Genomic DNA, 55,511 nt, shown 5'->3' with positions numbered 1-55,511 from the left:
ACTCCGCGCCCAGCCGCACGCCCGCACCGTCGATCGCGGCCTCCCCGAAGGCCGCCACCACCTCCCGCCCCGCCGCCCCCAACGGCAGTACGGCGGAGGAGCCGGACAGGTTGACCGCCACCCGGTACGGCCCCCGGTGCACCACCAGCCACCGCGCCGCCTCGTCGAACCCCACCCGCACGGCCGAGAGGTCCGGGTCGGCCAGCTCCGGCCGGTCGCGCCGCAGCCGGATCAACGTCCGGTGCCAGGAGAGCAGTTCGGAATGCGGGGCGCGCCTCGGCTCCGTCCAGTCGAGGACGGAGCGCAGGACGGTGGCCGGCTCCTGCGGGTCCGGCACCGCCTCCGCCTGCCAGCCGTGCTCGGCGAACTCCCGCCGCCGGCCCTGCCGGACGGCCTCGGCGAGGTCCGGGTCGGTGTGGTCGGTGAAGTACTGCCAGGGGGTGCTCGCACCCCACTCCTCGCCCATGAACAGCATCGGGGTGAACGGGGAGGTGAGCACCAGTGCTGCCCCGCAGGCGAGTTGTCCGGGGTTCAGGCTGGTGGAGAGCCGGTCGCCGAGTGCCCGGTTGCCGATCTGGTCGTGGGTCTGGAGGTAGCCGAGCAGCCGGTGGCCGTGGGCGGCCGGGAACGGGCGGCCGTGGCTGCGGCCCCGGAACGAGGACCAGCCGCCGTCGTGGAAGAAGCCGCGGGTGAGCGTGCGGGCGACCGCCGCCAGCGGGGCGGCCGCGAAGTCGCCGTAGTAGCCCTGGGATTCGCCGGTGAGCGCGGTGTGCAACGCGTGGTGGAAGTCGTCGCTCCACTGGGCGGTGAGGCCCTGGCCGCCGGCCTCGCGCGGGGCGGTGGTGCGCGGCGAGTTGAGGTCGGACTCGGCGACCAGGAACAGCGGCCGGTTGGTGGCGATCGCCAACTTCTCGACCTCGGTGGCGAGTTCCTCCAGGAAGTGGACGGCGCGGTCGTCGGCGAGGGCGTGCACCGCGTCCAGTCGCAGTCCGTCGATCCGGTAGTCGCGCAGCCAGGCCAGTGCGCTGCCGGTCAGGTAGGCGCGCACCTCGTCCGAGCCCGGCGCGTCCAGGTTGACCGCCGAGCCCCACGGGGTGTGGTGTCGGTCGGTGAAGTACGGGCCGTACGCGGGAAGGTAGTTGCCGGAGGGGCCGAGGTGGTTGTGCACCACGTCGAGGACGACGCCGAGGCCCGTGCGGTGCGCGGCGTCGACGAAGCGCTTGAGCCCCTCCGGCCCGCCGTACGGCTCGTGGACGGCCCAGAGCGAGACGCCGTCGTAGCCCCAGCCGTGCCGGCCGGGGAACGGGCAGACCGGCAGCAGTTCGACGAAGTCCACGCCCAGTCCCGCCAGGTGCTCCAGGTGCCGGGCGGCCGCGTCGAAGGTGCCGGCGGCGGTGAAGGTGCCGACGTGAAGCTCGTACAGGACGGCGCCGGGCAGCGGACGGCCGCGCCAGCCGGTCTGCGACCAGCGGAACGCGGCGTGGTCGACGGGCCGGCTGGGCCCGTCCGGGCCGTGCGGCTGCCGGGGCGAGCGCGGGTCGGGCAGCGGCGGGCCGCCGTCCAGCCGGAACGCGTAGTCCCCGGCGGGCGCCTCGCCGCGCCACCACCCGGCCCGTGCGCCGTCCCGGGCCAGCGGGTGCCGGGCGCCGCCGACCTCCACCTCGACCTGCCCGGCCGCGGCCGGCGCCCACACCTCGTACGTCCGCAGCTCCGGCAGAGTCACGCGTCGCCCCTTCCGGTCTCGCCGGTGTTCCCGGCCCGGTCGGCCCGGTGGGCCTGAACGGTTCGAACGGCCTGCCCGGTCCCCTTGGTCTCCCTGGTCCCCCTGGTCAGCAGGGCCACCGGGGAGGCGGCCAGCAGCTCGGTCACCGGCACCGGGCCGGCCGCGAAGCGGCGGCCGGTCAGCTCGTCCGTCCACCCGCCGCCGGCCGGCAGCTCCAGCACGGTGTCGCGCCAGCCGCCGGCCCGCTCCAGGCCGTACGGCAGCCGGGTCACCGCCGTGACCGCGTCGTCCCCGCGGGCGAAGGCGAGCAGGTGGTCCGACGAGGGGCCGACGGCGGTCAGCGGCCGGTAGGCGCCCGGCGGGCGGGCCCGGCGCAGGTGCAGGGCGGTCGCGGTGAGGTGCAGCTTCTCCCGGGCCAGGTCCCCCGGGCGGGGCGTCGCCGAGTCGGTGAGGCGCACGGCGAGCGCGCCGAGGTCCACCACCCCGCGGTTGTCCGGGTCGACCAGGGTGTACAGCGGTTCCTCGCTGCCCTGGTAGAGGTCGGGCACCCCCGGCACGGTGAGGTGGAGCAGGGCCGCGGCGAGGGTGTTGGACCGGGCGTACGGCGCGAGCATCCGCACGTACCCCTCGATCCGGGGGAACAGCCCCGGGTTGCCGTACACCGCGCGGGCGCGGTCCGCGAGGGCCTGCTCGTAGCCGGCGTCCGGGGACGTCCACGAGGTGCTCAGCTTGGCCTCGCGGGCGGCCTTGAGCAGCGCGGTGACCAGCCGCTCCGGGGTGATCGGCCAGGCCGCGACCAGGGTCTGCCAGAGCAGCCAGTCGCCGTCCCGGTCGCCGCCCGGGCCGGCCGCGGTGGACCAGGCGGCGGCCTCGGCGGCCCATGCGTCCGGCTGTTCGGCGAGGACGGCGAGGCGGGCGCGGGCGTCGGCGCTGCGCTTGGTGTCGTGGGTGGAGAGCACCGTCATGGTGGCCGGCCAGTGCCGTTCGACGTAGTGGCACCAGGCGTGGAAGTCCTCCGGGTGCAGGCCGGGCCTGGCCGGCTCGCCGCCGACCTCGTTGAGGCTCAGCAGCGCGTTCCAGCGGTAGAAGGCGGTGTCCTCGACGCCCTTGGCCGCGACGGCGGCGGCGGTCTGGGCGAAGCGCACGCAGAACTCGTCCTTCTCGGGGCCGGTGCCGAGCCGCCCGAGGGCCAGCTCCGCGACCAGCCGGTCGGACGGGTCCGCCGAGCCGTCGAGCGCGGCCGCCAGCTGCTCCGCCGAGACCGCGGGCGCCGGCTCGCCGGGCCGGGCGTAGGGCCGGTACGCGGGGAAGCCGGTGAGCACCCGTTGCAGGGCGTCGCGCAGCTGCCAGGGCGCGTGGTCCGCGTGCGCGGGCTCGGCGGCGCCGATCCGGACGGCGAGCCGGACCAGCCGCTCGACCTCGGCGGCCAGCTCGCCCCGCGGCCCGGTCATGTCCGCCCGCCCGCGCCGGGCGGCCGCGACGGCCGGGTGCGGGTCGGCGCACGGCTCGGAGGTGAGCGCGGCCCCGCTGACGTGGTGCTCGTAGCGCCCGGCCAGCCGGCAGGCGCCCGCGTGGTCGGTGAGCACGCCGTCGATGCGGCGCAGCGCGTCGTACCCGGTGGTGCCCGCGCACGGCCAGTCGGCGGGCAGGCGCTCGTCGCCGGTGAGGATCTTCTCCACCACCGTGTACGCGCCGCCGGTGGCCTCGGCGAGCCGCCGCAGGTAGCCGCGGGGGTCGGCGAGGCCGTCGGGGTGGTCGATCCGGAACCCGTCCAGGACGCCGTCCCGGTGCAGCCGCAGCAGGACGCCGTGGGTGGCCTCGAACACCTCGGGGATCTCGACCCGGACGGCGATCAGCTCGTTGACGGTGAAGAACCGCCGGTAGTTCAGCTCTGTGCGGGCCAGCCGCCACCAGGCGAGCCGGTACCACTGGCGGGCGAGCAGCTCGGGGAGGGGCAGGCCCGCGGTGCCGGGCCGCAGGGGGAGGACGTGGTCGTGGTAGCGGAGCACGTCACCGTCCACGGCCAGCTCGCCGAGCACCGCGCCGAGCCGGTCGCCGAGCAGCGGCAGCAGCACCCGCCCGCGGTCCGGGGCGTCCGGGGGCCCCGGCTGGGCGGCCCAGTCGATGTCGAACCAGCGTGCGTACGGCGAGTCGGGCCCGTCCCGCAGCACGTGCCAGAGCGGCTGGTTGAGCTGCTCGGGGACGGGGACGGCCATGTGGTTGGGCACCACGTCGGCGATCAGCCGCAGGCCGTGCCGGTGGGCCTCGGCGGCCAGCGCCCGCAGTGCGGGCTCACCGCCGAGCTGCTCGCCGATCCGGCCGTGGTCGACGGTGTCGTACCCGTGGGTGGAGCCCGGCGAGGCCTCCAGCAGCGGGGAGAGGTGCAGGTGCGAGACGCCGAGGGCGGCGAGGTAGGGCACGGCGGCGGTGGCGTCGCGGAGGGTGAAGCCGGGCTGGAGCTGGAGCCGGTAGCTGGCCGACGGCGGTGCGGGCGGCGTCGGTGCGGGCGGCGTCGGCGGTACCGGCGGTGTCGGCGGGGGAGCGGCGGCCGGCGTCGGCGGGGGAGTAGCGGCCGGGCGGGGCTGCGCGGGCTCGGCGGCGGAGGTCATGAGTCCATGAGTACCCGCGCGAGCCCGCCGCCAAGACCCGGTGCTGATCCGAACAGGTGACCAGCACCCTCCTCCGCGTGCCCCGTCCCGCACCCCGTCCCGCCCCCTAGGCCGGCCGCTGGAGCACCATCAGCGAGCGGTCGGTGAGCCAGAGGGCGTCGCCGGCCTTGACCCGGGACCCGGTGCCGGGGGCGGGCAGCCGGGGCTGCACGGTGTCGACCACGATCTGCCACTCCTGCCCGTGGCCGGCCGGGACGGTGAACTCCAGCGGCTCGAAGTGGGCGTTGAACATCAGCAGGAACGAGTCGTCGACGATCCGCCCGCCGCGCCGGTCCGGCTCCGAGATGGCGTACCCGTTGAGGAAGACGGTGAGCGACTTGGCGTAGCTGGCGCCCCAGTTGCGCTTGGTCATCTCCTCCCCGCTGGGGGTGAACCAGGCGATGTCGGTGAGGTCCTCGTAGCCGCCGCCGGCCGGGCGGCCGGGGCCGGGACGGCTGGAGACCGGGCGGCCGTGGAAGAAGCGGCGGCGCCGGAAGACCGGGTGGTCGCGGCGGAGCCAGATCATGCCCTGGGTGAACTCCAGCAGCCGGGCCTCGGGCCCGTCCTCCTCGGGCCAGTGCACCCAGGTCAGTTCGTTGTCCTGGCAGTAGGCGTTGTTGTTGCCGTGCTGGGTGCGGCCGAGCTCGTCGCCGTGCGAGAGCATCGGCACGCCCTGGGAGAGCATCAGGGTGGCGATCAGGTTCCGCTGCTGGCGGGCGCGCAGCTCCTCGACGGCGGGGTCGGTGCAGGGGCCCTCGGTGCCGCAGTTCCAGGAGCGGTTGAACGATTCGCCGTCCCGGTTGTCCTCGCCGTTGGCCTCGTTGTGCTTCTCGTTGTACGAGACCAGGTCGCGCAGTGTGAAGCCGTCGTGGCAGGTGACGAAGTTGATCGAGGCGATGGGCCGGCGGCCGTCGTCCTGGTAGAGGTCGGAGGAGCCGGTGAGCCGGGAGCCGAACTCGGCGAGGGTGGCGTTCTCGCCCCGCCACAGGTCGCGCACGGTGTCCCGGTACATGCCGTTCCACTCCGTCCACAGCGGGGGGAAGTTGCCGACCTGGTAGCCGCCCTCGCCGAGGTCCCAGGGTTCGGCGATCAGCTTGGCCTGGGAGACGACCGGGTCCTGCTGGACCAGGTCGAAGAAGGAGGAGAGTCGGTCGACCTCGTGGAACTGCCGGGCCAGGGTGGCGGCGAGGTCGAAGCGGAAGCCGTCCACGTGCATCTCGGTGACCCAGTAGCGCAGCGAGTCCATGATCAGCTGGAGGACGTGCGGGCTGCGCATCAGCAGGCTGTTGCCGGTGCCGGTGGTGTCCTCGTAGAAGCGCTGGTCCTGGGCGAGCCGGTAGTAGGAGACGTTGTCCAGGCCGCGCAGCGAGAGGGTGGGGCCGAGGTGGTTGCCCTCGGCGGTGTGGTTGTAGACGACGTCCAGGATGACCTCGATGCCGGCTGCGTGCAGCGCCTTGACCATCGACTTGAACTCCTGGACCTGCTGGCCCCGGTCCCCGGTGGAGGAGTAGGAGGAGTGCGGGGCGAAGAAGCCGATGGTGTTGTAGCCCCAGTAGTTGGCCAGGCCGAGGTCGCGCAGCCGGTGGTCGCGGACGAACTGGTGCACCGGCATCAGCTCGATCGCGGTGACGCCCAGCTTGGCCAGGTGCTCGATCACCGCGGGGTGGGCGAGGCCCGCGTAGGTGCCGCGGATCTCCTCGGGGATGCCGGGGTGGAGTCTGGTGAGGCCCTTCACGTGGGCCTCGTAGACGACGGTGCGGTGGTAGTCGGTGCGCGGCGGCCGGTCGGTGCCCCAGTCGAAGTACGGGTTGATCACGACCGAGTGCATGGTGTGCGGGGCGGAGTCCAGGTCGTTGCGGCGCTCGGGGGCGCCGAAGTGGTAGCCGTAGACCGACTCGTCCCAGTCGATGTTCCCGCTCATCGCCTTGGCGTACGGGTCCAGGAGCAGCTTGGCGCTGTTGTGCCGCTGGCCGAGGCCCGGGTTGTACGGGCCGTGGACGCGGAACCCGTACCGTTGGCCGGGCTGGATGCCGGGCAGGTAGGCGTGCCGGACGAAGGCGTCCGTCTCGCGCAGTTCGACGGCCGTCTCCGAACCGTCCTCGTCGAGCAGGCAGAGCTCGATCCGGTCGGCGCCCTCCGAGAACACCGCGAAGTTGGTGCCGGCCCCGTCGTAGGTGGCACCGAGGGGGTAGGGCTTCCCTGGCCAGACCTGCATGAGTCCTCAACTTCCTTGCGCTGAAGCGAAACTGACATGTAGTCCGACAATCAGCCCGGACTCCGACGCTGTTTTCCCGGCGGGGCGGCCGGGCATGTGCGGCGGTCGCGCACCGTGACGTACGGCACAGTCCGCATACTCCCCGACGCTTTCCCCGACAGCGGGGCCATTCGGCGCGTGTTCGCCCGAACGGGTGTCCGGCGGCTCTGCGGCCGGCCCCCGGAGCCTTCGCAGAGCCTTCCCGGAGCCCTCCCGGCCGCGGCCCGGCGGGCGTGCGGCGGGCCTCTCCACCCGGCGCGCACGCCGGCGTGAACAACAGCGCGCACGCCGCCCGGCGCGCGGACGCCCGGGGCGCCCGGGGCTGATGGTGCGGCCGGGGCGCCGGGCCCGCCGTCGGCCAACCGGCTGCGGGCCGCTCACGCCGGGCAGTACCCTTGATCGTCCGGCCGCCCGCACGCTGGTGGCGATCCATCAGGGGAACGGCGGACGGAAGACCCGCGGAACCGCAGGCGAACGGACCCGCAGACGAAGCAGACGTAGCAGTTCCATCAGGAACCAGGTGAGGTGGCGCATGGTGTTCCCCGCCGGCGGCCGTGGCGGTGGGCCCGGCGGCCCCGACCGGGGCGGCGCCCGCAGCGAGGCCCCGACCGTCGTCATGCGCCCCACCCTGACCGGCCGGGCCCTGGTGCCCGCCCAGAGCGGCCCCGTCGAGATACCCGCCCTCGCCTGGTCCGGCGCCGAGTGGGAGGACGCCTACCAGCGGGTCCGGCTGGCCGGGCGGGCGTACGTCTGGCTCAACCTGGTCGAACAGCGGCTGCGCGCCCTCGTCGACGAGGTGCTCTACCCCATCTACGCCCCCGCCCACGGCGAGGACTGGGTGACCGCCGCGGCCGGCCCGGCCGGCGAGGAGTGGGCCCACCGGGCCGGCGCCGTCCGCGAGGTCAGCCGGCGCAAGGGCTACCTGCTCGACCCCGCCGACGACGACCCGCTGGTCTTCCTCACCCTGCCCCAGCTGCGCGAACTGATGGTCCAGCACTGGCCCTGCTTCGAGCCGTACCTCGCCGACCGCCGGGACATCGAGCTCGCCCTGGACGAGCTGGAGGTCGCGCGGCACGTCGTCTCCCGCAACCGCGTCCTCACCGAGACCGTCCTCGCCCAGACCGAACGCGCCTCCGCCCGCCTGCTCGCCCTGCTGGACGGCGGCTCCGGCGGCGTGCCCGCCGACGTGGTCGAGTCCCTCGTGGCCGGCCGGTACGCGGACGTGGTCGCGGTGCACGCCGACCGGGTCCGGCTCCAGCGCGACCTCCCCGTCGAGGACCTGCTCGACGGCGCCCGAAGGCTCGACGCGCTCGGCATCGGCCTCGGCATGCTCTGCCAGAACTACACCGGCAAGCGCCTCGTCCGGCTCGCCACCGACGGCTGCCGGGTCCGGCTGCTCTTCCTCAACCCGGCCAGCAGCGCCGTCCGCCGCCGCGAGCGCGAACTCGGCCTCGGGCGCGGCGAGCTGGCCCGCTCGATCGAGATGAACATCATGCACGTGCGCCGCGTCCGGGCCCGGCTGCGCGACCAGGGCGGCTTCGAGATCCGGGTCTTCGACGAGACCCCGCGCTTCACCGCCTACCTGGTCGAGGGCCCGCGCCCGGCCGGCCAGACCGGCGGCCCCCGCCGGCAGACCCGCGACCTCGGCGTCGTCCAGCCCTACCTGCGCCGGGCCCGCGGCATGGAGTCGCCCGCCCTGGTGCTGCGCGGCGGCGCCGGCCAGCAGCCGGGCGGCACCGACGCCGGGCTGCTGGAGGTCTACCGCGAGGAGTTCGAAGGGATCTGGGGGGACTCCCGGCCGGTCTCCTGAGACGCGTTGGCGGTCCAGCCGGGCGGATGGTCGGACCGCCCGGGTGAACAGCGCCCCCGCCGGCTCTACGAACGGCACGGGTTCGTGTCGGAGTCGGAGGACCCGGTCGACGTCTTCCTGCTCCGCCCCGCCGCGGGGTGACGGGGGAGGCCGGGGAGGCCGGAGCACAGGCCCGGCCCGGGCGGGTGCAGTCCCGGCGGGTGCGGAGACCGGCACCGGGGCAGGCGTGGGCAGGGCGCCGGCGCCGGGCCTAGGCCGGTCGGATGGCAACCGGCGGGTATTCGGCCGATGGGGGGTCGGCCGGGGGCGCTCGGGCGGGCGCGGGGTGCGAGGGGCTTGCTAGCGTCGATTTCATGATCAGCAGGCAGGCGGATGATCCCGCCGGAGCGCCTGCCGTCCCTCCCCGCTGCCGAGAGGCCTCCCCCCGGCACGCCCGCGCCCGCCCCGACCCGGAAGGCCGACCGATGACCAGCCCGGACCACCCCGGCGCCTCGCGCCGCAGCTTCGTGCGCACCGCCCTCGGCGCCGGCACCGCCGGGGCGCTCGCCCTCGGCGCCGCCGGTCCCACCGCCGCTCCCGCCGCCGCGAGCCCCGCCGCACCACCCCCCGCCGCCGGGATCCCGTTCCACGGCGCCCACCAGGCCGGCATCACCAACCCGCCACCCGGCTACGGCAGCTTCGTCGCCCTCGACCTCCAGGCCCCCGACCGCACGGCCCTGGAGATCCTGCTGCGCACCCTCACCGACCGGATCCGCTTCCTCACCGCCGGCGGCACCCCGCCCGACCTCGGCCCCGCCGCCGCACCCGCCGACAGCGGCACCCTCGGCCCCGGCGCCCTGCCCGCCGACGACCTCACCGTCACCGTCGCGGTCGGCGCCTCGCTCTTCGACGCCCGCTACGGCCTCGCCGCCGCCCGGCCCAGGCACCTCGTCCCGATGCGCGACTTCCCGGGCGACGGCCTGCGCCCCGCCGAGTGCCACGGCGACCTCCTGCTCCAGATCTGCGCCGAGAGCCGCGACACCGTCCAGCACACCCTGCGCGACCTGCTGCGCTCCGCCAAGGGCGCGCTCCGCCCCCGCTGGCAGCTGGACGGCTTCCAGAACCGCGCCCGCCCCACCGGCGCCCCCCGCAACCTGCTCGGCTTCAAGGACGGCATCGCCAACCCCGACACCGCGTCCGCCCGGCAGATGGACGAGCTGGTGTGGGTCGGCGCGAACAGCGGCGAGCCGGGCTGGGCGGCCGGCGGCAGCTACCAGGTGGTGCGGGCGATCCGCACCCTGGTCGCGCCCTGGGACGAGGTGGCCCTGAAGGACCAGGAACGGATCATCGGCCGCCGCAAGGCCGACGGCGCCCCGCTCGGCCGCGCCAAGGAGAACGACGCCCCCGTCTACGGAAACGACCCCGAGGGCGCCGTCATCGCCCTCGACGCCCACATCCGCCTCGCCAACCCGCGCACCGACGCCACCCGCGACAGCCGCATCCTGCGCCGCGGCTTCAACTACGACCGGGGGCTCGACGAGCACGGCGAACCCGAGCTCGGCCTGGCCTTCTGCTGCTACCAGCAGGACGTGGACCGGCAGTTCGAGGCCGTCCAGACCCGGCTCTCCGGCGAGCCGCTGGCCCGCTTCCTGCGGCCCACCGGCGGCGGGTACTTCTACGTCCTGCCCGGGGTCCTGGACGAGACCGACTGGCTCGGCCGGAGCCTGCTCGCCGGGGTCTGAGCAGGCCCGGGCGCCCGGGCGCGCCCGCCCCAGCGACCGCGTTGTCGGTGGGGCGGGCGATGATAGGGGCTGTTTTCGACCAGCAGGACGGAAGGACACACCCCTATGAGCTGGTGGCAGCAGCCACTGGTCGGCTTCGACCTGGAGACCACGGGCACCGACCCGGCCGTGGACCGCATCGTCACGGCCGCCCTCGTGGACACCGTCGGAGCCCGCCGGCTGAGCGCCACCGGCTGGCTGCTCGACCCGGGCGTCCCGATCCCCGCCGAGGCCACGGCGATCCACGGCATAGGCGACGACGTCGCCCGCGGCAAGGGCCGCCCGGCCAAGGAGGCGGTGGACGAGATAGCCGCCGCCCTCTGCGAGCGGCTCGCCGCCGGGAGCCCCGTCGTCGCCTTCAACGCCCCCTTCGACCTCTCCCTGCTCGACGCCGAACTGCACCGGCACGGCCTGGCCCCGCTCGCCGAGCGGCTCGGCGGGCCGGTCGCCCCGGTGCTCGACGCCCTGGTCATCGACCGGGCCGTCGACAAGTACCGCAAGGGCTCGCGCACCCTCCAGCGGGTCTGCGAGGTCTACGGCGTCGAGCTGACCGACGCCCACGAGGCCGGCAGCGACGCCCTCGCCGCCGTCCGCGTCGCCGTCGCCCTCGCCGAGCGCTACCCCGCCGAGGTCGGCGCCGTCCCGCTCGCCGACCTGCACGCCCGCCAGATCGGCTGGTACCGCGACTGGGCCGAGGGCCTCCAGGCCTGGCTCCGCCGTGGCAAGGACCCGCAGGCGGTCATCGACCCGCGCTGGCCGCTGCGCTAGCCGGCCCGGGGCGGGCGCGCCGGCCGGTGTTCCCGGCAGCCGGCCCGTTCAGCAGAGCACGTAGATGCAGTAATGCTCGCTGCTTTCGACGAAGCAGTAGGTCGCGCCGCTCTCGGTGATCTCGATGTCGTTGCAGCCGGCATCGGCGCGGAGCAGCGATTCCTTGCCTCCGTGGCACGGGCCGCCCTTGTCGGCGGACCGGGCCGCGCCCGGTCGGCGGCGCACGATGAAGGGCGGCGGGGCCCCGGCGTCGGCGGGACCACCGGCGCGGGCGGCGTCGGCCGCTCTGACCTTGCGGAAGGACTCGACGACCACGGACGCGTCCGCCGCCACCGCGAAGTCGTACAGTTCGTCACCGGCGGTGGTGCGTCGGCCGGTCGCGGTACGGTCACGGACGGCGGCCTCCTCCAGCCAGACGATCGGGTGGTCGTCACAGGGGCACGGATCCGTCACGCAGACACACGTCTGGATCGGCATGCCACCGGCCTCGCGGAGCGGGTGGTCGTCGGGGACGTCGAGCGGCACGCCGGTGAGGGTCGTGGTCGCCGCCCGGGTGAACGCCTTCGATCTGGCACTTTCGTAACTGGCCATGGTCACTCCCGGCCCGAATTCGGCGTGGACGGACCACACCGAGACTTGTCGGCACTTGTCGGTTCGTTGACGAATCACAGGGGGAATACCTGGGGACCGACCCGATCGGATCGCCATTTCACGGTAGCGCCGGGCCGCACGGTCCGCCTCCCCGTACCGCGCGGCCCGGCCGCCTCCGGCCCTGCCGCACCGGCGGCCGCCAGGCCCGACCGGGGCCCCCGCCCGGCTGTCCGTCGGGGGCTGCCCGGGGGCCCGCCGGTCGCGCCGGTCGCCGCCGGGTGGCCGGGCTTGCACCTCACGCGACGTCAGGTCGCACCATGGGGGCATGGGCATCGACCGCACATGGAAGGTCGGGGCGCTCGCCGAGGCGAGCGGACTGACCGTACGCACCTTGCACCACTGGGACCAGATCGGGCTGCTCGGCCCGTCCCGGCGGACCGCCGCCGGGCACCGTGAGTACACCGAGCCGGATGTCGTCCGCCTCTACCAGATCCTCGCGCTGCGGCGCCTCGGGCTGGGGCTGGAGACCATCGCCACCTGCCTGGACGTCGGGGTCGACCCCGTCCGGCTGGTGGGCGAGCACCTGGCCGGAGTCGAGGCGGCGATCGTCTCGCTGGAGGCCCTGCGGAGCCGGCTGGCCCACGTCCACGACGAGCTGGCCGCCGAACGGGCCCCGGAGACGGCCACGTTGATCGGCCTGCTGCAGGCGATGGGCGGGGCCGGCCCGGAGGGCGGGCAGGCGCTGCGGCGTCACCTCGACGAGGACCAGCTGCGGGCTCTGCAGGACCGGGCGGCCGCGCTCGGCCCGGCCGTCCACTACCTGGTGGAGGTCGAGTGGCCGGAGCTCTACCGCAGGGCCGAGGCGCTGCGCGTGGCCGGCGTGGAGCCGACGGCGCCGGAGGTGCGGAGGCTGGCGGCGCGGATGGACGAGCTGGGCCGGCTGTTCAACGGCGGCGACTCCGGCCTCTCGGGGGCGGTGCGGACCGCCTGGCACCAGGAGCCGGCCGCGATGTCCGGCGACCCGACGGCCCCGGCCGACGCCTGGCACGACCTGACCGCCTACCTCGACCGCGCCCGCGCGTGACCGCCCGGCCCCATCAACCGAGTCCCGACCGACCGAGTCCCGAATCAACCGAGTCCCGAGGAGTTCCTGTGAACCGCCGTCTGCGCATCGGCATCGCCCTGCTCGCCGTCCTGCCCGCCCTGCTCCCGGCCCTGCTCCTCGGCCGGGTCGCGCCGTGGTCCGTCCTCCTGGCCGTCCTGCCGGCGTTCGGCGTGCAGGCGTTCCTCACCTTCCGCCGGCTCGGCCGGCTCCGGAGGGCCTGAGCCGGGGGCCGCCGCAGGCCCGGCGTCGGCGGCCCCGGAGGCGCGGACGGCGGGGAGCCGGACGGGAGCGGGGCGAGGGCGGGGGAGAGCGGCATCCGGGTGGCGCCCGACGACGCCGCGCGGATGTCAGGGCCGGCCCCGGCGGTCGACTCCGGTCGACTCCGGCCGGCCGCACGGGATGTGGCGGACGAACGGGTCAGCCGGCCGGGAAGTCGAAGTGGTAACCCTGGGCCACCAGCCAGGGCAGCAGCTGCTTCAGCGCGGCGACGCTCTGGCTGCGGTCCCCGCCGCCGTCGTGCATCAGGACGACACCGCCGGGCCGGAGTTGGCCCTGCACGGTGGAGACGATCGACGCGACGCCGGGGCGGGCCCAGTCCCGCGGGTCGACCGACCAGCCGAGCGGGCGCAGGCCGAGGTCGGCGGCGATCCGCTGGTTGTCGGCGGTGAACCCGCCGCCGGGGGCGCGGAACCAGGAGACCCGGGTGCCCGGGCCGCCGGCCTGGACGATCATGTCCTTGGCCCTGGAGATCTCGGACACGGCCCGGTCGTGCGGGAGCGCGGCGAACGGCTGGGGGTGGTCGACGCTGTGGTCGCAGAGCCGGTGGCCGGCCGCGACGATCCGCCGGACCATCGCCGGGTTGGCGGCGGCCTGCTGGCCGACCTGGCAGAACGTCGCCTTGACGCCGTACTGGGCGAGCAGGTCGAGGATCTGGCCGGTGGCTGGCCCGGGACCGTCGTCGAAGGTGAGGGCGACCGTGCGGCCGCCGGAGGCGGTGGAGCGGACGACCGAGGTGGACACCCCGTCCGAGGACGGCGGTGGCGGCGGGACCGGGGTGGTCGTGGGCGGGCGGGTGGCCGGCGGGGTGCCCGGGGTGTGCGACGGCGGTTGGGTCGGAGCGTGCGTCGGCGGCCTGGAGGTGCTCGGCGGCGGGGGGTTGGGCGTGGTCGGCTTCGGGGTGCCGGGCCTCGGCGTGGCGGGCGCGGCCGGCGTCGAGGCGGACGGCCCGGGCGAGGAGGGGGTACCGGCGGAGGAGGCCGCAGCAGTGGGCGGAGCCGACGGCGCCGGGGTGCCCGCCCCGGACGCCGTGATGCCGGGCTGCGGCCGGAGCGCGCCGTTGGCGGTGCCGCAGGCGGCCAGGCCCAGGGCGGCGGCCACCGCGACGCAGCCCGCGAGCAGGGGTCGGCGGCGGCGCCGGGCGGGCGGCGAGAGGCGCTGCGGGGTGGCGTGCTCGGGCATGGCTGCGGCTCCTCGGGTGCGGAGGTGATCGCGATCCCTGGGTCGGACTGCCGTCGGGCCGGGTGCCGGCCGACTTCAGGCTGACTGTCGGATGGGACGCCGATCGGACCACGTCCGGTTGCGCCGCACAAGCACGCCCCGTCAGCACACCGGTGAGGGCACCCGTGAGCGCACCCCGAGCGCGCCGACGAGAACCCGGCCGGGCGTCAGAACGGGTACCAGCGCACGTCCGTCGCCCCCGCGCGCAGCGACTCCACCCGCCGGCGGAACTCGGCCAGCGCGGCCGGGTTGCCCGGCGCCTGCTGCGCCACCCAGGAGGCGCTGGCCGTCTCCCGCGCACCGCGCAGCACCGCGAAGCCGGACCACTCCCGCACGTCCCAGCCGTACGCGCCGGTGAACGCCCCGTACTCCTGCGCCGGTACGCCGTACCGGTCGTGGCTGAGCGCCAGCACCACGAGGTCGTGCTCGCGCAGGTCGTGCGAGACGTTCTCCAGGTCGAGCAGGACCGGCCCGTCCGGGCCGACGTGCACGTTGCGCGGCAGGGCGTCGCCGTGGATCACCCCGGCCGGCAGGTGCGGGGCGAGGTCGGGCAGGGCGGCGGCGAAGGCGTCCCGGCGGTGGCGCAGGAAGGCGACGTCGGCCGGGTCGACGTGCCCCTCGGCGGAGGCGAGCCAGCGTTCCACCGGGGCGAGCAGGTCACGCCGGTCGAGCGGGAAGGGCGGCAGCGGCAGCCGGTGCAGGGCGCGCAGCAGCGGCGCGAGGTCGGCGGGCCGGGCGGGCCGGACAGCGGGCGCGAGGCGGTGCCAGAAGGTGACGGGGTGTCCGTGGGCGAGCTGCGGCCCGTCCGGCGCGCCATCGTAGGGCCGGACCACCGGGACGCCCCGGCCGGCCAGCCAGTGGGCGACGGCGAGTTCGTGCCGGGCCCGCTCGAACAGCTCGGGGCCGCGCCCGACCTTGGCGACCACGGCCGGGTCGCCGAGGTCGAAGACGGCGTTCTCGCCCAGGGCGAGCAGCCGTGCGTCGCCGGGGCCGGGCAGGCCGGCGGACTCGCAGGCGTGGGCGAGCAGCAGGCGGGCGCGGCCCTCGTCGAAGGGGAGCATGGGGGAGTCCGTTCGGTGGTGGCGGCCGGGGGACGGTGATCATTCTGGCAAACGAGGGCCGGGCCCCGCGTGATGCGGGGCCCGGCCGGATGCGTCGGGGGTGCCTGCCGGAGGATCAGACCCCGACCCTGCGGTGCCGGGCGCCGTCGGCGGCGGGTGCCGGGGCGGCCGGTACCGGGGCGGCCACCGCGCCGTGGGCGCCGACCGGCGGGAAGCTCTCGCCGTGCGAGAGGTCGGGCAGCCGGCGCAGCCAGGACGGCAGGTACCAGTTGCGCTCGCCGAGCAGGGTCATCACCGCGGGCAGCAGCACCGCGCGGATGACCGTCGCGTCGATCAGCACGGCGACCGCCAGGCCGACGCCCATCTGCTTCATCGCCTGCATGGAGAGGGTGCCGAAGACCGCGAACACCGCCACCATGATCACTGCGGCGCTGGTGACGACCCCGGCCGTGGAGCGGATGCCGTGCGCGATGGCGGCCCGGGTCGGCAGGCCCCGGTCGCGGCCCTCCTTGATCCGGGAGACCACGAAGACGTGGTAGTCCATCGAGAGGCCGAAGAGGATCACGAAGAGGAACAGCGGCACCCAGGACTCGACCGCGCCGACTCCGGCGGTGCCCAGCAGCGAGGCGCCCACCCCGTGCTGGAAGACCAGCGTCAGCACCCCGTACGCCGCTCCGACCGAGAGCAGGTTGAGCACCACGGCGGTGGCGGCGACGGCCAGCGAGCGGAACGAGGTGAGCATCAGCAGGAAGGCGAAGGCCACCACGAAGCCGAAGACCAGCGGCATCGAGCCGGTCATCTTGTCGTTGAAGTCGTACGAGCCGGCGGTGCGCCCGGTGACCGGGGCCTCGGTGCCGGCCACCTTCAGCACGGTGGCGGGGACGATCTCGGTGCGCAGGGTCTTCAGGGCGGCGTTGCTGGTGGCGTCGTTGCCGCTGCCGTTGAGCGGGATGTCGACGGTGGCGATGTTCTTGTCGGGGTGGACGGTGACGTCCACCGGGCCGTGCATCCTCCCGCTGGCCAGGGCCCTGGCCTTGAGGTCGGCGATGGCGGCGGTCATCGCCGGGGAGTCGATGTCGGCGGCCTTGATCACCACGCTGGCCGGGGCCGGGCTGCCGGGGAAGGCGGCCTCGATCTTCTGCGAGGCGGCGACCAGCTCGTTGCCCGCGGGCAGCTGCTGCTGGAAGGTGAGGTTGGCGGTGTGCATGGTGACCAGCGGCGCGGCCAGGCCGACCAGCAGCGCGCCGGCCAGCACGGTGGCGGCGAGCGGGCGGCGCAGCACCGGGGTGAGGATCGCGTTCCAGACCCGGCCGCCGGTGGCGGCGGCGTCGGGGCGGCGCAGCCCGGCGAGGAAGGGGACGCGGCCCTTCTCGACCTTGTCGCCGAGCATCGACAGCAGCGCGGGCAGCACGGTGAGGGAGCCGAGCACGGCGGTGACCACGACCACGATGGTGGCGTAGGACATCGCCTGGAACTCGGCTATGCCGGTGAGGAACATGCCGGCCATGGCGACGACCACGGTGACGCCGGAGACCAGGACGGCCCGGCCGCTGGTGGCGGCGGCGATCTTCAGCGCGGTCTCCGGGTCGCGCCCGGCGGCCCGCTCCTCGCGCTCGCGGCGCAGGTAGAAGAGGCAGTAGTCGACGCCGACGGCGAGGCCGACCAGGAGCATCACCGAGCTGGCGTTGTTGCTGGTGTGCAGGAACCCGCTGCTCAGCGCGACCAGCCCGCCCGCGGCGACGAAGGCGGTGATGGCGAGGACCACCGGCAGGACGGCGGCGACCAGCGCGCCGAAGGCGACCAGCAGGATGCCGAGGGCGAGCGGCACGGCGGTCCACTCGGCGCGGGCGAAGTCGTTCGAGAACTGCTCGTCGATCCACTTGCCGGAGCTGGCGTCGCCGAGCTCGACGACGGTCAGGTCGGGGTGCTGCTTCTGGACGGCGGCGACCGCGTCCATGATGGCGGGGACGTTCTTGACGGCGTCCTCGTGCTCCCCCTTGACGGTGAGCTGGACGAGCGCCGAGTGGCCGTCCGCCGAGACCGCCTTGGTGTCGTAGGGGGAGCGGACGTCGGCGGCCTTGCCGGTGGCGTTGACGCCGGTGACCACCTGCTCGACGGCGGCCCGGAAGGCCGGGGCGTCGGCGGCCAGGGTGGTGCTCTGGACCAGGACGGTCTCGCTCGCGGGGGACTTCAGCCCGGCGTCGTCGAGGATCCTGGCGGCCCGGGAGACCTGGCCGGGCATCGCCTCGGACTCCTTGACCTCGGTGCTGCCGTGCACGCCGCCGAGGTAGGCGGCGAGGACGACGAAGAGGAGCCAGCCGAAGACGGCCGTTCTTCTGTGCCGGGCGCTCCAGGCGCCCATGGCGGCAGCCGTGCCGAGCTTGGTCTTCACGGGAATCCCCCTGGGAGAGCGGCGGTGGCGCCGCGGGTGAGGCGTGGTTGCCGGCCGGGCGGTGGCGGCCGGGCGCCGGCGGTGGTCCGGCGTCGCAACCGACAGTAGAAAAAGGGTGGTTGACGGGGTATCCGGCTGGCGGGGGAGTATTCCCTGGGGTTCGCCTCGGGGGAGGGGTGGGGTTATCCCTACCTCAGAACCCTGACTTCTCCTCCCTGGGGTCGGGTGCGAACTCCACCCTGAGGGGGAGCGGTCTCCACCCGGAGCACGAGGTCAAGTGGCTGTCCGGGGGGTGAAGATGGTGCGGGGCGCCGATGGGCGTTCCCCGAGGGGGTCGGCTTCACGGGGGCTGCTTGCCGGGCGGCAAGCAAGTACTCGTAGGATGATGTCCTCAGATCACTTACCTGCCGACCGGCTAGGGGCGGGCCTCGTCGCCATGCCCAGCCGGTCCTCCGTCGCCCGACGTCCCGTCCCCCGAGGGCCGGCGGTGAACCATGCCCAGGAGGCATCGAGCATGTTCCACCGACTAGGACAATTTGTCGTCCGCCGCGCCTGGTGGGTGATCGCGGCATGGATTGTCGCGATGATCGCGATCGTGGCCGGCGCGCCGAAGATCACCGCGCAGACCGACGAGGCGTCCTTCCTCCCCAAGCACTACGAGTCCATCCAGGCCTCGGCGCTCCAGGAGAAGGCGTTCCCGGCCAGCTTCACGCCCTCCGCACTGGCGCTCTTCGAGCGCAACGACGGCGGCGCGATGAACGACGCCGACAAGGCCGCCATGGCCAAGATCGTCCAGGGTCTGACCGACAAGAAGATCAAGAACGTCGAGACGATCATCCCGGTCGGCGAGCAGACGACGTCCAAGGACGGCAAGTTCGCGCTCGCGCCGATCGCCATCGACAAGAAGACCCAGCAGTCCGAGGAGTTCGGCGAGACCGCCAAGCACCTCCGCGACGAGGGCAAGTCGCTCACCTCGGGGACGGACCTGAAGTTCCAGCTCGGTGGCTCCGCCGCCCAGGCCCTGGACCAGAAGGAGTCCTCCGGCTCGGCGGACGCGCTCATCGCGATGTCCACGGTCGTCCTGGTCGCACTCATCGTCGGGATCATCTTCCGCAGCGTCCTCGCCGGGATCCTGCCGATCCTGATCTCGCTGGTCGTCGCCATGCCGACCGCCAACGGCGTGATCGCGTACGCCACCAAGGCGTTCAAGCTGGAGACCACCCCGGTGCTCTCCGCGATCCTGATCGTCGTCGTGCTCGGCGTCGGCACCGACTACTTCCTCTTCCTGGCCTTCCGCTACCGCGAGCGGCTGCGGGCCGGTGACGACCGCAAGGAGGCCGTGGCCAACGCCGTCGGCCGGGTCGGCGAGGCGATCGCCTCGGCCGCCGGAGCGGTCACCGTCGCCTTCGCGGTGCTGATCCTCTCCAGCCTCGGCATGTTCAAGGCGCTCGGCCCGGCCCTGGCCATCGCCGTCGTCGTCACCGCGTTCGCCGCCCTCACCCTGGCCCCGGCCGTGCTCACGGTCATCCCGGCCCGCGGCGTCTTCTGGCCCGGCAAGAAGTGGATGAACGAGCCGGGCAACGCGCGCTTCACCGCGCTCGGCCGCATGGTGCAGAAGCGCCCGGGCATCGTCGCCCTGGCCTCCGGCGGCGTGCTGGTGGCGCTGTCGGCCGGCGCCCTGGGCTACAACGGCACCTTCGACCTCGCGGGCAGCTCCATGCCCAAGGACAAGGAGTCGATGGTCGTCCAGGACAAGCTGATGAACGGCTTCTCGGCCGGCGCCGCCGACCCGAGCCACGTCTACCTGACCAGCACCGCCGGGGTGAAGCTCGACCCGGCCAAGTTCGAGGCCTACGCGGCCAAGCTCAGCGGGGTGTCCGGCGTGGCACCGGTGGCGCCGAAGCCCCAGCTCAGCGAGGACGGCAAGACCGCCGACTTCACCGTGCTGCTCAACAACAAGCCGGACAGCAACGAGGCGATCGACACCCTCACCGACCTGCGCGACGTGGCCCACGGCCAGGCGCCGGCCGGCACGGAGGCGAAGGTCGGCGGCCTGACCGCCGTCTACAAGGACATCAACCTCGCGATGGCCCACGACTACAAGCTGGTCTTCCCGATCGCGGGTCTGCTGATCCTGCTGATCCTGGGCCTCCAGCTGCGCAGCGTGGTCGCCCCCTGGTACCTGATGGCCTCGGTCGGCCTCGGCTTCACCGCCACCCTCGGCGCCTCGACGCTGCTCTTCCAGGACATCAAGGGCGAGCACGGCATGATGTTCATGCTGCCGATCCTCATCTACCTCTTCGTGGTGGCGATCGGGACGGACTACAACATCCTGATCATCGCCCGCCTGCGGGAGGAGGCCCGCGAGGGCCGCAACCCGCGCGAGGCGGCCCGTGAGGCGCTGCGCCACGGCGGCCCGACCGTCGCGGCGGCCGGGTTCATCCTGGCGGCGTCGTTCGCGACCTTCATGCTCGCGGGCAACGTCTTCATGCTGGAGTTCGGCTTCGCGATGGCCTTCGGCATCATCCTGGCGGCCTTCGTGATGGCGCTCTTCTTCACCCCGGCGCTCACCGCGCTGATCGGCCGTACCGCCTGGTGGCCCGGCCACGGCGCCGACGACCGGCACGCCGGCCCCGCGCCGGTGACCGGTTCGCACGGCGTGCCGGAGCCGGCCGGACGGCACTGACCTTCCCCGGTGCACGACAGGCAGGCGGCGTCCGCTTCGGCGGGCGCCGCTTGCCCGTTTCCGGGCACCGGCAAACGTGACGTGCCGGGCAGAAACTCCCCGGTCAATCACGGTGGCAGCGTGCTACAGTCGAGGCAGTTGCAGTTTTGGTTCCCATGAACGTTTGTGTGCGCCTGCTGGTTCAACCCAACAGGCGCATTTGTTTTGTCCGGTGTTTCAGTCTCCGGATGGGGATCGCGGCTACTTGGGGTCCACGAGGTGTGGGCCCTGATGCCCCAGTTTTATGAGGAGACGGTTATGGCTACCGGCACCGTGAAGTGGTTCAACAGCGAAAAGGGCTTCGGCTTCATCGAGCAGGACGGTGGCGGCGCTGACGTGTTCGCCCACTACTCGAACATCAACGCCCAGGGCTTCCGTGAGCTCGTCGAGGGCCAGAAGGTCGAGTTCGACGTCACCCAGGGCCAGAAGGGCCCGCAGGCCGAGAACATCCGCGTCATCTGAGTCCAGCTTCCGAGCTGACTCGCGATCTCGCGAAGCGAGGGCCCGTACCGCACGGTGCGGGCCCTCGCGCATGCCGCCGAACGGCCGGGGCGGCGAACTCCAACCCGACGGCCGACCAGCCCCGACGGGGCTGTGCTTCCCATCGGACGGAGACTCCGTGACCACCCCTGCCCGCACGCCCCGCGACGGCGACCGCACCCGCAAGCCCCGCAGCCGCAACGGCGGCGCCCCCCGCGCCACCGGTGGCGCCCGCGGTGACGCCCCCCGCGGCCAGCGCCGCAACGCCCCCCGTTCCGCGGCCCAGGCGCCCGCCGACTTCACCGTCGTCGAGGGCACCCCGGCCCGCCCGCCGGCGGCGAGCTTCGCCGAGCTGGAACTGCCCAAGGGCATCCTGAACGCGCTCACCCGCGAGGGCGTCACCGAGCCGTTCCCGATCCAGGCCGCCACCCTGCCGGACTCCATCGCCGGCCGCGACGTGCTCGGCCGCGGCCGCACCGGCTCCGGCAAGACGCTCGCCTTCGGCCTCTCGCTGCTCGCCCGCACCGCCGGCAAGCGCGCCGACGCCCGGCACCCGCTGGCGCTGATCCTGACGCCCACCCGCGAACTGGCCCAGCAGGTCACCGAGGCGCTCACGCCGTACGCGACCGCCGTCAACCTGCGGATCGCCACCGTCGTCGGCGGCATGTCCATCACCCGCCAGGCCAACGCGGTGCGCCGCGGCGCCGAGGTGCTGGTCGCCACCCCGGGCCGGCTGGACGACCTGATCAACCGCGGCGACGTGGTGCTCTCCGACGTGGCCATCACCGTCCTCGACGAGGCCGACCAGATGGCCGACATGGGCTTCCTGCCCCAGGTCACCAAGCTGCTGGAGCAGGTCGCCGAGGGCGGGCAGCGGATGCTGTTCTCCGCCACCCTCGACCGCAACGTCGACCGCCTGGTCAAGCGCTTCCTGAGCGACCCGGTGACCCACTCGGTCGACCCGTCGGCCGGCGCGGTCACCACCATGGACCACCACGTGCTCCAGCTGGAGGCGGCCGACAAGGCTTCCGCCACCGCCCACATCGCCTCCCGCGAGGGCCGGCTGATCATGTTCGTGCACACCAAGCACGGCGCCGACCGCCTCGCCAAGCAGCTGCTGGCCAACGGCGTGAAGGCGGCCGCGCTGCACGGCGGCAAGTCCCAGCCGCAGCGCAACCGGGTGCTCGACCAGTTCCGCGACGGCCACGTGACCGCGCTGATCGCCACCAACGTCGCCGCCCGCGGCATCCACATCGACGGACTCGACCTGGTCGTCAACGTCGACCCGCCGATCGACCACAAGGACTACCTGCACCGCGGCGGCCGCACCGCCCGTGCCGGCGAGTCCGGCACCGTCGTCACCCTGGTCCTGCCCGACCAGCGGCGCGAGGTCAGCCGGCTGATGACCGTGGCCGGCATCCGCCCGACCACCACCAAGATCCGCCCGGGCGACGCCGAGCTGACCCGGATCACCGGCGCCCGCACCCCCAGCGGCGTGCCCGTCACCGTGGCCGTCCCGGCCCCGGCCGCCGCCCCCGCCGCCGAGGGCAAGCCGGCCGGCAGCGGCGCCCCCCGCCGCCGTCCCGGCAAGCGCTCCGGACTGCCCACCGACGTCGACATGAACGGCAACCCGCGCCGTCCCCGCCCCAAGCAGCGCCTCGGCGCCGGCGGCGGGCAGGGCGGCGGCGAGGGCGGCGGGCGCCGCCAGGCGGCCGGCTTCATCGGCCGCTCCTCGGGGCGTGCCAAGCCCGGCTCCGGCTCCAAGTCCGGCTCCAACTACGGCACCGGCCGCCAGCGCCGCAAGGCCGACTGAGCCCCTCCGGTCCCTCCCACGGCCCGGTTCCCCCTTTGCACGGGGGAGCCGGGCCGTGTGCATTCCGGCCGGATCGGAGGGCCCGCGCGGCCTGCCCTGGCCGTTCCCGGGCCTTTTCGTACACCTTCCGTTCGTGGGCGCACCAGTGGCGTGATCTTTACCTGCTCTGTTGACCATGGACACGCGGTGCCTGAGGATTTCACACGGCCTGCACAACCGACCCACTGTCATCACAATTTCTTCGCAAGCAGGCCGGCCGGCTCACCGTCTCCGGAAGGACCTTCGCGATGCGTCGCACCGCCGCCCTGTTCGCCAGTGCCCTGCTCGCGGGAGCAGCCGCGCTCACCGCGCCGGTTGCCAACGCCGCCGAGAGCGCGCCGTCCGCACCGGCCGCCGGCGCCCGGTCCGCGCAGGCCGCCGGTCCGGCCGACAAGTGCACCGTCGTCCCCAACGGCACGTCCTACACCGGCACCTGCTCGGGCATCGACCCGATGCAGACCTGGATGCTCGCGGGTGTCTGTGTGCACTACGACATGAACAACCCCGGGGTCCCGATCACCACGCCGGCGTGGAGCGCCGGCTGGGTCGCCGGCAACACCTCCACCACCGCGGGGTGCTCCGCCACGGAGTTCTCGTGGGGGATGGACATCGTGTTCGGCCCCGCGCCGGCGGGCGGGCCGACCGGTCAGATCACCGGCTTCGTGAACAAGTGCCTGGACGTGCGCGGTGGTGTCAGCAACAACGGGACCCCCGTGCAGATGTGGGACTGCCTCGGCAACGTCAACCAGTCGTGGCGGATCGCCTCCGACGGGACCATCCGCGCCGTCGGCCTGTGCCTGGACCCCGACGGCGGGCGGACCGGCAACGGCACGCCGGTGCACATGTGGGAGTGCAACGGCGCGATCAGCCAGCAGTGGAGGGTCCGGGCCGACGGCGCGATCGTCAACGTGAAGTCCGGCCGCGCCCTGGACGTGCGGGGCTGGGACACCGCCAACGGCGCGATCGCGCAGATCTGGGACTTCAACAACACGGCCAACCAGCTCTGGCACGCGCCCGCGTGACGCGCGTGGCAGCCCCTTGACCGAATCACCCCCAACCCTGAATCACCCTCAACCCTAAGGATCTCTTCGATGCGTCGTACCGCCTCTCTGTTCGCCACCGCCCTGCTCGCGGCGGCCGCCGCGCTCACGGCGCCGGCCGCCGAGGCCGCAGAGCCCGCGCCGACCGCCGGCGCAAAGTCCGCCCAGTCCGCCCAGTCGGCGCAGTCCGCGCAGTCCGCCGTGGGCGACAAGTGTTACGTGAACGCCACTCCCCAGGGCATGTACCAGGGCGTCTGTTCGGGCATCGACCCGACGCAGACCTGGCGCGTCGCGATCACCTGTTGGAGCTACTACTGGGGCACCTCGGTCCCGCAGCTCATAGCGGGCACCAACAGCCCCGAGGGGTGGGTCACCGGCAACCGCACCCAGCTCGCCAGCTGCGGCGGGGACCGCGTGAACACGGTGGAGCTCCAGTTCGGCCCCATGGCCGGGCCGACCGGTCAGATCACCGGCTTCGTGAACAAGTGCCTGGACGTGCGCGGTGGTGTCAGCAACAACGGCACGCCCGTCCAGATGTGGGACTGCCTCGGCAACGTCAACCAGTCGTGGCGGATCGCCTCCGACGGGACCATCCGCGCCGTCGGCCTGTGCCTGGACCCCGACAGCGGGCGGACCGAGAACGGCACGCCGGTGCACATGTGGGAGTGCAACGGCGCGATCAGCCAGAAGTGGCAGGTCCGGGCCGACGGCGCGATCATCAACGTGAAGTCCGGCCGCGCCCTGGACGTGCGGGGCTGGGACACCGCCAACGGCGCGATCGCGCAGATCTGGGACTTCAACAACACGGCCAACCAGCTCTGGCACGCGCCCGCGTAATGGCGTGACAGCACGGCCGAGCCCGGTCTCCCCGCCCGCGGGGGAGGCCGGGCCGCGTGGTTCGGGCCCGGAACGGCTCGCCGGTGCAAGGGCTACCCGAGCGCGCCGCGGGCCAGGACGGCCAGGCCCGCCGCGATGCGCTCGGGGCCGAGGCCGGCGTCGCGCTGGTGGCGGAAGAGCTCGGGGGCGAGCGGGGCGAGGAGCTGGTCGGCGACGGTGTCCGGGTCCGGGAGGCCGGCCCGACGGGCCAGGTGGGCGACGTGCAGCCGCCAGAAGGCGTAGGCGCCGGTCCGGTAGCGCGCCGCTCCGGTCTCCGCGCCGAGCACCAGGTGGACGTGGGTCTCCAGCAGCTCCACCATCGCCGCGTAGAAGGCGGCCAGCCGCTCGGCCGGGGCGGGCTCCGGCCCGTCGGCCCCGCCCGGGCCGAGCGGCGGGGCGCCGCCCAGCAGCCGCTCCTGGAGGGCCCGCTCGTGCTCGTCGAGCAGGGCGCGGGCGATGGACGCGCGGTCCGGGTAGCGGCGGTAGAGCGTGCCGCGGCCGATGCCGGCGGCCCTGGCGATGTCGTCCATGGTCACGCCGGCGGGGTCGCCCCCGGCGAAGAGCCGCTCGGCGGCGGCCAGGATCTTGGCGCGGTTGCGGGCGGCGTCGGCCCGTTCGCGCGGCGGGCGGCCGTCGGCCAGCGGGAGTTCGGTCACGGGCCCCACGATAGGAGGCAAGTGGACACAGCGTCCACTTGCCTCCTATCGTTCTGGGCGAAGGCAAGCGGACACTGTGTCCACTTGTTGCTCCGGCCTTGCCACGCCCAACTCCACCGGGGGGTTCACCGTGTCCACACTCCTGCACCTGAACAGCAGCGCCCGCACCGACTCCTTCTCCCGCCGCCTCGGCGCCGCCTTCACCACCGCCTGGCGCGACGCCGGCGGGGGCGAGGTCGTCCACCGTGACCTCGCCGCCCAACCGGTGCCGCCGATCGGCGAGGGCTGGACCCGGATCTGCGACACCCTGCTGCGCGAGGGCATCACCGACATCGCCCGCTACGGCGAGGCCGTCCGCACCGATCAGGAGCGGGAGGCCTGGGCCCTCGTCCGGCCACTGCTCGACGAACTGGTCGCGGCGGACGTCGTGCTGATCGGCGCGCCGATGTACAACTTCGGCATCCCCGCGGCCCTCAAGGCCTGGATCGACCAGGTCACCTTCCCGAAGATGGTCCTCGCGCCCCGGAAGTTCGTGGTCGTCGCCGGCCGCGGCGGCGCGTACGGCCCCGGCACCCCGCGCGAGCCCTTCGACCACCACGGCCGCTACCTGCTCGACTTCTTCCGCGGCCACTACGCGGTGGAGGACGGCGAGGTCGTCGCCGCCGAACTGGTCAACTCGCTGGTCGACCCGGGGCTGGCCGACCGCCGCGCGCAACACCTGGACTCCGCGGCCGGCGCGCTGCACCGGGCCGGGGAGCTCGGCGCGAAACTGGCGGGCCACCGCATCCTCCGGGAGGGCTGAGACCGTGCCGTGGATCTGGCTGCTGCTGGCGGGCGTCGTCGAGGTCGCCTGGGCGCAGTCCATCAAGCCGACCGAGGGGTTCACCCGGCTCCCGCAGACCGCGCTCTGCCTCGTCCTCATGCTCGGCGCCGTCTACCTGCTCGGCCGCGCCCTCCAGGACCTCCCGACCGGCACCGGCTACGCCGTCTTCACCGGCATCGGCACCATCGGCACCGTCCTGACCGGCCTCGTCCTGCGCCACGAGACGCCGTCCCCGGTCGCCCTGGCCGGCCTCGTCCTCATCACCGCCGGGCTGGTCACCGTCCACCTCGGCACGACCGCCCACTGATGCGGACGGCGTTCACCGGGGGCCCGGCGGCACCGGGCCCCCACGGTCCGGCACCGCTTCCGCGTGGGGGAGTCCCTGCGGAGGGGGGCCGAGAGGCGCCCCCGAGGCCCCCGGGGGCGCCCCCGCTCACGCCGTTGCGGCGGCCGGAGCGAGGGCGCGCAGGCGCTCACCCGTCTCCGCGTCCCGCGGCGACAGCACCACCAACTGCAGGCCGCCCTCGGCCCGGAGCACCAACTGATCGATCCTCAGGAGGCCCAGCTCCTCGTGCAGCACGTCCTTCTCCACCCCGGCCCGCTCCTGCACCTGGTGCTCGTCCAGCCAGCGGTCCGCCTCCGGCGACTCCGCCCGCAGCCGCCTGATCAGCCGGGCCAGCCGCCGCGCCTGCGGGGCGCCGTCACCGCCCCGCTCGGCGTACGCGGAGCGCAACTGTGCCAGGATCCGGCGCGCGTGCCGCTCCCAGTCCACCGTCCGGGCCCGGTTGACGGGATCGGCGAACACCACCCAGGCCAGGTTGCACTCCTCCGGTTCCAGCCGGGAGATCCTGAACAACGCCTCCGCGCCCGGATTCCACGCCCGGACGTCCCAGTCCGCGTCCATCACGAAGGCCGGCGCCGGCCACTGCGCGTGCATCAGCCGCAGCAGCGCCGCCGGGACCTCCTCCGGCACCTCGATGCCGGCCTCCCGGGGGTGGCTCCCGGCCAGCCGGAACAGGTACGCCGTCTCCGCCCGGTCCAGCCGCAGCGTCCGCGCCAGGCTGGCCAGCACCTCCGGAGAGGGGTTGATCTGCCGTCCCTGCTCCAGCCACGTGTACCAGGTCACCCCGACTCCGGCGACCAGCGCCAGCTCCTCCCGCCGCAGCCCCGGAGTGCGCCGCCGCACCCCCGGTGCCATGCCGACCTCCTCCGGCGTCAGCCGGGCCCGCCGGCTGCGCAGGAAGCTCGACAGCGCCTTGCGGCGGACCTCCGCGTCGCTCATCTCCCCCGCACTCCCCTGGTAGTCGTACTACCAGTATCCCCACGCACTGCTGCGTGCCGGGACGCCCCGCGAAGCTTGATCCGTCAGCGGATCACGCAAACCTCACAGGGGGAATCCCGATGCACCGTCAGCTCCGCCGCACCCTGGTCGCCGCCGCGGCGGCCACCGTCCTGCTCGGCACCGCGGGTGCGCTGCCCGCCGCCGCCGCGCCCGCGCACCGGGCCCCGGCGGTGATCCAGGGGCACGCCCCGAAGTTCGTCCCCGAGGGGGCGACCTGGGACCCGGCGCACCGCCGCTTCCTGCTCGGCTCGATGGGCCACGGCACCGTCACCGCCGTCACCACCGACGGCTCGGTCCGCACCCTGGTCGACGACCCGGACGTACTGGTGCAGATCGCCGGTCTGCACGTGGACGCCGCCCGCGGCCGCGTCCTGGCCGTCAACATGGACAACGGCGTCGGCGACCGCAGCACCCCCGCGACGGTCGGCCGGATCGGCGGGCTCGGCGCCTACGACCTGGAGACCGGGCGGCGGATCTTCTACACCGACCTCGCCGCCGCGGCCGGGGACGGCGGCCCGCACGTCGCCAACGACGTGGCCTTCAGCCCCGACGGCACCGCGTACGTCACCGACTCCTTCGCCCCGGTCGTCTACCGGGTGGGGGTGGACGGCAGGGCGTCCGTCCTCGTCCGCGACGACCGGCTGGCCCCGCGGCCCGGCGGCTACGGCCTCAACGGCATCGTCTACCGGGACGGCCGGCTCGTCATCGGCAAGTGGGACGACGGCACGCTCTGGCAGATCCCCGTCCACAACCCGGCCGGGCTGCGGCGGATCGAGGTCCGCGGCGACGCGGGCGCACTGCTGCACCTGGACGGCCTGACGAGCCGTCCGGACGGCGGGATCGCCGGCGTCACCAACAACCTCCGGGGGGCCGGCCGGGACGCCGAGGTCGAGCTGCGCTCCGACGACCACTGGCGCACCGCCCGGCTGGCCGCCGTCCGCCCCTGGGCCGATCTCGTCCCCACCGCGGTGACCCCCGGCCCCGCCGGCGCCACCTACGTGCTCTCCGCCCGCCTGGACCTCGCCCTGGCCGGCAAGCCCGCCGACGCGTTCACCCTGCGCCGGATCTGACCGGGAGCGCGGCGCCGGCCGGGGGCCACTCTCTGGCCGGGCTGCGCCGGCCTCCGGGACCAGACCCGAGCGGGCCCGCCGCGCTCCGGCCTCAGGCGGTGAGGGCGGGGGCCGCCGCCGCCACTGCCCGGGCCCGGTCGTAGCGGGCGAGGAGGAGGCGGGCGAGTTCGGGGGCCGCGCCGAGGACGTCGGCGAGGAGGGCGGCGGAGCCGGCGGCGGCCTCGGCGATCCGGTCGGGGAGGCGGCCCGGGGCGAGCAGGTAGGGGGAGACGGCCACCTCGGCGGCGCCGGCGCGGCGCAGCGCGGCGACCGCGTCGGGGACACGGGGGCCGGCGGCGGAGGCGTAGGCGACCTCGACGGCGGCCCAGCCGCGGGTGCGGCGCCACTCGGCGGCGACCGCGCGGGTGGCGGCGTCGGCGGCCGGGTCGGAGGAGCCGGCGGCGGCCAGGACGACGCCGGTGCGGGCGCGGACCGCGGGGGAGGCGAGGTCGAGCCCGGCCTCGGCGAGGCGGCGGTCCAGGGCGTCGAGCAGCAGCGGGGAGGGCCCGAGCACGTCCGCGACCGGCAGGCCCGCGCCGGCGGCGCGCAGCGCGGCGGGGATGTCGTGCTTGGCATGGAAGGCCCGGTTGAGCAGCAGCGGCACGGCCACGGCGTCCGCGCCGGCCCCGGCGAGCCGGGAGACCACCTGCGGGATCCGCGGCGCGCAGTGGTCGAGGTAGGCGGTGGCGACCTCCAGCCCGGGGCGCAGCGCCCGGACCCCGGTGACCAGCGCGGCCACCGTCGCGGCGTGCCGCGGGTCGCGGCTGCCGTGGGCGATCAGCAGCAGGGCGGGGCCGCCCGCCGCCACCGCGGTGGCGGGGGCGGCGGACAGCCGGCCTTCGTACACGGGAGGCGCCTTACTTGACGGCGGCCAGCAGGCCGCGGTTGCGCAGGACCCGGCGCTCGACCGGGGTGAACACCAGCAGTTCGATGGCGATGCCGACGAACAGGATGAGGATGATGCCGAGCAGCACGCCCGCCATGTCGGAGAACTCGCGCTGGTTCTCCAGGTACCGGCCGAGGCCGAGGCCCAGGTCGGGGGAGGAGGCGACGAGCTCGGCGGCCATCAGCGAGCGCCAGGAGAAGGCCCAGCCCTGCTTGAGGCCGGCCAGGTAGCCGGGCAGTGCGGCCGGCAGCAGGATGTGCCGCGCGCCCGCGAGGCCGGTGGCGCCGATGGTGCGCCCGGCCCGCAGGAACAGCGGCGGGACCTGGTCGATGCCGGCCACCAGGCCGTTGGCGATGGACGGGACGGCGCCGAGCAGGATGACCGCGTACATCATCGAGTCGTTGATGCCGAGCCAGATGACGGCGGCCGGCACCCAGGCGACCGAGGGCAGCGACTGGAGGCCGGAGAGGACGGGGCCGAGCGCGGCCCGCACCGGCCTGACCCGGGCGACCAGCAGGCCGATCGGGGTGCCGATGACGAGGGCTATCAGGAAGCCGGAGAGGCCGCGCCAGACGCTGGTCCAGATGATCGAGAACAGCGTGCCGGCGGTCCAGAGGTCCCCGAGGGCGCCCCAGACGTCGGCCGGGCTGGGCAGCTTGTAGGCGGTGGTGACGTGCAGGCTGTACGCGCCCTGCCAGAGGGCGAGCACCAGGACCACGCCGAGCAGCGGCGGCAGCGCCTTCTGCCGGAACACCTCGCCGAACGAGGTGCGCTGCGCGGAGACGGCGTCGAGGGCGTCCAGGCCGGCACCGACGTCGGCGGTGTCCGTTCCGGGCGTGGCGGCCTTGTCCAGGACGGGGGTGGTGTCAGTGCTGGCCATGGCGGCGGATCTCCCCACGAAGTTCTTCGGTGATCTCGATGGACAGGTCGGCGACGCCGGAGGACTCGATCCGGCGCGGCTGCGGCAGGTCGATCCGCCACTCGCGCGCCACGCGGCCGGGGCGGGAGGAGAGCAGCACCACGCGCTGGGCGAGCCGGACGGCCTCCCGCACGTTGTGGGTGACGAACAGGACGGACAGCTTGCGCTCGGCCCAGATCCGGGTGATCTCGTCGTGCAGGACGTCCCGGGTGATGGCGTCGAGCGCGGCGAACGGCTCGTCCATGAGCAGCACCGAGCCGCCCTGGGCGAGTGCGCGGGCCATCGCGACGCGCTGGCGCATGCCGCCGGAGAGCTCGTGCACGCGCTTGCCGTACGAGCCCTGGAGGCGGACCAGTTCGAGCAGCCGTTCGGCCTCGGCCCTGCGCTCGGGGCGGGGGACGCCGGCGAGCTTGAGGGCGAGCTCGATGTTCTTGCCGGCGGTGAGCCAGGGGAACAGTGCGTGCTCCTGGAACATCAGCGCCGGGCGACCCCCGGCCACCTCGATCGTGCCGCGGGTGGGCTTGTCGAGGTCGGCGACCAGGTTGAGCAGGGTGGACTTGCCGCAGCCCGAGGCACCGAGCAGCGTGACGAACTCGCCGGGCGCGACATCGAGGGTGATGTCGTCCAGGACGTGGGTCTGCGCGCCGGGACGGCCGAAGGACTTGTGCACGTGCGAGATCCGGACGGCGGGCGCGCCGTCGCGGGTGCCGACGCCGGCGGCGTCGTCCGAGGTGGTCAGTGCCGGGGACATCCGGGCACCTCCTGCGTGAGAGGTCATGGGCCCCTCCCGTCCGTTGGCGGGCCGGGAGGGAAGGGTGGCGAAGCGGGAGCCGGGGTCCGGCCCCGCCCGTCCCTGTGCCTGGGGGCATCGATCGGGCATCGACCGGGAGGGCGGGGGGCCGGACCGCGGAGCTTGGGGGCGCGGGCCGAGCGGTACTGCCGGGTGCTACTTGGTACCGAGGCCGGCGTCCGCCACCGGGCTCTGGCCCTTGGCCGCGAGCACCTTGTTCAGCAGCGTCAGGTCGTAGATGCCGTTCAGGCTCGGCTTCTTGAGCAGGCCCGCGGTGACGGCGTGGTCGGCCTCGGCCTGCAGGGTGGAGGCCAACGGGTCGTCCAGGAAGTCGATGTCCTGCCAGGCCGGGTCGAGGACGGCCGGCTCCAGCGCGTTGCCGGCCTCCTTCTTGATGGCCTCGTTGGCGTCGGCCTTGGCCTTGTCCGGGTTGGCCTTGATGAAGGCGTTGGTGTTCACCGAGCCGCGCAGCACGGCCTCCACCACGTCCGGGTGCTCCGCGAGGAACTTCTGCGAGACGATGATGTTGGTGATCACGAACTTCTTGTCCGGCCAGACGTCCTTCTCGTTGAGCAGGACCTTCGCGCCGAGGGTGACCAGCTTGGACGCGGTCGGCTCGGGCACCCAGGCGCCGTCGATCGAGCCCTGCTTGTAGGCGTCCGGGGTGACCTTGTTGTCCGAGCGGATCACGCTGACGTCGCCGGCGCCGGACTGCGCGTCGACCTTGTAGCCCTTGCCGGCCAGGTAGTTGAGGAGCGCCACGTCCTGGGTGTTGCCCAGCTGCGGGGTGGCGATCTTCTTGCCCTTGAGGTCGTCCAGGGAGGTGATCTTGTCCGGGTTGACGACCAGCTTGACGCCGCCGGAGGCCGAACCGCTGATGATCTTCAGCGACTTGCCCTCGGACTTGGTGAAGCCGTTGATCGCGGGGGAGGGGCCGATCCACCCGATGTCGATCGAGCCGGCGTTCAGCGCCTCGATCTCGGCCGGGCCCGCGTTGAAGACCTGGGTCTTGACCTGGGTGGCGCCCAGCTCCTTCTGGAACAGGCCCTCCTGGAGACCGACCAGCGGGGTGCCGTGGGTCAGGTTGGCGAAGTAGCCGATCTTGACCGTGTCGGCGGAGAGCTTCGCGCCGGAGCCGGCGGCCGAGTCGCCGGCCGCCGGCGCGCTGCTGGTCTTCTTGTCCTCGCTCTTCGAGCCGTAGCCGCAGGCGGAGAGCAGCGCCACGGCCGTGAGGCCGGCCACGACGGCCGCGGCGGAGCGTCTGATCCGGCCGGCGTCGGGGCGGGGCGCGGTATGGGGAAGTGCCTGGTTCGGTGCCATGGGCGGAGTCCTGTTCACGGACGGACCGTCAGGAGGCGGTCTCGGGACGGAAGTCGGTCAAGGTTGTGCTTGCGGCATCGGGGGATGCCGGGCAAGCCGGGACGGCGCTGCTGTGCCAGCTGTGGGGTGGGACAGCGGCCGGCCCGGTGACAGGGCGTTCTCAGCCCTGTCGGCCCACACATCGGGTCAGGCCGCCCTGGCCGCTGCCGAGGACGCCGCTGCCGATGCGGCCGCCTTCCTTGTCCATGCCCGAGAACGCCTCGCTGGGCATCAGACCCAGTCCTCCTCAAGGGGTTCGGTGGTGCCGGTGGATACGGTCTCGAAGGCCTCGCCCGCCATGCCGGCGGTGAGGGTGGTGCCGTCGGCCGGGTCGATCAGCAGGAACGAACCGGTCAGACGGTTGTCGGAGTAGCCGTCGAGCGCCAGCGGCTCGGCGGTGCGCAGCACCACGTGGCCGATGTCGTTGACGTCCAGCCCGTCGGGGGCGTCGCGCTGCTCCAGCGTGTCGATGTCGATCCGGTAGGAGATCTCCTTGACCAGCGCGCGCACGGTGCGGGTGGTGTGCTTGAGCAGCACCTTGGCGCCGACGCGCAGCGGCCGCTCGCTGAGGTGGCTGACGGTGGCCTCGATGTCCTTGGTGGGGACGGGGGCCGGTCCGGCCGCGATGAGGTCGCCCCGGGAGACGTCGATGTCGTCGGCGAGGCGCACGGTGACCGACTGGGGGGCCCAGGCGATGTCGGTGGGCCGGCCGAGCGCGTCGATGCCGGCGACGGTGGTGGTGTGGCCGGAGGGCAGCACCGTCACCGGGTCGCCGACCCGCAGCACGCCGGAGGCCAACTGCCCGGCGTAGCCGCGGTAGTCGGGGTGCTCGTCGGTCTGCGGGCGGATCACGTACTGGACGGGGAAGCGGGCCGGCTCGACGCTCGGGTCGCTGCCGACCGGCACCGTCTCCAGGTGCTCCAGCAGGGTGGGGCCGCCGTACCAGTCCATGTGGGCGGACGGCTCGACCACGTTGTCGCCGGCGAGCGCGGAGATCGGGACGGCCACCACGTCCTTGACGCCGAGCGAGGCGGCGTAGGCGGTGAACTCGGCGGCGATGGCGGCGAAGACGGGCTCCGCGTACTCGACGAGGTCCATCTTGTTGACGGCCAGCACCACGTGCGGCACGCGCAGCAGCGCGGCGACGGCGGCGTGCCGGCGGGTCTGCTCGACCACGCCGTTGCGGGCGTCGACCAGGACGACGGCCAGCTCGGCGGTGGAGGCGCCGGTCACCATGTTCCGGGTGTACTGCACGTGCCCGGGGGTGTCGGCGAGGATGAACCGCCGCCGCGGGGTGGCGAAGTAGCGGTAGGCGACGTCGATGGTGATGCCCTGCTCGCGCTCGGCGCGCAGGCCGTCGGTGAGCAGCGCGAGGTCGGGCGCCTCCTGGCCGCGGCTCAGGGAGGCGCGCTCGACGGCCTCCAGCTGGTCGGCCAGCACCGACTTGGAGTCGTGCAGCAGACGGCCCACCAGGGTGGACTTGCCGTCGTCGACGGACCCGGCGGTGGCGAAGCGCAGCAGGGAGGTGGCGCTGGTCTCGGTGGTGGTGCTCATTTAGAAGTATCCCTCGCGCTTGCGGTCTTCCATCGCGGCCTCGGAGAGCTTGTCGTCGGCGCGGGTGGCGCCGCGCTCGGTGAGGCGGCTGGCGGCGATCTCGGCGATGACGGCCTGGATGTCGGTGGCGTCGGAGTCGACGGCACCGGTGCAGGACATGTCGCCCACCGTGCGGTAGCGGATCAGCCGCCGCTGGACCGGCTCGTTCTCCTTGGGGCCGCCCCACTCGCCGGCGGTCAGCCACATGCCGCCCCGGGAGAAGACGTCGCGCTCGTGCGCGTAGTAGATCTCCGGGAGTTCGATGCCCTCGCGCTCGATGTACTGCCAGACGTCCAGCTCGGTCCAGTTGGAGAGCGGGAAGACCCGGACGTGCTCGCCGACGGCGTGCCGGCCGTTGTACAGCGACCAGAGCTCGGGACGCTGGCGGCGCGGGTCCCAGGCGCCGAACTCGTCGCGCAGGGAGAAGACGCGCTCCTTGGCGCGGGCCTTCTCCTCGTCGCGGCGGCCGCCGCCGAAGACGGCGTCGAACTTGTTGCCCTCGATGGCGTCCAGCAGCGGGACGGTCTGGAGCGGGTTGCGGGTGCCGTCGGGGCGCTCGCGCAGCCGGCCGTCGTCGATGAAGTCCTGGACGTGGGCGACGTGCAGGCGCAGGTTGTGCCTGGCCGCCACCCGGTCGCGGTACTCGATGACCTCGGGGAAGTTGTGGCCGGTGTCCACGTGCAGCAGCGAGAAGGGGATGGCGGCCGGCCAGAAGGCCTTGAGCGCCAGGTGCAGCATGACGATGGAGTCCTTGCCGCCCGAGAAGAGGATCACCGGGCGCTCGAACTCCCCCGCGACCTCGCGGAAGATGTGCACCGACTCGGCCTCCAGCGCGTCCAGGTGGGACAGCGCGAAGGGGGTGTCGTCGGTGTCGACCAGGCTGTCGGTCGCGGTGGTCATGCGAGACCCCTCTCGGTCAGGAAGGCGTGCAGCTCGGCGGCGCTCTCGGCCACCTCGCGGCCCTGGGTCTGCAGTCGCAGCTCGGGGTCCGCGGGAGCCTCGTACGGGTCGTCGACGCCGGTCAGGCCGGAGAGCTCACCGGCCGCCTGCTTCGCGTACAGCCCCTTGACGTCGCGCTCGGCGCACAGCTCGACCGGGGTGGCGACGTGGATCTCCAGGAAGTCGGTGCCGTGGGCGGCGTGCCGCTCGCGGACCGCCGCGCGGGAGTCGGCGTAGGGGGCGATCACGGGGGCGAGCACCTTCACGCCGTTGGCGGCGAGCTTCTCGGCGACGAAGCCGATCCGGGTGACGTTGGTGTGCCGGTCCTCGCGGGTGAAGCCGAGGCCCTTGGAGAGGAACTCGCGGATCTCGTCGCCGTCCAGGACCTCGACCCTGTGGCCCTCGGCGCGCAGCCGTCCGGCCAGGGCGAAGGCGAGCGTGGTCTTGCCGGCGCTCGGCAGCCCGGTCAGCCACACGGTGGCGCCGCGCTCGCAGGGTGCGGCCGCGGGGGCCGCCTCTGCGGCTCCGCCGGCGGCCGGGGTGGTGGTCGTCACGGGGTTACTCCTGGAGATCTGAAGGGGGGTCGTGCGGGTCAGAGGTGGATGCCGCACTCGGTCTTGCCGGAGCCGGACCAGCGGCCGGCCCGGGCGTCCTCGCCCTCGGCGGGCTTGCGGGTGCAGGAGAGCGGGGAGCAGCCGACCGACGTGTACCCCTCCCACAGCAGCGGGTTGAGCAGTACGCCGTTGGCGCTGACGTAGGCGTCCACGTCCTCCTGCGTCCAGCGGGCGATCGGGGCGAGCTTGACCTTGCGGCGCCTCGCGTCCCAGGCGACCACCGGGGTGTCCGCCCGGGTCGGCGACTCGTCGCGGCGCAGCCCGGTCGCCCAGGCGTCGTACCCGCCGAGACCGCGGTTCAGCGGCTCGACCTTCCGCAGCGAGCAGCAGAGGTCCGGGTCGCGGTCGTGCAGGGCGGGCCCGTACTGGGCGTCCTGCTCGGCCACGGTCTGGAGCGGCTTCAGCGTGATGACGTTGACCGGCATCACCGCGGCGACCGCGTCCCGGGTGCCGATGGTCTCCGGGAAGTGGTAGCCGGTGTCCAGGAACACGACGTCCACACCGGGGAAGACCGAGGAGGCGAGGTGGGCGACGACCGCGTCCTCCATGGAGGAGGTGACGCAGAACCGCTTGCCGAAGGTGTCGGCGGCCCACTTCAGGATCTCCTGAGGGGTCGCCTCCTCCAGCTCGCGGCCGGCCCTGAGCGCCAGCTGCTCGTAGTCAGTCGTCGTGTCGGTCATGCGCCTTACCCCCGTTGGCCGGTGACAGCAGTCCCAGGAACTTCAGCTGGAAGGCCCGGCGGCAGCCGTGGCACTCCCAGGCTCCGTGCCCGGCCTCGGACGGGCGCAGGTCCTCGTCCCCGCAGTAGGGGCAGAAGAACGGTGCCGCTCGCTCGCTCATCGCCCACCTCGCTTCGCCCGGCTCGCCCGGCTCGCTCGGCTCGCTCGGCGTCCGCTTCGCGAGACGCGCCCCTCTTCCACGGTTCGCTCTCTCGGCTCGCTCACGACAGCTGCTCCTCGCTCGCGCGGGCCGCCCACTGGGCGAAGCGCTCGCCCTCGGCGCGGTCGGCCTGGTAGCGGGTCAGGACGCGCTCGACGTAGTCGGGCAGGCCGTCCTTGGTGACCTTGAGGCCGCGGACCTTGCGGCCGAAGCCGGCCTCCAGCCCGAGCGCGCCGCCCAGGTGGACCTGGTAGCCCTCGACCTGCTCGCCGTCGGCGTCGGTCACCAGCTGGCCCTTGAGACCGATGTCCGCGACCTGGATGCGGGCGCAGGCGTTCGGGCAGCCGTTGATGTTGATGGTCAGCGGCTCCTCGAAGTCGGGGAGGCGCTTCTCCAGCTCGTCGATGAGCGTGCGGCCGCGCTCCTTGGTCTCGACGATCGCGAGCTTGCAGTACTCGATGCCGGTGCAGGCCATGGTGCCGCGGCGGAACGGCGACGGGGTGACGCGCAGGTCCAGCGCCTCCAGGCCGGCCACCAGGGACTCGACCCGGTCCTCGGCGACATCGAGGACGAGCATCTTCTGTTCGGCGGTGGTGCGCAGCCGGTCGCTGCCGTGGGCGGCGGCGAGGTCGGCGATCCGGCCGAGCAGCCTGCCGTCGACGCGGCCGACGCGCGGCGCGAAGCCGACGTAGTAGTTGCCGTCCGTCTGCCGGTGCACGCCGACGTGGTCGCGCCAGCGGCCGGCGGGCTCCTCGGGCGCGGGGCCGTCGACCAGCTGGTACTTGAGGTACTCGTCCTCCAGGACCTGGCGGAACTTCTCCACGCCCCAGTCGGCGACCAGGAACTTCAGCCGGGCGCGGTTGCGCAGCCGGCGGTAGCCGTAGTCGCGGAAGATGCCGATGACACCGCCGTAGACGTCCGCGACCTCGTCCAGCGGGACCCAGGCACCCAGGCGGACACCGAGCTTGGGGTTGGTCGAGAGGCCGCCGCCGACCCAGAGGTCGAAGCCGGGACCGTGCTCGGGGTGGACCACGCCCACGAAGGCGATGTCGTTGATCTCGTGCGCGACGTCCAGCAGCGGCGAGCCGGAGACGGCGGACTTGAACTTGCGCGGCAGGTTGGAGAACTCGGGGTTGCCGATGAAGCGGCGCTGGATCTCCTCGATGGCGGGGGTGCCGTCGATGATCTCGTCCTCGGCGATGCCGGCCACCGGCGAGCCGAGGATGACGCGCGGGGTGTCACCGCAGGCCTCGGTGGTGGAGAGGCCGACGGCCTCCAGCTTCTGCCAGATCGCCGGGACGTCCTCGATCCGGATCCAGTGGTACTGCACGTTCTGCCGGTCGGTCAGGTCGGCGGTGTTGCGGCCGTACAGCTCGGAGACCTCGGCGATCGCCTTGAGCTGGGCGACGGTCAGCCGGCCGCCGTCGATGCGGACCCGGAGCATGAAGTACTCGGCGTCCAGCTCGTGGGGGTCCAGGATGGCGGTCTTGCCGCCGTCGATGCCCTCCTTGCGCTGGGTGTACAGACCCCACCAGCGCATCCGGCCGCGCAGGTCGGCCGGGTCGATCGAGTCGAAGCCGCGGTGCGCGTAGATCGTCTCAATACGTGTCCGCACGTTGAGACCGTCGTCGTCCTTCTTGAACTGCTCGTTGGCGTTCAGGGGAGTGAAGTGGCCCATGCCCCACTGGCCCTCACCGCGGTGGCGGGTCACCTTGCGCGGCGCGGCGGGACGGCGCTCGGCGGCGCTGTCGGCCGTGGGCTCGGCGGTCTCGGGAGTGGTGGCCATGGTGAAGTCCTTCGGGGCAGGTGGCTCTGACGCCGGGTGGGTCGCTGGGGCGTGCTCGGCGGTGCGCTGCTGCTGTGACCTGCTGGTTTGTCAGGGCCGGGAGAGCAGTGACCGGGGCCGGGCGGGCGCCTGCGCATCCGCTTCAGCGGGGATGGCGAGGGTGGTGGCGCCGGGTGCGGTGGGTGGCGGCGGGGTGGGGCTCAGATCACCGGACAGATGGCGCTGGACACGCGAAGGAGATCGACGTGGAGTCGACCTACTAGGGTGGTTCCGGCGCTTGGCATGGCAAGAGATTCGCACGGCGCACGACGTGCGGTCCACTAACGTCCGAATTATGGACGCAAAGGTTTCGCATACCGAGATGCTGGAGCGTTCCCGCCGCTCGCCGGATCGGTGCCCGGTGACCGCTGTCCGACACGGAGATCAACGGACCTGCTCCGGCCCGATACCGTTAGCCCTGTGCAACCAGCAGGCGAAACGACGAGACCGAACCCCGAGCGGCCCTCCCGTCGTCGGGGCAGGGGCTCCCGGCGGGCGGCCAAGCAGGTCACCTGGCGCAGTACGGCCTGGGCCCTGGTCAAGGACACCACCAACACCTGTGTCGAGTACCGGGTCACCGGCCTCGCCGCGGAGGCGGCGTTCTTCACCCTGCTGTCCATCCCGCCGCTGCTGCTCTGCCTGGCCGGCACCCTCGGGTACCTCGACGACTTCCTCGGCGCCGGCACCATCGAGAAGCTGAAGCAGGACATCGTCAAGGCCGCCGGGACGGTGCTCTCGGACTCCTCGGTCCAGCAGGTCGTGGTGCCGCTGCTGAAGGAGGTCTTCGACCACACCCGGCCCGACCTGGTGTCGATCGGCTTCCTGCTCTCGCTCTGGTCCGGCTCCCGGGCGCTCTACATCTTCATCGACACCATCACCGTCATGTACGGGCTCGACGGCAAGCGCGGCATCGTCAAGACCAGGCTCATGTCGCTCGGCCTCTACCTCGGCGCCCTGCTGATCGGCTCGCTGGTGCTGCCGCTGCTGATGGCCGGCCCCGGACTGGTGCAGAACGCCGTGCCGGACATCGCGACCGTCGTCAACGCGCTCTACTGGCCGGTCGCGATCCTGCTGCTGATCGTCTTCCTGACCACCCTGTACCACCTCGCCGTGCCCGTCTCCACGCCCTGGCGGGAGGACATCCCGGGCGCGCTGGTCGCGCTGGTGGTGCTGGTCTTCTGCAGCGTGGCCCTGCGGCTCTACCTCGTCAGCTCGGTCGAGGGCCCGTCGGTGTACGGCTCGCTGGCCGCACCGGTGGCCGTCCTGCTCTGGATCTTCGTCGTCGCGCTCGCAGTGCTCATCGGCGCCGCGATGAACGCCGCCATAGACCGCCGCTGGCCGACCCTGGAGACCGCCGACGCCCGCGCCGAGAACGAACGCGCCCACGAGGAGGCCGCCGCCGCGGTGGTCCGCGAGGTGGCCGCCCGGCGCGCCGTCGAGCGGGCCCGGCGGGCGCGCGAACTGGGCCTCGCCGAGGGCGCCGAGGAGGAGCACTGGGGAGAGGACGAGGGCGAGGACGTCGACGTGCCCTCCGAGTACCCCGAGCGCTGGGCCGACGTGCTCGCCGCCGACAACGTCCGGGCGCGCCTCACCGCCCGCGGAGGCGGCCCGCACCACCGGCCCGCCCCGCCGCCCCCGGACAGCGACCGGCCGACCGCGCCGCCGCCCGACTACCAGCTGCCCTCCCACCCGCCGCGGCCGCCGTGGGACCAGGACTGACCTGCCGGGGGCGGGGCTGCGGCCGACCCGGTCCCGCACCTGCGAGACCGCAGAACCGCCGGAACGGCCACGCCTTCCTGACGGGGCTCCGCGGGCCTTGCGCACCAGGCGACGATCGCCTGTCGTCTGTCGAAACGGCCCGCCGGAAAGGGCGGGCCGTCACGGCTGCGGATTGGCGGAGCTGGATGACCGTCCCCGGCCCGTTCGCCGTCAGGCGGTGAGCTTCGCGGCGGCCTCGCTCATCACGGCCGGTTTGGTCCCGCTGAAGGAGACGGTGTGGCTGACGTGCTGTCCCCGCTGATGAGCGCCCGGGCTCAGTCCATGGTCGGCCAGTCCCAGCCGAGCTGGATGAACATGCCGAGGCGGTCGCTGACGGCACGGATCTCGACGATCTGCCCGGCGCGGACGGTGAAGATCCAGATCTGCTCGACGTCGCAGCGACGGTTGGTCGGCTCGGGCATCCGGGCGTGGAAGCCCGTGTGCACCCCGGCCACCCGCAGGCGGGCCACGACCTCGTCGTCCTCGGCGATGAGCTGCTGGATGTGGAAGCCGTCGCCCTCGGCCTCGGTGCTGAAGGCGGCCAGCTGGAGGCGGAAGCCCTCGACGGCGGCGCCGGGGGCGTCCTCCTCGCCGAAGATGATCTTGTTGTGGTCGATCACCGACGGGGAGAGCAGCTGCACCCAGCCGTCGCCGGAGCGGTCGTTGAGCGCGGTGACGAAGTCGCGGATGACCTGCTTGTTGGCGATGGTCGACATGGTGGTTCCCCCTGCTGTGACAACTTCTTACGTGGTAAGTTTGCTGAGGGAGAGTGTTCTCTTATCCCGTAAGAAAGTCAAGCCCGTCCGGGGCGAGGAGGAGCAGGCATGGCACAGCGGCAGGGGGCCCGGCGCGGCCGGGGCGAGCGGGTGGGGCTGAGCAGGCAGCAGATCCTCGACGCGGCGCTCGGCCTGGTGGACCGGGACGGGCTCAAGGGCCTGACGATGCGCTCGCTCGGCGAGGAGCTGGGCGTGGAGGCGATGACGCTCTACCACTACGTGCCGAACAAGGACGCCCTGCTCGACGGCTTGGTGGAGCAGGTGTTCACGGCCGCCGTCCCTGCCATGGATGGCTCGGCCGACTGGCGGGCGGCCCTGCGCGCGTACGCCACCGCCCTGCGCGAGGGCCTGCTGCGGCACCCGGCTGTGCTCCCGCTTGCCACCTCCCGGCCCGCCGTCACCCCGGCGACCCTCGACGACATCGAGGTGCTCCTGCGCCTGCTTACGGCCGGCGGCTTCCCGCTGGGCCGGGCGCTGCACGCGCTCAACTCCCTCGTGGTGTTCGTGATCGGCCACGCGACGGCGGAGGCCCAGATCGTGATCGGCGCCGAGGAGGCGGGCGGCGCCGACTGGCTGGCCGCGCTGGAGGCGGAGCGGTACCCGCTGCTGGTCCGCGCCGCGAGCGAGGGCGTCGGCGCGGACGACGGCGAGCGGTTCGCGTTCGCGCTCGAAGCCCTGCTGCTCGGCTTCGAGGCGCTGCGCTAGCTGGAGACACCCGAAACTTGCCGCCGCCCATCATGTCAATCGCCGACCAGCGGACTGTCGGGCGCCGCCGGAACAAACACCGTGCGTCTGTCGGGGTGGCTCCGGGGTGGTGTGTCGGAGGGGGGATCGGGGTGGTGTGTCTGTGGGTGGTCGCGCTAGGGGGAAGGCTCCAGGGCGGTCCGTCCGGCCGAGTCGCTCAGCTTCACCAGCAGGGCGGTCATCAGCCAGTTCGCCAGCAGTGACGAGCCGCCGGCCGCGAGGAACGGCAACGCCTTGCCGGTCAGCGGGATCAGCCCGCTGACCCCGCCCACCACCACGAACACCTGGAGCGCCAGCGCCGCCGACAGTCCGGTGGCCAGCAGCTTCCCGAACGGGTCGGTCAGGCCGACCGCGGTCCGCAGCCCGCGCTGCACCAGCAGCGCGTAGAGCAGCAGCACCGCCGTCACCCCCGTCAGGCCCAGCTCCTCGCCGACCGTGGTGAAGATGAAGTCGCTGCGCCCGGCGAAGCCGATCTCCCACGGGTGGCCGATGCCGAGCCCGGTCCCGGTCAGGCCCCCGGTGCCCAGGCTGAACAGCGCCTGGGCCGGCTGGTCGGAGATCAGCGCGGGGGAGTGCACCGGGAGGTAGTAGTCCAGCGGGTGCAGCCAGGCCTCCACCCGGCCGTGCACGTGCGGCTCCAGGGTGCCGACCACGGCCGCTCCGCCGACGGCCATCAGCAGGCCGATCACCATCCAGCTGGTCCGCTCGGTCGCCGTGTAGAGCATGACGACGAAGACGCCGAAGAAGATCAGCGAGGTGCCGAGGTCGCGCTCGACGACCAGCACCAGCAGGCTGACCACCCAGATCGTCAGCACCGGCCCGACGTGCCGCCCGCGCGGCAGGGTCAGCCCCCAGAAGCGGCGGCCGGCCAGCGCCAGCACGTCCCGGTAGGCCATCAGATAGCCGGCGAAGAAGATCGTGATGGCGACCTTCACGAACTCGTCCGGCTGGAACGACAGCCCGCCGAGCCGGATCCAGCGCTTCGCCCCGAAGGTGTCGCCGGGGAAGAAGGCGGGTGCGGCCAGCAGGATCAGCGCCCCCGTCATCAGCAGGTAGACGTACCGCTGGAAGACGCGGTGGTGACGCACCGCCGCGATCAGCACCACGGCCGCCACGACGGAGATCACTACCCAGGTCAGCTGGGCCGGCGCGGTCGGGATCTTCTGCCAGTCGCCCTTGGTCGCGTGTGCGAGCCGGTAGGAGAAGTCCAGGCGGTCGAGCAGGACCAGGCCGAAGCCGGTCAGCAGCACCGCGAGCGGCAGGATCAGTGGGTCCGCGTACGGGGCGAAGCGGCGCACTGCCAGATGGGCGGCCAGCGCCAGCAGGCCCAGGCCGGCGCCGTGCGCGGCCAGGCCGGGCGGCAGGTGGCCGGTCAGTCCCAGGGCGGCGTCGACGTGCCCGGCCAGGCAGACCACGACGGCGAGGAGGAGCAGGAGGAGCTCGACGTTGCGAAGGCGCGTGGCCCGGCGGCGGCCCTCGCCGCGTGCAGTGCTCGGCACCCTTGCGTCCCCCCGCCGGCTCCCCGTGGGCGGAGTGCCGACGGCGCACCCTTCCAGACGAGCCCGGCGGCCGCGGCGGTTGCGGCCCGGTGGGTTGGGGGAGGGCGTGGCCCGGCACGAGGTGAGGGGAGGGCGTGGCCCGGCGCGGGGCCGAACTTTGCAAAGTGTTGGTGGCCGGCCTCGGGGAGGGGCGGGGCGTGCGCTTTGCAAAGTGTCCGGGATGGCCTCCTGGCGGGAGGCGGGAGGCGGGAGGCGGGAGGCGGGAGGCGGGAGGCGGGAGGCGGGAGGCGGGAGGCGGGAGGCGGGGCCGGCCCTGGCCCGGGGCGCGGTCCCTGCACTTTGCAAAGTGGCCGAGGGGTCGACTTTGCAAAGCCGGGGTCGGGGTTGGCAAAGCCGGGACCATGCTTGGCAAAGGCAGAGCCGGGGTTGGCAAAGCCTTGTTCGGCCCGGGGTATAGAGAGGCGCCCTGACGTCGGTGATCCACTCCTGCGTGGCCATCATGGCCGGGTGCCGTCCACTCCGCCCGGACGACGGCGAGGCGGCAGTGGAACGGCACGGACGAGGTGAGCAGGCGGATGGACGCTTCGGTGCAGACGGTCGGGTACCACGGGCCGCCGCCCTGGCACTGGTCCGACCTGGCCACCTCGTGGACGGCCGAGCCCCTGGTGCTCACCGTCGCCGTACTGCTCGGCGGCTGGTACCTGTCCGCCGTGCGGACGGTCGCCCGGGTCGAGGGGGAGCGCTGGCAGCCCACCAGGACGGCCGCCTTCGCCGGCGGCCTGCTGCTCTGGGTCTGGGCGACCTGCTCCGGTCTCGGCGTGTACGAGCGGGTCCTCTTCACCGACCGCGCCGTCCAGGTCGTGCTGCTGCTGATGCTGGTCCCGCTGCTGCTCGCGCTCGGCGCCCCGGTCTCCCTGCTGGCCCGTTCCTCGCCGCCGCACCGCCGGGAGCGGATCCTGCGGGCGCTGCGCAGCCGTCCGTCCAGGGTGTTGATGTTCCCGGCCGTGTCGACCGCGCTGCTGCTGGCTCCGCCGTGGCTGCTCTACTGCACCCCCTGGTACGAGGAGTCGCTGACCAGCCCGGTGGGGAACGCCGTACTGCACCTGGCACTCGTCGCGCTCGGGCTGGCGTACTTCTGGCCGCGCCTGCAGATCGACCCGGTCGGGCACGAGTACCCGCACCTGGTCGGCCTGTTCATCACCTTCGCCGAGGTGGTCTTCGACGCGGCCCTCGGCATCCTGCTGATCTACGGGGGCCACCTCGTGGCCGGGCACTACTACGAGGCGCTCGGCCGGCCCTGGGGACCGAGTCCGGTGCAGGACCAGACCTGGGGCGGCAACGCGCTCTGGGTGCTCGGGGACCTGGTCGGGCTGCCGTTCGTGGCCGCGCTGGTCCGCCGCATGATCGTGCAGGGGCGGGAGGAGAACGCCGCCGTGGACGCCGAGTTGGACGCCCGCTTCGAGGCGGCCGCCGCCGAGGCCCGGTCGGCGGGTGCACCGGCGGCGGACGAGCAGGGCATGCGGCCCTGGTGGCTGGACGATCCCGGCCTGCGGCACCGGTACGGCGGGCGGCCGTCCTGACCGGTCGGCGCGGGTCCGCTGCGGACCGCCGTGCTTCGTCCTGGTCCGTTGCGGTCCGGCCGCTCCGCCGCCGTTCGACCCGTTCCGCTGTGCCCTGCCCTGCCCCGCCCAGCCGTGCCCTGCCCTGCCCTGCCCAGCCGTGCCCTGCCCTGCCCTGCCGCGCCCCGCTTCGCCCGGTCCCGGCCGAATCACCGCAGGTCAAAAACCGGTTGGCAGGGTCGGTGGCGCTCGTTACGGTGTGAGCAGTCCATTCGGGGGCCGCTCTGTTCGCCGGCCCAAGGAGAAAGCAGGAGGTGAGCCACGTGGCTGTCACTGTCGTCACGGCTGCCCTGAGCAGCGCTCGCACACACCACCTCTCCCTCCCGGCCGCCGGCTGACACCGCCGCACTCGCGCGCGCAGCCGTAGCCCGGCGGGATCACTTTCCTCCCGAAGGGCCCACTGCGTTGTTCAACGCTGCCTCCGTTTCCTCTTCTTCTCTCCTCACCTCCTCCGACCTCACCTCCTCCGCGACCTCGGACTCCCCGCTGGTCGGCTACGGCTGGACGGCCGAGTTCGCGGAGTACTTCGCCCCGCTCGCCGAGGCCGGGCTGACGCCTGCCCGGATCGTCCGCGTCGACCGGGGCCAGTGCGACGCCGTGCTGGCCGACCCGGAGACGGGCGAGCTGCGCACCGTCCGGGCCGACACCCGGCCGGTCGGCGACGCCGACATGATCAACTGCCCGTGCACCGGCGACTGGGCGGCCGTGGACCTCGCGGCCCAGCCGATGCCGACCGTCGCGGCGCTGCTGCCGCGCTCCACCGCGATCATCCGCAAGGTGGCGGGCAAGCGCTCCGACGGCCAGGTGCTGGCCGCCAACGTCGACACCGTCCTGATCGCCGCCTCGCTCGCCGCCGAGCCCGACCTCGGCCGGATCGAGCGTTTCCTCGCCCTGGCCTGGGAGTCCGGCGCCGAGCCGGTCGTGGTCCTCACCAAGGCCGACCTGGTGGACGACGCCGACTTCATCCGGTCCGACGTCGAGTCCATCGCACCCGGCGTCACCGTGCTGGTGGTCAGCGCCGAGACCGGCGAGGGGGTCGACGTGCTGCGCGCCTGCACGCCGGGCACCACCGCCGTCATCGGACAGTCCGGCGTCGGCAAGTCCACGCTGACCAACGTGCTGGCCGGCACCGACGTGATGGCCGTCCAGCAGGCTCGCGCGGTCGACCAGAAGGGGCGTCACACCACGACCACCCGCGAGATGATCCCGCTGCCCGGCGGCGGCGTGCTGATCGACACCCCCGGCCTGCGTGAGGTCGGCCTCTACGGCGGCGAGGGCGTGGCGATGGCCTTCTCCGACATCGAGGAGCTGGCCGAGGACTGCCGCTTCCACGACTGCGGCCACCACACCGAGCCCGGCTGCGCCGTCCAGGCCGCCCTGGCCGACGGCACGCTCCCGCAGCGCCGGATGGACAGCTACCTCAAGCTCCAGCGCGAGAGCGAGTGGATCGCCTCCCGCTCGGACGCCCGGCTGGCCTCGGCCCGGCTGAAGAAGTGGAAGACCATCACCAAGTCGGTGCGTGCCGCGGGAGGGCCCGTGAAGAAGTGACCGCCGGCGGCCGGGCCCCTGGCGGCCCGGCCGTCTCGGCCACCCCGGCCGCACCGGACGGACGTCGCCCGGCGGCCGGCCGTGGTCGTTCGGCCGGTGGTCGCCCGGCCCGAGCCGTCCGTTCCGTTGTCGCCCGTTCGGTGGCCGTCCGCCCGGTGCTCTCCCGTCCGGTGGCTTTGCCGGCCGGGCGGCGAGGCGCGCCGTTAGCCTGAGCCCCATGGACGGGAACGAGATCGACGGGGTGGAGATCATCGCTTTCGCGGACGCCGCGGCGTTCGAGAGCTGGCTCGCCGAGCACCACACCCGCCAGGAAGGCGTGTGGATCAAGCTGGCGAAGAGGAAGACCGGCATCCCGACGGTCAGCAGCGACGAACTGGTCGACCTCGGGCTCTGCTACGGCTGGATCTCGGGGCAGCGGAAGTCGCTCGACGCGCAGTACTACCTGCAGAGGTACGTGCCGCGCCGGCCCAGGAGCCTCTGGTCGCAGGTGAACGTCGACAAGGTGGCGGAACTGACCGCGGCCGGGCGGATGCGCGAGCCCGGGCTGGCCGAGGTGCGCCGGGCGCAGCAGGACGGGCGCTGGGCGGCGGCCTACGAGTCGCAGAAGTCGGCGACGGTGCCGCCCGACCTCGCGGCGGCGCTCGAAGCCGATCCCGTGGCGGGGCGGGCGTTCGAGGCGCTCGACCGCACGGCGCGCTACCAGCTGATCCTGCCGCTGCTCCAGGCGCTCACGCCCGGGACCAGGAAGGCGCGGCTCGACCGGGCGGTGCGCACGCTCGCCGGCGAGGACCGGACGGCGTGATGCGGCGCGACTCCCGGGGCGCGGCACGGCCCCCGTGATGCGGCACGACCCCCGTGATGCGGCGTGACTCCCGGGGCGCGGTATGGCCCGCGGGGGGGCGACCGACCGCGCGGGGGTGCGGCACGACCCGGCGGGTCAGCGCAGGTCGGCCACCAGGCGGAAGCGCTCCAGGACGACAGGCGTCGCGTCGTTCACGGTGAAGTCCGGGTCCCCGACCGCGGCGCGCATCTGCTCGCTGTGCCAGAACCGCTCATGGGTGGAGCGCCATTCGGCCACCGTGGTGTAGCCCTCGCCCTCGTCGAGGGCGTGCTGGAGGCCGACCTCGACGAGCGGGACCACCCGGACGTCGGTCGTCTCGGTCACCGCGACCGGCCGGCCGTCCGAGTCGATCACCGCGTAGTGCGCGCCCACCTGCGGCAGCGGGTCGCCCGCGTGCTCGTAGTCGGCGAGCAGACCGGTGGTGCTCGTCTTGGCGCCGCTCAGGACGGCCGCGACCAGCTGGTCGCGCAACGGCCCGGGGAAGGCGAACTCCCCGACCGGCAGCCCGGTGACCTTCGGGTCGTTCGGACCGGTGTACGACTGCTCGCTCATGGGGGCTCCAGTGCCGGGGCGGATGCCGAGGCGGTCAGGGGTGAGACGGTCAGGGAGGTGAAGCGGTCAGGGGGTGAGACGGTCGGGTGAGGCGGTCACGGGTGGGCGGCCGACCGCGTCGCCGACTCCGGTCACGGTAGCCGCGGGGTGGGTGCCGGGCACCCCGTTTTTCCGCCGGGTGCCGCGCGCTGCCCGGGTGCCGCGCGCCGCCCTGCCCGGTGCCGGCCCCCGGAGAGCGGAGCCCGCGCCGGCCGCGCCGACCGCACCCTCCACGCCCATGTCCGATACCCGCCAGTCGACCGCCCGCCGGTGCCGCAGACTGGACTGCGTGATCGACGACGACATCCGGTACCGGGCCGTGGACAGCCGCGACGCCCGCTTCGACGGCGTCTTCTTCACGGCCGTCACCTCGACCGGCATCTACTGCCGGCCGAGCTGCCCCGCCGTGACCCCCAAACGCGCCAACTGCACCTTCTACCCCAGCGCCGCCGCCGCCCAGGGCGCCGGGTTCCGCGCCTGCCGCCGCTGCCGCCCCGACTCGGTGCCCGGCTCGCCGGAGTGGAACCACCGCGCCGACCTGGTCGGCCGCGCGATGCGGCTGATCGGCGACGGCGTGGTCGACCGCGAGGGCGTCGCCGGTCTCGCCCACCGCCTCGGCTACAGCTCCCGCCAGCTCCAGCGCCAGCTCACCGCCGAACTCGGCGCTGGGCCGATCGCCCTGGCCCGCGCCCGCCGAGCCCAGACCGCCCGGCTGCTGCTCCAGACCACGGCACTGCCGGTCACCGAGATCGCCTTCGCGGCCGGCTTCGCCTCCGTCCGGCAGTTCAACGACACCGTCCGCGAGGTCTACGACCGCACCCCCAGCGGCCTGCGCGCCGAGGTCACCGCCGGCCGGCGCAACGCCACCCCGGCCGGTGGCCTCACCCTGCGCCTCGCCTACCGCGGCGCGTTCGACAGCGACCACCTGGTCGACTTCCTCGCCCTGCGCGCGGTCCCCGGCGTCGAGGAGGTGGTCCCCGGCGGGCGGCCCGGCGTCCGCACCTACCGCCGGACCCTCGCCCTCCCGTACGGGCACGGCATCGCCGAGGTCGACGGGCTCGCGCCCGGGGAGCCGCGTACGCGCGGGTGGCTGGACTGCCGGCTCTTCCTCACCGACCTGCGGGACCTGCCGACCGCCGTCCAGCGGCTGCGGATCCTCTTCGACCTCGATGCCGACCCGGACGCCGTCGACGAGCAACTCGGCGCCGACCCCGTGCTCGGCGCCCTGGTCCGCTCCCGTCCGGGCCTGCGCTCGCCGGGCCACGTCGACCCGCACGAGCTGGCCGTCCGCGCCGTGCTCGGCCAGCAGGTCACCGTCGGCGCCGCCCGCACCCTGGCTGGCCGGCTCGCGGAGAAGTACGGCACCGCACTGCCCGAGCCCAGCGGCGGGCTGCGGCTGCTCTTCCCGGCCGCGGCGTCCCTCGCGGCGGCCGACCCCGAGGACTTCGCGATGCCGGCCGCCCGCCGCCGGGCGCTCACCGGCCTGTGCGCCGCCCTGGCCGAGGGCGTCGTCCGGCTCGACGGCGGAGTCGACCGGGAGGCGGCGGCCGCCGAGCTGCTCGCCCTGCCCGGCATCGGCCCCTGGACCGTCGGCTACCTGCGGATGCGGGCCCTCGCCGACCCGGACGTCTTCCTGCCCACCGACGTCGGCATCCGCCACGGCCTCACCCGGCTCGGCGCCCCCGGCGACCCGAAGTCCGCCGCCCGCGCGGCCGAGTCGTGGGCACCCTGGCGCTCCTACGCCGTCCACCGGCTCTGGGCCGGCGCCGCGGGCGACCACAGCACCGGAACGCAGAAGGAGAAGCAGGACGCATGAGCACCACCGTCTACACCCACATGGAGAGCCCGTTCGGCCGGCTGCTGCTCAGCGGCGTCCTGCCGGAGGACGGCGGCCCGGCCGCCCTGGCCACCGTCACCGCCCCGGGCCAGAAGTACGCGCTCGCCGAGCCCGCCGACGACTGGGTCCACGACCCGGAGGCCCTCGCCGAGCCCGTCGCCCAGCTCACCGCGTACTTCGAGGGCAGGCGCACCACCTTCGACCTGCCGCTCGCCCCCGTCGGCACCGAGTTCCGCCGGCAGATCTGGGCCGCCCTCGACGCCGTCCCCTACGGCGAGACGGTCACCTACGGCCGGCTCGCCGACCTCGCCGGCGCCTCCCCGAAGGCCGTCCGGGCCGTCGGCGGCGCCGTGGGGGCCAACCCCCTGCTCATCGTCCGCCCCTGCCACCGCGTCCTCGGCGCCAACGGCACCCTCACCGGCTTCGCCGCCGGCGTGGACCGGAAGCGGTGGCTGCTGGACCTTGAGAGCGGGGCGCTGTTCTGAACCGGAGCGGGGCCGGCCAGGAGGCCTTCCGGAAGCAGCCGGAAGGCCTCCTGGCCGGTCGGCGGACCGACCGGCCGGTGGCGGCCTGCCCTACCTCGGCGCTGCCCTACCGTCGGCGCTGATCACCGGCCGGCGGTGACCAACGGTCGGAACCGCTCGGCGGCCGAGGGCGGTGGTGCCAGGTGGCGGACCGACCGACCAGGTGGCCGACCGACCGGGTGGCCGGCCGGCCCGGCTGGTCAGCCGGCCTCCGGACGCAGGTCGACGCGCCAGTCGTTGCTGCGCATGGGGCGGCCGGGAGGGAACTCGAAGTCCGTCTCGCCCAGGAGGGTGAAGCCGGCCTTGCGGCAGACGGCGTTGGAGGCGGGGTTGCCGACGGACGGGAAGGCGTGCAGGTAGCGGTGCCGGGCCGAGGTGCGGGCGGCGGCGACGGCCAGGCGGACGGCGGTGGCGGCGATGCCACGGCCCTGGTGGGGCGGGAGGACGTTCCAGCCCATCTCGTGGACGGTCCTGCCCTGCCAGCTGCGGGTGCCGTAGCCGACGGTGCCGACGGCCTCGCCCCCGGCCCCCTCCGCCGCCTCCGGGAGCAGGACGATGCGGTACATGCAGCCGGTGCCCGAGGGGACGAAGTCGAGGTAGCGGCGGTGGCGGACGAGGAGCTGCTCCGCCGTCTCCGGGCCGCCGACGTGCTGTTTCATCTCGGGGACGTTGACCCGGCGGAGCAGGGCGAGGTCGGCGTCGGTCCAGGGTTCGAGGCGGATGCGCGCGGAGTCCATCCCGGGACGCTAGCGGCGGCGGCCGCCCGGCGGCACCCGGTTATTCGGGAGCGGCCGGCCGGGCGAGGGCGCGGGCGAGGTTGTCGAGGGCGGGGAGCGCCAGCATGACGGCCTCGCGGTCGGCGGGGGAGAGGGTGCCGAGGGCGGCCGCGATACGGCGTTCGTGGGCGCTCTGCCAGTCGTCGAGCTGGCGTCGGCCGGCCGGGGTCAGGGCGATCCGGGCGGTGCGGCGGTCGCCGGGGTCGGCCTGGCGGTCGACGAAGCCGGCTTCCAGCAGCTTGCCGACCAGGCCGCTGACGGTGTTGGGCGCGAGCCGCTGGCGGGCGGCCAGCTCGCCGACCCGCAGCGGGGCGGCGGCGAGCGACTGGAGGAGTTCGACCTGCGCCATCGGCAGGGACTCCCACGGGTAGTCGGTGCGGATGCTGCTGCGCAGCGCGCGGCGCAGCCGGGTGACCACGTCGGTGAGCCGCCTCGCGCGTTCGATCGCGGGGAGCGCGAGGTCCGTGCGGGGTGCCGGGTCCGCCTGGGGTGCGAGGTCCGTCTGTGGTGTCGGGTCCGGACGTTCGGCGGCCTCGCGCTGTGGTCCGGCGGCGGGGTCGGGAACGGGCGGTGACGGCGACATGGCGGACAGCGTATCGCCTGGTGGCAGCCGCTCCGATGCTCCGATCGTCTGACGGTCAGCTCGCAGAGGGAACATATCTGCATCCGATATATTTCGCCGTATGAACGCCACCATCCTCGCCGCCAGGCTGCTCACCGAGCGGCCCCGGCCGCGCGGCATCGCCCGGTGGCGGCACGCCCACTGGCTGGCCGTCGGCACCGTCTGCCTCGGGGCGTTCCTCGGGCAGCTGACCGCCAGCGTCACCGCCCTCGTCTTCCCCGCGCTGGGTCACCACTTCCACGCGGACTTCGCCGCCGTCGAATGGGTGGCGCTGGCGTACCTGCTGGTGCTGGTGGCCCTGCTCGCGCCGGTCGGATGGCTCTCCGACCTGGTCGGCCGCAAGACCATGTACCTCGGCGGCTTCGCCGTCTTCGCGCTGGCCTCGCTCGGTGCGGGCCTGGCCGGCAGCCTCGGGGTGCTGGTGGCCTGCCGGGCGGTGCAGGCGGTGGGCGGCGCCATGATGCAGGCCAACAGCGTCGCCCTGGTGGCGCGCGGCGTCCCCGGGCACGCGATGCGGCGGGCGCTCGGCATCCAGGCGGCCGCCCAGGGGCTCGGCCTGGCGCTCGGCCCGAGCCTCGGCGGACTGCTGGTGGCGCACGCCTCCTGGCGCTGGGTGTTCTGGATCAACGTGCCGATCGGGGTGCTGGGCATCCTGGCCGGCTGGTTCCTGCTGCCCCGGACCCGCCCCGAGGCCGAACCCGCGCAGCCCGGCGCGCGGCCGGACGCCCGCCCCGGCGTACGGCCCGGCGCGCGGCAGGGTACCCCGCCCGGCGTACGGCCCGGCACGCCGGCCGCACCCGGGGTCGAGCCCGGGGCCGAGCCCGCCAAGGCGGAGGACGGGGGCCGCTTCGACCTGCCCGGCCTGCTGCTGCTCACCGGCGCCACCACCGCGCTGCTGCTCGCCCTCTCCACCGCCTCCGGCCTCCCGCTGCCCGGCTGGGCGGTGGCCGTGCTGCTGCTCGCCTCGGCGGTGCTCGCGCTCGGGCTGGTGCGCCAGGAGCGGCGGGCGAGCCGGCCGCTCCTGGCCCCGGGGCTGGTCAACACCCCCGGGGTGCGGCCCGGCCTGGTGGTCGCGCTGATCGGCTACCTGCTGCTGTTCTGCCCCCTGGTGCTGGGCCCGGTGCTGCTCACCGGTGCGGGCGTCTCGGTGGCCGGGGCGGGCCTGGTGATCACGCTGCTCCCGGCCGCGTTCGCGCTCGCGGCGACGGTCGGCGGCGGCCTGCTGCCCCGGGGGTGGTCGGACGTCACCCGTTGCCGGGCGGGCGCGGCCGTCGCGGGCGCCGGGCTGCTGCTGTTCGCGGTGGTGCCGGCGGGCGGCGTGTCCTCGGCGGGCCCCCTGCTGATCGCCGGCTGCGGGCTCGGCCTGCTGCTGCCCGCCAACAACGCGCTGGTCATGCGAGCGATCCCGGCGGAGTGCTCGGCGGTCGGCGGAGGCATGGTGAACATGGCCCGCAGCCTCGGCACGGCCCTCGGCACCGCGCTGCCCGTACTCGGCGTCCACCTGGCCGGTGCCGCGGTCGGCGGCCGGACGGTGCTGCTCGGGCTCGCCGCCGTCGCCGCCCTGGCGGTGGCGCTGGCCCGCCCGGCGGCGCGGCCGCGCGGCCTCCGCACCCCGGGGAGCCCGCAGGACTCTTGACAGCGGCTGCGAGCGGAATGAACATTCATTCCGTGACGCCCAGGAAGCCGGACCTCCCCCAGTCCCTGATCGACGCCGCCATCGCCCTGTTCGCCGAGCGCACCTACGAGGGCACTCAGATGCCCGCCGTCGCGCAGCGTGCCGGGGTCGGCGTGGGCAGCATCTACCGGTACTTCCCCAGCAAGGAGGCGCTCGGCAACGCCGCGTTCCAGCACGCCAAGCGCGCCCTGCTGGACCAGCTGGCCGAGACGCTCGCCGAGGGCGGGCCGGCCGGCTCCGTCCGGGAGGAGTTCGGCCGCTTCTGGCGCGGCTTCACCCGGTACGCGAGCGAGCGCCCGGAGGCCTTCGCCTTCCTGGAGCACCAGCAGCACGACACCTTCCTCGCTCCCGAGAGCGTGGAGCTGGCCGCCGAGATCGACCGCGTCGCCACCGACTTCATCGCGCGCGGGCAGGTGGCCGGCGAGATCCGCGAGGGCGAGGCCGACCAGCTGGTCGCGCTCGCCGTGGGGGCGTTCGCCGGGCTGGTCCGGCTCCGCCGCCCCGGCGGGCTCGCCGCTCTCGGGCCCGGCGACATCGACCGGGCGGAAGCCGCCGTCTGGGACCTCCTGCACCGAAGGGCCGCACCATGACCTCCCCGCAGACCGTGCTGATCACCGGTTGTTCCTCCGGGATGGGCCGAGAGGCCGCGCTCGCGCTGCACCGCCTCGGCCACCGCGTCCACGCGACCGCCCGCCGACCCGAGTCGCTCGCCGACCTGGCCGCCCAGGGCATCACCACCTCGGCGCTGGACGTCACCGACGAGCGGTCGATGGCCGACGGGGTGGCGGCGGTCGAGGCCGAGCACGGGCACGTCGACGTCCTGGTCAACAACGCCGCCTACGGGCTGCACCTGCCGGTCGAGTCCGCCACGCCGGAGGAGGTCAGGGCCCAGTTCGACACCAACGTCTTCGGCCTGGTCCGGATGGCCCAGCTGGTGCTTCCCGGCATGCGCCGGGCCGGGCGCGGCAGGATCGTCAACATCTCCTCGATGGCGGGCCGCTTCTCGCCGCCCGGCGGCGCCTTCTACCACGCCAGCAAGCACGCGGTGGAGGCGATCAGCGACTCGCTGCGGCTGGAGGTGGCCCCGTTCGGGGTGGAGGTGGTCGTGGTCCAGCCCGGCCCGACGATCACCGGGTTCGGCGCCACCGCCGTCGGCACCATGCACGGCGGTCCGGCCGACGATCGGACCGACCCGTACGGGGCGTTCCGCCGCGAGCTGGCCGACATGTACGCCAACCGCGCCTTCACCCGGCGCGGCGGCGCCGTTCCCGCAGAGACGGCCACCCGCGTGATCGTCCGCGCCGTCACCGCGCCGCGCCCACGGGCCCGGTACGCGATAGGCATGCTCGCCCGCGGCACGATGCTGGCCAAGCGGCTGCTGCCGGATGCCGCCTTCGACGCGCTGATGCGGCGAAGCTTCCCGCTGCCCAAGGTGGTCTGAGCCGGCGGGCCGGGGCCTCGACCCGCTCCGCGCCGGTGCGGTGCCGCCTCGACACGGTCCGGGCCGGCGCGACACCGGCGACAGCGACCCTGTTGACGCGGCACCGGCGTCAGTGGCCCTGCCGGCGCGGCACCGGTCGACAGGTCCGCCGAAGCGGCACCGCCGCGGCGGCCCCTGCCGGGCTCAGACCGCGGGGGCGTGCAGCGCGTCCTGCGCCCGGTTCAGGCCGCGGACGACGAGGGTCTCAGCGGCCTCGGCACAACGGTCCAGCAGCACCGGCAGCCCGGCCTGCTCGTCCGCCGAGAACTCCTGGAGCACGAAGTTCCCGACCGTCTGCCCCTTCGGCGGCCGCCCGACACCGAAACGGAGCCGGACGTAGTCGCGCGTCCCGAGCGCCTTGGTCACCGAGCGGGCGCCGTTGTGGCCGCCCGGGCCGCCGCCGCGCTTCAGCCGGCCGGCGCCGAACGGGAAGTCCAGGTCGTCCTGGACGACGAGCAGGCGCTCGGCCGGGACGCCGTGGCGTCGCAGGAGCCCGGCGACCGGGCGCCCGGAGAGGTTGATGAACCACTGCGGCTTCGCCAGCACCACGCGCCGCCCCTCCACCTCGATCTCGGCGACCCGGGTGCCGAGGCCGCGCAGCCGGAAGCGGGCGCCGTGGCGCTCGGCCAGCCGGTCGACCACCAGGAAGCCGGCGTTGTGCCGGGTGCGCCTGAACCACGGGCCGGGGTTGCCCAGGCCGGCGACCACCCAGGTGGTGCCGGCCGCCGACGGCCGGGGCTCGGCCGCAGCGGGCGGGGTGGGGCCGGACGTCATGGGGTGGTTCCTCCGGGAGCAGGGAGCAGGGAGCAGGGAGCAAGGAGCGGGGAGCGGGGAGCGCGGACGGCCGGGGTGCGGCGGACCGTACCACCCTCCCCCAGTAAAATAAAAACAAAAGACACAGCAGA

Annotated in this window: 49 protein-coding genes (1 of these 49 running past the window's edge); 23 read left to right on the top strand and 26 right to left on the bottom strand. The window is 74.0% G+C overall.

The window, feature by feature from the left end:
- From treZ to glgX, 3 genes are all read right to left on the bottom strand, one after another.
- On the bottom strand, positions 1 to 1,723 hold the 5' portion of the coding sequence (gene treZ, locus ACFC1F_RS09985) for a malto-oligosyltrehalose trehalohydrolase (protein ID WP_376156933.1). The gene continues 23 nt to the left of window position 1, outside the view; the window shows 1,723 of its 1,746 coding nt (coding positions 1-1,723); its start codon is at positions 1,721 to 1,723; its stop codon lies off the left edge, out of view.
- Positions 1,720 to 4,332, bottom strand: coding sequence for a malto-oligosyltrehalose synthase (gene treY, locus ACFC1F_RS09980; RefSeq protein ID WP_376156932.1), 2,613 nt, complete (start codon positions 4,330 to 4,332; stop codon positions 1,720 to 1,722). The genes treZ and treY overlap by 4 nt, the downstream gene beginning before the upstream one ends.
- Positions 4,333 to 4,438: 106 nt before the next feature.
- Complete coding sequence (gene glgX / locus ACFC1F_RS09975; RefSeq protein WP_209412057.1) at positions 4,439 to 6,586, bottom strand: glycogen debranching protein GlgX; 2,148 nt, start codon at positions 6,584 to 6,586, stop codon at positions 4,439 to 4,441.
- Between the two features lie 571 nt (positions 6,587 to 7,157).
- On the opposite strand from glgX, the gene ACFC1F_RS09970 reads away from it, so the two are divergent.
- The 3 genes from ACFC1F_RS09970 (at position 7,158) to ACFC1F_RS09960 (ending at position 10,963) form a co-directional block, all read left to right on the top strand.
- Positions 7,158 to 8,435, top strand: coding sequence for an SAV2148 family HEPN domain-containing protein (locus ACFC1F_RS09970; RefSeq protein ID WP_148645621.1), 1,278 nt, complete (start codon positions 7,158 to 7,160; stop codon positions 8,433 to 8,435).
- A gap of 464 nt (positions 8,436 to 8,899) precedes the next feature.
- Positions 8,900 to 10,156, top strand: a complete 1,257-nt coding sequence (gene efeB / locus ACFC1F_RS09965; protein ID WP_376156931.1) for an iron uptake transporter deferrochelatase/peroxidase subunit — start codon at positions 8,900 to 8,902, stop codon at positions 10,154 to 10,156.
- Between the two features lie 105 nt (positions 10,157 to 10,261).
- On the top strand, positions 10,262 to 10,963 hold the full coding sequence (locus ACFC1F_RS09960) for an exonuclease domain-containing protein (protein WP_209412059.1): 702 nt from the start codon (positions 10,262 to 10,264) through the stop codon (positions 10,961 to 10,963).
- 48 nt (positions 10,964 to 11,011) lie between these two features.
- On the opposite strand, the gene ACFC1F_RS09955 is transcribed toward ACFC1F_RS09960, so the two are convergent.
- Positions 11,012 to 11,554 carry a hypothetical protein gene (locus tag ACFC1F_RS09955; protein ID WP_376156930.1) on the bottom strand — a complete coding sequence of 181 codons (543 nt, stop codon included), beginning with the start codon at positions 11,552 to 11,554 and terminating at the stop codon, positions 11,012 to 11,014.
- A 325-nt stretch (positions 11,555 to 11,879) separates the two neighbouring features.
- On the opposite strand from ACFC1F_RS09955, the gene ACFC1F_RS09950 reads away from it, so the two are divergent.
- Entirely contained in the window at positions 11,880 to 12,638 is a 759-nt protein-coding gene (locus ACFC1F_RS09950) for a MerR family transcriptional regulator (protein WP_209412061.1), read from the top strand.
- Between the two features lie 68 nt (positions 12,639 to 12,706).
- Entirely contained in the window at positions 12,707 to 12,880 is a 174-nt protein-coding gene (locus ACFC1F_RS09945) for a hypothetical protein (RefSeq protein WP_376156928.1), read from the top strand.
- A 196-nt stretch (positions 12,881 to 13,076) separates the two neighbouring features.
- Here ACFC1F_RS09945 and ACFC1F_RS09940 read toward each other — a convergent pair whose 3' ends face one another.
- The 3 genes from ACFC1F_RS09940 to ACFC1F_RS09930 form a co-directional block, all read right to left on the bottom strand.
- Positions 13,077 to 14,117: a polysaccharide deacetylase family protein gene (locus ACFC1F_RS09940; protein ID WP_376156927.1), complete on the bottom strand. Its 1,041-nt coding sequence runs from the start codon at positions 14,115 to 14,117 to the stop codon at positions 13,077 to 13,079.
- A 206-nt stretch (positions 14,118 to 14,323) separates the two neighbouring features.
- The gene (locus tag ACFC1F_RS09935) at positions 14,324 to 15,217 is read right to left on the bottom strand and encodes a phosphotransferase enzyme family protein (RefSeq protein WP_376156925.1); all 894 of its coding nucleotides are present in this window, start codon (positions 15,215 to 15,217) and stop codon (positions 14,324 to 14,326) included.
- Between the two features lie 115 nt (positions 15,218 to 15,332).
- Positions 15,333 to 17,579: an MMPL family transporter gene (locus tag ACFC1F_RS09930; protein ID WP_376156990.1), complete on the bottom strand. Its 2,247-nt coding sequence runs from the start codon at positions 17,577 to 17,579 to the stop codon at positions 15,333 to 15,335.
- 613 nt (positions 17,580 to 18,192) lie between these two features.
- Here ACFC1F_RS09930 and ACFC1F_RS09925 point away from each other — a divergent pair.
- From ACFC1F_RS09925 to ACFC1F_RS09905, 5 genes are all read left to right on the top strand, one after another.
- On the top strand, positions 18,193 to 20,295 hold the full coding sequence (locus ACFC1F_RS09925) for an MMPL family transporter (RefSeq protein ID WP_376156923.1): 2,103 nt from the start codon (positions 18,193 to 18,195) through the stop codon (positions 20,293 to 20,295).
- A 297-nt stretch (positions 20,296 to 20,592) separates the two neighbouring features.
- The gene (locus tag ACFC1F_RS09920; RefSeq protein WP_148645627.1) at positions 20,593 to 20,796 is read left to right on the top strand and encodes a cold-shock protein; all 204 of its coding nucleotides are present in this window, start codon (positions 20,593 to 20,595) and stop codon (positions 20,794 to 20,796) included.
- A 157-nt stretch (positions 20,797 to 20,953) separates the two neighbouring features.
- Positions 20,954 to 22,627, top strand: a complete 1,674-nt coding sequence (locus ACFC1F_RS09915) for a DEAD/DEAH box helicase (protein ID WP_209412064.1) — start codon at positions 20,954 to 20,956, stop codon at positions 22,625 to 22,627.
- A gap of 287 nt (positions 22,628 to 22,914) precedes the next feature.
- Positions 22,915 to 23,688 (top strand): ricin-type beta-trefoil lectin domain protein, encoded by a 774-nt coding sequence (locus ACFC1F_RS09910; RefSeq protein ID WP_376156920.1) that lies wholly within the window; start codon positions 22,915 to 22,917, stop codon positions 23,686 to 23,688.
- Positions 23,689 to 23,757: 69 nt separating this feature from the next.
- The gene (locus ACFC1F_RS09905) at positions 23,758 to 24,543 is read left to right on the top strand and encodes a ricin-type beta-trefoil lectin domain protein (protein WP_376156918.1); all 786 of its coding nucleotides are present in this window, start codon (positions 23,758 to 23,760) and stop codon (positions 24,541 to 24,543) included.
- Positions 24,544 to 24,635: 92 nt separating this feature from the next.
- Here the strand turns inward: ACFC1F_RS09905 and ACFC1F_RS09900 are convergent, their stop codons facing one another.
- On the bottom strand, positions 24,636 to 25,238 hold the full coding sequence (locus tag ACFC1F_RS09900) for a TetR/AcrR family transcriptional regulator (RefSeq protein ID WP_376156916.1): 603 nt from the start codon (positions 25,236 to 25,238) through the stop codon (positions 24,636 to 24,638).
- A 130-nt stretch (positions 25,239 to 25,368) separates the two neighbouring features.
- On the opposite strand from ACFC1F_RS09900, the gene ACFC1F_RS09895 reads away from it, so the two are divergent.
- Both ACFC1F_RS09895 and ACFC1F_RS09890 read left to right on the top strand, forming a co-directional pair.
- On the top strand, positions 25,369 to 26,040 hold the full coding sequence (locus ACFC1F_RS09895; protein WP_376156914.1) for an FMN-dependent NADH-azoreductase: 672 nt from the start codon (positions 25,369 to 25,371) through the stop codon (positions 26,038 to 26,040).
- 4 nt (positions 26,041 to 26,044) lie between these two features.
- Positions 26,045 to 26,368, top strand: coding sequence for a multidrug efflux SMR transporter (locus ACFC1F_RS09890; RefSeq protein WP_209412069.1), 324 nt, complete (start codon positions 26,045 to 26,047; stop codon positions 26,366 to 26,368).
- A gap of 126 nt (positions 26,369 to 26,494) precedes the next feature.
- Here ACFC1F_RS09890 and ACFC1F_RS09885 read toward each other — a convergent pair whose 3' ends face one another.
- Positions 26,495 to 27,343 (bottom strand): helix-turn-helix transcriptional regulator, encoded by an 849-nt coding sequence (locus ACFC1F_RS09885; protein ID WP_376156911.1) that lies wholly within the window; start codon positions 27,341 to 27,343, stop codon positions 26,495 to 26,497.
- 119 nt (positions 27,344 to 27,462) lie between these two features.
- Between ACFC1F_RS09885 and ACFC1F_RS09880 the strand changes: the two genes are divergently transcribed.
- Complete coding sequence (locus ACFC1F_RS09880; RefSeq protein ID WP_376156909.1) at positions 27,463 to 28,473, top strand: hypothetical protein; 1,011 nt, start codon at positions 27,463 to 27,465, stop codon at positions 28,471 to 28,473.
- A 91-nt stretch (positions 28,474 to 28,564) separates the two neighbouring features.
- On the opposite strand, the gene ACFC1F_RS09875 is transcribed toward ACFC1F_RS09880, so the two are convergent.
- From ACFC1F_RS09875 to ACFC1F_RS09825, 11 genes are all read right to left on the bottom strand, one after another.
- Positions 28,565 to 29,359, bottom strand: coding sequence for a sirohydrochlorin chelatase (locus ACFC1F_RS09875; RefSeq protein ID WP_376156908.1), 795 nt, complete (start codon positions 29,357 to 29,359; stop codon positions 28,565 to 28,567).
- A gap of 10 nt (positions 29,360 to 29,369) precedes the next feature.
- Entirely contained in the window at positions 29,370 to 30,278 is a 909-nt protein-coding gene (locus tag ACFC1F_RS09870) for an ABC transporter permease (RefSeq protein ID WP_148645635.1), read from the bottom strand.
- Entirely contained in the window at positions 30,265 to 31,068 is an 804-nt protein-coding gene (locus ACFC1F_RS09865) for an ABC transporter ATP-binding protein (protein WP_376156989.1), read from the bottom strand. The genes ACFC1F_RS09870 and ACFC1F_RS09865 overlap by 14 nt, the downstream gene beginning before the upstream one ends.
- A 195-nt stretch (positions 31,069 to 31,263) precedes the next feature.
- Positions 31,264 to 32,427, bottom strand: a complete 1,164-nt coding sequence (locus ACFC1F_RS09860; RefSeq protein ID WP_376156905.1) for an aliphatic sulfonate ABC transporter substrate-binding protein — start codon at positions 32,425 to 32,427, stop codon at positions 31,264 to 31,266.
- A 270-nt stretch (positions 32,428 to 32,697) separates the two neighbouring features.
- Positions 32,698 to 34,020 (bottom strand): sulfate adenylyltransferase subunit 1, encoded by a 1,323-nt coding sequence (locus ACFC1F_RS09855; protein WP_376156904.1) that lies wholly within the window; start codon positions 34,018 to 34,020, stop codon positions 32,698 to 32,700.
- Positions 34,021 to 34,959 carry a sulfate adenylyltransferase subunit CysD gene (gene cysD / locus ACFC1F_RS09850; protein WP_376156902.1) on the bottom strand — a complete coding sequence of 313 codons (939 nt, stop codon included), beginning with the start codon at positions 34,957 to 34,959 and terminating at the stop codon, positions 34,021 to 34,023. It lies immediately after the preceding gene.
- A complete protein-coding gene (cysC, locus tag ACFC1F_RS09845; RefSeq protein ID WP_376156900.1) occupies positions 34,956 to 35,552 on the bottom strand; it encodes an adenylyl-sulfate kinase in 597 nt (198 codons plus the stop codon). The genes cysD and cysC overlap by 4 nt, the downstream gene beginning before the upstream one ends.
- Before the next feature lie 38 nt (positions 35,553 to 35,590).
- A complete protein-coding gene (locus tag ACFC1F_RS09840) occupies positions 35,591 to 36,292 on the bottom strand; it encodes a phosphoadenylyl-sulfate reductase (protein WP_376156898.1) in 702 nt (233 codons plus the stop codon).
- Entirely contained in the window at positions 36,273 to 36,452 is a 180-nt protein-coding gene (locus tag ACFC1F_RS09835) for a hypothetical protein (protein WP_209412076.1), read from the bottom strand. Before ACFC1F_RS09835 ends, ACFC1F_RS09840 begins: the two co-directional genes overlap by 20 nt.
- A 100-nt stretch (positions 36,453 to 36,552) precedes the next feature.
- A complete protein-coding gene (locus ACFC1F_RS09830) occupies positions 36,553 to 38,277 on the bottom strand; it encodes a nitrite/sulfite reductase (protein WP_376156896.1) in 1,725 nt (574 codons plus the stop codon).
- A gap of 200 nt (positions 38,278 to 38,477) precedes the next feature.
- Positions 38,478 to 38,561: a putative leader peptide gene (locus ACFC1F_RS09825; RefSeq protein ID WP_329492070.1), complete on the bottom strand. Its 84-nt coding sequence runs from the start codon at positions 38,559 to 38,561 to the stop codon at positions 38,478 to 38,480.
- Positions 38,562 to 38,736: 175 nt separating this feature from the next.
- Here ACFC1F_RS09825 and ACFC1F_RS09820 point away from each other — a divergent pair, with 175 nt between their 5' ends.
- Positions 38,737 to 40,035 carry a YihY/virulence factor BrkB family protein gene (locus ACFC1F_RS09820; protein ID WP_209412077.1) on the top strand — a complete coding sequence of 433 codons (1,299 nt, stop codon included), beginning with the start codon at positions 38,737 to 38,739 and terminating at the stop codon, positions 40,033 to 40,035.
- 314 nt (positions 40,036 to 40,349) lie between these two features.
- Here the strand turns inward: ACFC1F_RS09820 and ACFC1F_RS09815 are convergent, their stop codons facing one another.
- Positions 40,350 to 40,790, bottom strand: coding sequence for an ester cyclase (locus ACFC1F_RS09815; protein WP_376156895.1), 441 nt, complete (start codon positions 40,788 to 40,790; stop codon positions 40,350 to 40,352).
- 108 nt (positions 40,791 to 40,898) lie between these two features.
- On the opposite strand from ACFC1F_RS09815, the gene ACFC1F_RS09810 reads away from it, so the two are divergent.
- Complete coding sequence (locus ACFC1F_RS09810; RefSeq protein ID WP_376156893.1) at positions 40,899 to 41,555, top strand: TetR/AcrR family transcriptional regulator C-terminal domain-containing protein; 657 nt, start codon at positions 40,899 to 40,901, stop codon at positions 41,553 to 41,555.
- 155 nt (positions 41,556 to 41,710) lie between these two features.
- Here the strand turns inward: ACFC1F_RS09810 and ACFC1F_RS09805 are convergent, their stop codons facing one another.
- The gene (locus tag ACFC1F_RS09805; RefSeq protein WP_376156892.1) at positions 41,711 to 43,093 is read right to left on the bottom strand and encodes an FtsW/RodA/SpoVE family cell cycle protein; all 1,383 of its coding nucleotides are present in this window, start codon (positions 43,091 to 43,093) and stop codon (positions 41,711 to 41,713) included.
- 575 nt (positions 43,094 to 43,668) lie between these two features.
- On the opposite strand from ACFC1F_RS09805, the gene ACFC1F_RS09800 reads away from it, so the two are divergent.
- The 3 genes from ACFC1F_RS09800 to ACFC1F_RS09790 all read left to right on the top strand — a co-directional run bounded on the left by ACFC1F_RS09800 (position 43,669) and on the right by ACFC1F_RS09790 (position 47,062).
- Positions 43,669 to 44,673 carry a cytochrome c oxidase assembly protein gene (locus tag ACFC1F_RS09800; protein WP_209412081.1) on the top strand — a complete coding sequence of 335 codons (1,005 nt, stop codon included), beginning with the start codon at positions 43,669 to 43,671 and terminating at the stop codon, positions 44,671 to 44,673.
- Between the two features lie 444 nt (positions 44,674 to 45,117).
- Positions 45,118 to 46,260: a ribosome small subunit-dependent GTPase A gene (gene rsgA, locus ACFC1F_RS09795; protein ID WP_376156890.1), complete on the top strand. Its 1,143-nt coding sequence runs from the start codon at positions 45,118 to 45,120 to the stop codon at positions 46,258 to 46,260.
- A 217-nt stretch (positions 46,261 to 46,477) separates the two neighbouring features.
- Entirely contained in the window at positions 46,478 to 47,062 is a 585-nt protein-coding gene (locus tag ACFC1F_RS09790; RefSeq protein WP_376156888.1) for a YdeI family protein, read from the top strand.
- 135 nt (positions 47,063 to 47,197) lie between these two features.
- Here ACFC1F_RS09790 and ACFC1F_RS09785 read toward each other — a convergent pair whose 3' ends face one another.
- Positions 47,198 to 47,653: an ASCH domain-containing protein gene (locus tag ACFC1F_RS09785; RefSeq protein ID WP_376156886.1), complete on the bottom strand. Its 456-nt coding sequence runs from the start codon at positions 47,651 to 47,653 to the stop codon at positions 47,198 to 47,200.
- Between the two features lie 277 nt (positions 47,654 to 47,930).
- Between ACFC1F_RS09785 and ACFC1F_RS09780 the strand changes: the two genes are divergently transcribed.
- Both ACFC1F_RS09780 and ACFC1F_RS09775 read left to right on the top strand, forming a co-directional pair.
- Positions 47,931 to 49,508 (top strand): DNA-3-methyladenine glycosylase 2 family protein, encoded by a 1,578-nt coding sequence (locus ACFC1F_RS09780; RefSeq protein ID WP_209412085.1) that lies wholly within the window; start codon positions 47,931 to 47,933, stop codon positions 49,506 to 49,508.
- A complete protein-coding gene (locus ACFC1F_RS09775; RefSeq protein ID WP_209412086.1) occupies positions 49,505 to 50,014 on the top strand; it encodes a methylated-DNA--[protein]-cysteine S-methyltransferase in 510 nt (169 codons plus the stop codon). The genes ACFC1F_RS09780 and ACFC1F_RS09775 overlap by 4 nt, the downstream gene beginning before the upstream one ends.
- A 239-nt stretch (positions 50,015 to 50,253) precedes the next feature.
- Here ACFC1F_RS09775 and ACFC1F_RS09770 read toward each other — a convergent pair whose 3' ends face one another.
- Together ACFC1F_RS09770 and ACFC1F_RS09765 are read right to left on the bottom strand one after the other, a co-directional pair.
- The gene (locus ACFC1F_RS09770; protein WP_376156884.1) at positions 50,254 to 50,790 is read right to left on the bottom strand and encodes a GNAT family N-acetyltransferase; all 537 of its coding nucleotides are present in this window, start codon (positions 50,788 to 50,790) and stop codon (positions 50,254 to 50,256) included.
- A gap of 40 nt (positions 50,791 to 50,830) precedes the next feature.
- Positions 50,831 to 51,412, bottom strand: coding sequence for a MarR family transcriptional regulator (locus tag ACFC1F_RS09765; protein ID WP_376156883.1), 582 nt, complete (start codon positions 51,410 to 51,412; stop codon positions 50,831 to 50,833).
- 100 nt (positions 51,413 to 51,512) lie between these two features.
- Between ACFC1F_RS09765 and ACFC1F_RS09760 the strand changes: the two genes are divergently transcribed.
- The 3 genes from ACFC1F_RS09760 to ACFC1F_RS09750 are packed head-to-tail and all read left to right on the top strand — an operon-like array spanning position 51,513 to position 54,567.
- Positions 51,513 to 53,087, top strand: a complete 1,575-nt coding sequence (locus ACFC1F_RS09760) for an MFS transporter (RefSeq protein ID WP_376156882.1) — start codon at positions 51,513 to 51,515, stop codon at positions 53,085 to 53,087.
- Positions 53,088 to 53,119: 32 nt separating this feature from the next.
- Positions 53,120 to 53,716 (top strand): TetR/AcrR family transcriptional regulator, encoded by a 597-nt coding sequence (locus ACFC1F_RS09755; RefSeq protein WP_376156880.1) that lies wholly within the window; start codon positions 53,120 to 53,122, stop codon positions 53,714 to 53,716.
- A complete protein-coding gene (locus ACFC1F_RS09750) occupies positions 53,713 to 54,567 on the top strand; it encodes an SDR family NAD(P)-dependent oxidoreductase (protein ID WP_376156879.1) in 855 nt (284 codons plus the stop codon). The genes ACFC1F_RS09755 and ACFC1F_RS09750 overlap by 4 nt, the downstream gene beginning before the upstream one ends.
- Positions 54,568 to 54,750: 183 nt before the next feature.
- Here ACFC1F_RS09750 and pth read toward each other — a convergent pair whose 3' ends face one another.
- Positions 54,751 to 55,380, bottom strand: a complete 630-nt coding sequence (pth, locus tag ACFC1F_RS09745) for an aminoacyl-tRNA hydrolase (RefSeq protein WP_376156878.1) — start codon at positions 55,378 to 55,380, stop codon at positions 54,751 to 54,753.
- Between the last annotated feature and the right edge of the window lie 131 nt (positions 55,381 to 55,511).

This window comes from Kitasatospora sp. NPDC056181 (genome assembly GCF_042266225.1).
Taxonomy (GTDB): Bacteria; Actinomycetota; Actinomycetes; order Streptomycetales; family Streptomycetaceae; genus Kitasatospora.
Note: the sequence above shows the minus strand (reverse complement) of the source record. Positions and strands in the feature narration are given on the sequence as shown.

Coding starts and splice junctions, on each gene's coding strand:
- treY (WP_376156932.1), bottom strand. CDS start 4,332: ATGACCTCCGCCGCCGAGCCCGCGCAGCCCCGCCCGGCCGCTACTCCC.
- glgX (WP_209412057.1), bottom strand. CDS start 6,586: ATGCAGGTCTGGCCAGGGAAGCCCTACCCCCTCGGTGCCACCTACGAC.
- ACFC1F_RS09970 (WP_148645621.1), top strand. CDS start 7,158: ATGGTGTTCCCCGCCGGCGGCCGTGGCGGTGGGCCCGGCGGCCCCGAC.
- efeB (WP_376156931.1), top strand. CDS start 8,900: ATGACCAGCCCGGACCACCCCGGCGCCTCGCGCCGCAGCTTCGTGCGC.
- ACFC1F_RS09960 (WP_209412059.1), top strand. CDS start 10,262: ATGAGCTGGTGGCAGCAGCCACTGGTCGGCTTCGACCTGGAGACCACG.
- ACFC1F_RS09955 (WP_376156930.1), bottom strand. CDS start 11,554: ATGGCCAGTTACGAAAGTGCCAGATCGAAGGCGTTCACCCGGGCGGCG.
- ACFC1F_RS09950 (WP_209412061.1), top strand. CDS start 11,880: ATGGGCATCGACCGCACATGGAAGGTCGGGGCGCTCGCCGAGGCGAGC.
- ACFC1F_RS09940 (WP_376156927.1), bottom strand. CDS start 14,117: ATGCCCGAGCACGCCACCCCGCAGCGCCTCTCGCCGCCCGCCCGGCGC.
- ACFC1F_RS09935 (WP_376156925.1), bottom strand. CDS start 15,217: ATGCTCCCCTTCGACGAGGGCCGCGCCCGCCTGCTGCTCGCCCACGCC.
- ACFC1F_RS09930 (WP_376156990.1), bottom strand. CDS start 17,579: ATGGGCGCCTGGAGCGCCCGGCACAGAAGAACGGCCGTCTTCGGCTGG.
- ACFC1F_RS09925 (WP_376156923.1), top strand. CDS start 18,193: ATGATCGCGATCGTGGCCGGCGCGCCGAAGATCACCGCGCAGACCGAC.
- ACFC1F_RS09920 (WP_148645627.1), top strand. CDS start 20,593: ATGGCTACCGGCACCGTGAAGTGGTTCAACAGCGAAAAGGGCTTCGGC.
- ACFC1F_RS09910 (WP_376156920.1), top strand. CDS start 22,915: ATGCGTCGCACCGCCGCCCTGTTCGCCAGTGCCCTGCTCGCGGGAGCA.
- ACFC1F_RS09905 (WP_376156918.1), top strand. CDS start 23,758: ATGCGTCGTACCGCCTCTCTGTTCGCCACCGCCCTGCTCGCGGCGGCC.
- ACFC1F_RS09885 (WP_376156911.1), bottom strand. CDS start 27,343: ATGAGCGACGCGGAGGTCCGCCGCAAGGCGCTGTCGAGCTTCCTGCGC.
- ACFC1F_RS09880 (WP_376156909.1), top strand. CDS start 27,463: ATGCACCGTCAGCTCCGCCGCACCCTGGTCGCCGCCGCGGCGGCCACC.
- ACFC1F_RS09870 (WP_148645635.1), bottom strand. CDS start 30,278: ATGGCCAGCACTGACACCACCCCCGTCCTGGACAAGGCCGCCACGCCC.
- ACFC1F_RS09865 (WP_376156989.1), bottom strand. CDS start 31,068: ATGTCCCCGGCACTGACCACCTCGGACGACGCCGCCGGCGTCGGCACC.
- ACFC1F_RS09860 (WP_376156905.1), bottom strand. CDS start 32,427: ATGGCACCGAACCAGGCACTTCCCCATACCGCGCCCCGCCCCGACGCC.
- ACFC1F_RS09855 (WP_376156904.1), bottom strand. CDS start 34,020: ATGAGCACCACCACCGAGACCAGCGCCACCTCCCTGCTGCGCTTCGCC.
- cysD (WP_376156902.1), bottom strand. CDS start 34,959: ATGACCACCGCGACCGACAGCCTGGTCGACACCGACGACACCCCCTTC.
- ACFC1F_RS09840 (WP_376156898.1), bottom strand. CDS start 36,292: ATGACCGACACGACGACTGACTACGAGCAGCTGGCGCTCAGGGCCGGC.
- ACFC1F_RS09835 (WP_209412076.1), bottom strand. CDS start 36,452: ATGAGCGAGCGAGCGGCACCGTTCTTCTGCCCCTACTGCGGGGACGAG.
- ACFC1F_RS09830 (WP_376156896.1), bottom strand. CDS start 38,277: ATGGCCACCACTCCCGAGACCGCCGAGCCCACGGCCGACAGCGCCGCC.
- ACFC1F_RS09825 (WP_329492070.1), bottom strand. CDS start 38,561: ATGCCAAGCGCCGGAACCACCCTAGTAGGTCGACTCCACGTCGATCTC.
- ACFC1F_RS09815 (WP_376156895.1), bottom strand. CDS start 40,790: ATGTCGACCATCGCCAACAAGCAGGTCATCCGCGACTTCGTCACCGCG.
- ACFC1F_RS09810 (WP_376156893.1), top strand. CDS start 40,899: ATGGCACAGCGGCAGGGGGCCCGGCGCGGCCGGGGCGAGCGGGTGGGG.
- ACFC1F_RS09800 (WP_209412081.1), top strand. CDS start 43,669: ATGGACGCTTCGGTGCAGACGGTCGGGTACCACGGGCCGCCGCCCTGG.
- ACFC1F_RS09790 (WP_376156888.1), top strand. CDS start 46,478: ATGGACGGGAACGAGATCGACGGGGTGGAGATCATCGCTTTCGCGGAC.
- ACFC1F_RS09785 (WP_376156886.1), bottom strand. CDS start 47,653: ATGAGCGAGCAGTCGTACACCGGTCCGAACGACCCGAAGGTCACCGGG.
- ACFC1F_RS09780 (WP_209412085.1), top strand. CDS start 47,931: ATGTCCGATACCCGCCAGTCGACCGCCCGCCGGTGCCGCAGACTGGAC.
- ACFC1F_RS09775 (WP_209412086.1), top strand. CDS start 49,505: ATGAGCACCACCGTCTACACCCACATGGAGAGCCCGTTCGGCCGGCTG.
- ACFC1F_RS09770 (WP_376156884.1), bottom strand. CDS start 50,790: ATGGACTCCGCGCGCATCCGCCTCGAACCCTGGACCGACGCCGACCTC.
- ACFC1F_RS09765 (WP_376156883.1), bottom strand. CDS start 51,412: ATGTCGCCGTCACCGCCCGTTCCCGACCCCGCCGCCGGACCACAGCGC.
- ACFC1F_RS09760 (WP_376156882.1), top strand. CDS start 51,513: ATGAACGCCACCATCCTCGCCGCCAGGCTGCTCACCGAGCGGCCCCGG.
- ACFC1F_RS09750 (WP_376156879.1), top strand. CDS start 53,713: ATGACCTCCCCGCAGACCGTGCTGATCACCGGTTGTTCCTCCGGGATG.
- pth (WP_376156878.1), bottom strand. CDS start 55,380: ATGACGTCCGGCCCCACCCCGCCCGCTGCGGCCGAGCCCCGGCCGTCG.